The sequence below is a fragment of the Sphingomonadaceae bacterium OTU29LAMAA1 genome (assembly GCA_024072375.1).
Taxonomy (GTDB): Bacteria; Pseudomonadota; Alphaproteobacteria; order Sphingomonadales; family Sphingomonadaceae; genus Sphingomonas.
In genome coordinates this window covers 1-57671 of the sequence record CP099616.1, presented here as the reverse complement: position 1 = coordinate 57671, position 57671 = coordinate 1, and the positions used below count along the sequence as shown (strand labels likewise).

At 62.0% G+C, this 57671-nt stretch carries 49 protein-coding genes and 5 pseudogenes; 19 read left to right on the top strand and 35 right to left on the bottom strand.

The genetic code is table 11. The features are described 5' to 3' along the window. Positions 1-291: 291 nt before the first annotated feature. Positions 292-480, top strand: a pseudogene (locus tag NF699_00270) (hypothetical protein). Here NF699_00270 and NF699_00265 read toward each other — a convergent pair. The 5 genes from NF699_00265 to NF699_00245 all read right to left on the bottom strand — a co-directional run bounded on the left by NF699_00265 (position 477) and on the right by NF699_00245 (position 2795). Next, positions 477-968, bottom strand: coding sequence for an RES domain-containing protein (locus tag NF699_00265; protein USU03365.1), 492 nt, complete (start codon positions 966-968; stop codon positions 477-479). The pseudogene NF699_00270 and the gene NF699_00265 sit on opposite strands and share 4 nt — an antisense overlap. Beyond that, positions 965-1399: a DUF2384 domain-containing protein gene (locus tag NF699_00260; GenBank protein USU03364.1), complete on the bottom strand. Its 435-nt coding sequence runs from the start codon at positions 1397-1399 to the stop codon at positions 965-967. The genes NF699_00265 and NF699_00260 overlap by 4 nt, the downstream gene beginning before the upstream one ends. A gap of 60 nt (positions 1400-1459) precedes the next feature. Continuing rightward, entirely contained in the window at positions 1460-1966 is a 507-nt protein-coding gene (locus NF699_00255; GenBank protein ID USU03363.1) for a TIGR02594 family protein, read from the bottom strand. Positions 1967-2286: 320 nt separating this feature from the next. Then, on the bottom strand, positions 2287-2658 hold the full coding sequence (locus NF699_00250; protein ID USU03362.1) for a hypothetical protein: 372 nt from the start codon (positions 2656-2658) through the stop codon (positions 2287-2289). Further along, on the bottom strand, positions 2658-2795 hold the full coding sequence (locus tag NF699_00245; protein USU03361.1) for a hypothetical protein: 138 nt from the start codon (positions 2793-2795) through the stop codon (positions 2658-2660). The genes NF699_00250 and NF699_00245 overlap by 1 nt, the downstream gene beginning before the upstream one ends. 249 nt (positions 2796-3044) lie before the next feature. On the opposite strand from NF699_00245, the gene NF699_00240 reads away from it, so the two are divergent. The 6 genes from NF699_00240 to NF699_00215 all read left to right on the top strand — a co-directional run bounded on the left by NF699_00240 (position 3045) and on the right by NF699_00215 (position 8622). Next, the gene (locus NF699_00240; protein ID USU03360.1) at positions 3045-3194 is read left to right on the top strand and encodes a hypothetical protein; all 150 of its coding nucleotides are present in this window, start codon (positions 3045-3047) and stop codon (positions 3192-3194) included. Positions 3195-3243: 49 nt separating this feature from the next. After that, entirely contained in the window at positions 3244-3567 is a 324-nt protein-coding gene (locus NF699_00235) for a hypothetical protein (protein USU03359.1), read from the top strand. Positions 3568-3588: 21 nt separating this feature from the next. Further along, on the top strand, positions 3589-4059 hold the full coding sequence (locus NF699_00230; protein USU03358.1) for a hypothetical protein: 471 nt from the start codon (positions 3589-3591) through the stop codon (positions 4057-4059). A 350-nt stretch (positions 4060-4409) separates the two neighbouring features. Further along, positions 4410-5966 carry a hypothetical protein gene (locus tag NF699_00225; GenBank protein USU03357.1) on the top strand — a complete coding sequence of 519 codons (1557 nt, stop codon included), beginning with the start codon at positions 4410-4412 and terminating at the stop codon, positions 5964-5966. 113 nt (positions 5967-6079) lie between these two features. After that, on the top strand, positions 6080-7159 hold the full coding sequence (locus NF699_00220; protein ID USU03356.1) for a hypothetical protein: 1080 nt from the start codon (positions 6080-6082) through the stop codon (positions 7157-7159). Further along, on the top strand, positions 7156-8622 hold the full coding sequence (locus NF699_00215; protein ID USU03355.1) for a UbiA family prenyltransferase: 1467 nt from the start codon (positions 7156-7158) through the stop codon (positions 8620-8622). The genes NF699_00220 and NF699_00215 overlap by 4 nt, the downstream gene beginning before the upstream one ends. Before the next feature lie 37 nt (positions 8623-8659). On the opposite strand, the gene NF699_00210 is transcribed toward NF699_00215, so the two are convergent. The 4 genes from NF699_00210 to NF699_00195 form a co-directional block, all read right to left on the bottom strand. Continuing rightward, a complete protein-coding gene (locus tag NF699_00210; protein ID USU03354.1) occupies positions 8660-9769 on the bottom strand; it encodes an acyltransferase in 1110 nt (369 codons plus the stop codon). Between the two features lie 82 nt (positions 9770-9851). Further along, positions 9852-11549, bottom strand: coding sequence for a hypothetical protein (locus NF699_00205; protein ID USU03353.1), 1698 nt, complete (start codon positions 11547-11549; stop codon positions 9852-9854). Further along, a complete protein-coding gene (locus tag NF699_00200; GenBank protein ID USU03352.1) occupies positions 11546-12436 on the bottom strand; it encodes a phosphatase PAP2 family protein in 891 nt (296 codons plus the stop codon). The genes NF699_00205 and NF699_00200 overlap by 4 nt, the downstream gene beginning before the upstream one ends. A 186-nt stretch (positions 12437-12622) precedes the next feature. Further along, the gene (locus NF699_00195; GenBank protein ID USU03351.1) at positions 12623-13654 is read right to left on the bottom strand and encodes a tyrosine-type recombinase/integrase; all 1032 of its coding nucleotides are present in this window, start codon (positions 13652-13654) and stop codon (positions 12623-12625) included. 113 nt (positions 13655-13767) lie between these two features. On the opposite strand from NF699_00195, the pseudogene NF699_00190 reads away from it, so the two are divergent. Then, positions 13768-14154: pseudogene (locus NF699_00190) on the top strand (integrase core domain-containing protein). Between the two features lie 108 nt (positions 14155-14262). On the opposite strand, the gene NF699_00185 reads toward NF699_00190, so the two are convergent. The 8 genes from NF699_00185 to NF699_00150 all read right to left on the bottom strand — a co-directional run bounded on the left by NF699_00185 (position 14263) and on the right by NF699_00150 (position 23712). After that, the gene (locus tag NF699_00185; GenBank protein ID USU03350.1) at positions 14263-15387 is read right to left on the bottom strand and encodes a hypothetical protein; all 1125 of its coding nucleotides are present in this window, start codon (positions 15385-15387) and stop codon (positions 14263-14265) included. 108 nt (positions 15388-15495) lie between these two features. Further along, positions 15496-17700 carry a polysaccharide biosynthesis tyrosine autokinase gene (locus NF699_00180; GenBank protein USU03349.1) on the bottom strand — a complete coding sequence of 735 codons (2205 nt, stop codon included), beginning with the start codon at positions 17698-17700 and terminating at the stop codon, positions 15496-15498. Between the two features lie 14 nt (positions 17701-17714). After that, the gene (locus NF699_00175; GenBank protein ID USU03348.1) at positions 17715-18425 is read right to left on the bottom strand and encodes a polysaccharide export protein; all 711 of its coding nucleotides are present in this window, start codon (positions 18423-18425) and stop codon (positions 17715-17717) included. Between the two features lie 37 nt (positions 18426-18462). Then, the gene (locus NF699_00170; GenBank protein ID USU03347.1) at positions 18463-19764 is read right to left on the bottom strand and encodes an O-antigen ligase family protein; all 1302 of its coding nucleotides are present in this window, start codon (positions 19762-19764) and stop codon (positions 18463-18465) included. 103 nt (positions 19765-19867) lie between these two features. After that, positions 19868-20479 (bottom strand): sugar transferase, encoded by a 612-nt coding sequence (locus tag NF699_00165; protein ID USU03346.1) that lies wholly within the window; start codon positions 20477-20479, stop codon positions 19868-19870. After that, the gene (locus NF699_00160; protein USU03406.1) at positions 20466-21353 is read right to left on the bottom strand and encodes an NAD-dependent epimerase/dehydratase; all 888 of its coding nucleotides are present in this window, start codon (positions 21351-21353) and stop codon (positions 20466-20468) included. The genes NF699_00165 and NF699_00160 overlap by 14 nt, the downstream gene beginning before the upstream one ends. Next, on the bottom strand, positions 21350-22486 hold the full coding sequence (locus NF699_00155) for a glycosyltransferase family 4 protein (GenBank protein ID USU03405.1): 1137 nt from the start codon (positions 22484-22486) through the stop codon (positions 21350-21352). The genes NF699_00160 and NF699_00155 overlap by 4 nt, the downstream gene beginning before the upstream one ends. Continuing rightward, on the bottom strand, positions 22483-23712 hold the full coding sequence (locus NF699_00150; GenBank protein ID USU03404.1) for a hypothetical protein: 1230 nt from the start codon (positions 23710-23712) through the stop codon (positions 22483-22485). Before NF699_00150 ends, NF699_00155 begins: the two co-directional genes overlap by 4 nt. 292 nt (positions 23713-24004) lie before the next feature. Here NF699_00150 and NF699_00145 point away from each other — a divergent pair, with 292 nt between their 5' ends. Together NF699_00145 and NF699_00140 are read left to right on the top strand one after the other, a co-directional pair. After that, positions 24005-25129: a glycosyltransferase gene (locus NF699_00145; GenBank protein USU03403.1), complete on the top strand. Its 1125-nt coding sequence runs from the start codon at positions 24005-24007 to the stop codon at positions 25127-25129. Between the two features lie 256 nt (positions 25130-25385). Further along, positions 25386-25603 (top strand): annotated as a pseudogene (locus NF699_00140) (IS630 family transposase). 4 nt (positions 25604-25607) lie between these two features. On the opposite strand, the pseudogene NF699_00135 reads toward NF699_00140, so the two are convergent. From NF699_00135 to NF699_00100, 8 genes and pseudogenes are all read right to left on the bottom strand, one after another. Further along, a pseudogene (locus tag NF699_00135) lies at positions 25608-25836 on the bottom strand (hypothetical protein). Between the two features lie 81 nt (positions 25837-25917). Continuing rightward, a complete protein-coding gene (locus tag NF699_00130; protein USU03402.1) occupies positions 25918-27831 on the bottom strand; it encodes a polysaccharide biosynthesis protein in 1914 nt (637 codons plus the stop codon). A gap of 15 nt (positions 27832-27846) precedes the next feature. After that, positions 27847-29205, bottom strand: coding sequence for an oligosaccharide flippase family protein (locus NF699_00125; GenBank protein USU03401.1), 1359 nt, complete (start codon positions 29203-29205; stop codon positions 27847-27849). Next, a complete protein-coding gene (gene wecB / locus NF699_00120; GenBank protein USU03400.1) occupies positions 29202-30350 on the bottom strand; it encodes a UDP-N-acetylglucosamine 2-epimerase (non-hydrolyzing) in 1149 nt (382 codons plus the stop codon). The genes NF699_00125 and wecB overlap by 4 nt, the downstream gene beginning before the upstream one ends. Positions 30351-30471: 121 nt before the next feature. Continuing rightward, positions 30472-30714 (bottom strand): annotated as a pseudogene (locus tag NF699_00115) (GDP-mannose 4,6-dehydratase). 55 nt (positions 30715-30769) lie between these two features. After that, complete coding sequence (locus tag NF699_00110) at positions 30770-31858, bottom strand: glycosyltransferase (GenBank protein USU03399.1); 1089 nt, start codon at positions 31856-31858, stop codon at positions 30770-30772. After that, complete coding sequence (locus NF699_00105; GenBank protein ID USU03398.1) at positions 31855-33309, bottom strand: O-antigen ligase family protein; 1455 nt, start codon at positions 33307-33309, stop codon at positions 31855-31857. The genes NF699_00110 and NF699_00105 overlap by 4 nt, the downstream gene beginning before the upstream one ends. A 75-nt stretch (positions 33310-33384) precedes the next feature. Next, the gene (locus NF699_00100; protein USU03397.1) at positions 33385-34269 is read right to left on the bottom strand and encodes a glycosyltransferase family 2 protein; all 885 of its coding nucleotides are present in this window, start codon (positions 34267-34269) and stop codon (positions 33385-33387) included. A gap of 400 nt (positions 34270-34669) precedes the next feature. Here NF699_00100 and NF699_00095 point away from each other — a divergent pair, with 400 nt between their 5' ends. Next, positions 34670-35446 (top strand): hypothetical protein, encoded by a 777-nt coding sequence (locus NF699_00095; GenBank protein ID USU03396.1) that lies wholly within the window; start codon positions 34670-34672, stop codon positions 35444-35446. Positions 35447-35459: 13 nt separating this feature from the next. Here NF699_00095 and NF699_00090 read toward each other — a convergent pair whose 3' ends face one another. The 6 genes from NF699_00090 to NF699_00065 form a co-directional block, all read right to left on the bottom strand. Continuing rightward, a complete protein-coding gene (locus NF699_00090) occupies positions 35460-36884 on the bottom strand; it encodes a sugar transferase (protein ID USU03395.1) in 1425 nt (474 codons plus the stop codon). Between the two features lie 109 nt (positions 36885-36993). Beyond that, a complete protein-coding gene (locus NF699_00085; GenBank protein ID USU03394.1) occupies positions 36994-38208 on the bottom strand; it encodes a hypothetical protein in 1215 nt (404 codons plus the stop codon). Then, a complete protein-coding gene (locus NF699_00080) occupies positions 38171-40366 on the bottom strand; it encodes a polysaccharide biosynthesis tyrosine autokinase (GenBank protein ID USU03393.1) in 2196 nt (731 codons plus the stop codon). The genes NF699_00085 and NF699_00080 overlap by 38 nt, the downstream gene beginning before the upstream one ends. Before the next feature lie 17 nt (positions 40367-40383). Next, positions 40384-41115, bottom strand: a complete 732-nt coding sequence (locus NF699_00075) for a polysaccharide export protein (GenBank protein USU03392.1) — start codon at positions 41113-41115, stop codon at positions 40384-40386. 94 nt (positions 41116-41209) lie between these two features. Then, positions 41210-42469, bottom strand: coding sequence for an O-antigen ligase family protein (locus NF699_00070; protein ID USU03391.1), 1260 nt, complete (start codon positions 42467-42469; stop codon positions 41210-41212). A gap of 314 nt (positions 42470-42783) precedes the next feature. Then, positions 42784-44430 (bottom strand): hypothetical protein, encoded by a 1647-nt coding sequence (locus NF699_00065; GenBank protein USU03390.1) that lies wholly within the window; start codon positions 44428-44430, stop codon positions 42784-42786. A 323-nt stretch (positions 44431-44753) separates the two neighbouring features. On the opposite strand from NF699_00065, the gene NF699_00060 reads away from it, so the two are divergent. The 6 genes from NF699_00060 (at position 44754) to NF699_00035 (ending at position 50474) form a co-directional block, all read left to right on the top strand. Next, entirely contained in the window at positions 44754-45935 is a 1182-nt protein-coding gene (locus tag NF699_00060; GenBank protein ID USU03389.1) for a glycosyltransferase family 4 protein, read from the top strand. 17 nt (positions 45936-45952) lie between these two features. Then, entirely contained in the window at positions 45953-46525 is a 573-nt protein-coding gene (gene rfbC, locus NF699_00055; GenBank protein ID USU03388.1) for a dTDP-4-dehydrorhamnose 3,5-epimerase, read from the top strand. Between the two features lie 11 nt (positions 46526-46536). Further along, the gene (gene rfbB / locus NF699_00050; protein USU03387.1) at positions 46537-47589 is read left to right on the top strand and encodes a dTDP-glucose 4,6-dehydratase; all 1053 of its coding nucleotides are present in this window, start codon (positions 46537-46539) and stop codon (positions 47587-47589) included. A gap of 32 nt (positions 47590-47621) precedes the next feature. Beyond that, positions 47622-48509, top strand: coding sequence for a dTDP-4-dehydrorhamnose reductase (gene rfbD, locus NF699_00045; GenBank protein ID USU03386.1), 888 nt, complete (start codon positions 47622-47624; stop codon positions 48507-48509). Beyond that, positions 48506-49372 (top strand): glucose-1-phosphate thymidylyltransferase RfbA, encoded by an 867-nt coding sequence (gene rfbA, locus NF699_00040; protein ID USU03385.1) that lies wholly within the window; start codon positions 48506-48508, stop codon positions 49370-49372. Before rfbD ends, rfbA begins: the two co-directional genes overlap by 4 nt. 196 nt (positions 49373-49568) lie before the next feature. Next, positions 49569-50474: a glycosyltransferase gene (locus NF699_00035; GenBank protein ID USU03384.1), complete on the top strand. Its 906-nt coding sequence runs from the start codon at positions 49569-49571 to the stop codon at positions 50472-50474. Between the two features lie 20 nt (positions 50475-50494). Here the strand turns inward: NF699_00035 and NF699_00030 are convergent, their stop codons facing one another. Together NF699_00030 and NF699_00025 are read right to left on the bottom strand one after the other, a co-directional pair. Further along, positions 50495-51943, bottom strand: coding sequence for an oligosaccharide flippase family protein (locus NF699_00030; protein ID USU03407.1), 1449 nt, complete (start codon positions 51941-51943; stop codon positions 50495-50497). 55 nt (positions 51944-51998) lie between these two features. Continuing rightward, a complete protein-coding gene (locus NF699_00025; GenBank protein USU03383.1) occupies positions 51999-53234 on the bottom strand; it encodes a glycosyltransferase family 4 protein in 1236 nt (411 codons plus the stop codon). 340 nt (positions 53235-53574) lie between these two features. On the opposite strand from NF699_00025, the gene gmd reads away from it, so the two are divergent. Then, positions 53575-54612 (top strand): GDP-mannose 4,6-dehydratase, encoded by a 1038-nt coding sequence (gene gmd / locus NF699_00020; GenBank protein ID USU03382.1) that lies wholly within the window; start codon positions 53575-53577, stop codon positions 54610-54612. Further along, positions 54612-55463, top strand: coding sequence for a GDP-mannose 4,6-dehydratase (locus NF699_00015; GenBank protein ID USU03381.1), 852 nt, complete (start codon positions 54612-54614; stop codon positions 55461-55463). Before gmd ends, NF699_00015 begins: the two co-directional genes overlap by 1 nt. A gap of 38 nt (positions 55464-55501) precedes the next feature. On the opposite strand, the gene NF699_00010 is transcribed toward NF699_00015, so the two are convergent. Together NF699_00010 and NF699_00005 are read right to left on the bottom strand one after the other, a co-directional pair. Then, a complete protein-coding gene (locus tag NF699_00010) occupies positions 55502-55783 on the bottom strand; it encodes a hypothetical protein (protein USU03380.1) in 282 nt (93 codons plus the stop codon). Beyond that, positions 55780-56439: an AAA family ATPase gene (locus NF699_00005; GenBank protein ID USU03379.1), complete on the bottom strand. Its 660-nt coding sequence runs from the start codon at positions 56437-56439 to the stop codon at positions 55780-55782. The genes NF699_00010 and NF699_00005 overlap by 4 nt, the downstream gene beginning before the upstream one ends. Positions 56440-57671 lie beyond the last annotated feature (1232 nt).

Here is a 57671-nt window from a genome sequence, read left to right as displayed (position 1 = left end):
ACGACCCCTTTGGAGCTAAATCACTCCAAACGCGGAGGTGATAAATGATTGACTGTGTGCTTGCCACAAGTAGCCTTCGGTCTTGTGGTCCCGGCGCAATGCATTTGCACGATCAGTCATACCGCCCTGCCATCTCCTGCACTGCCTGCACCGTGGTAGTCGCTCTCTATTGGAACCGGATTCGAGGAATGGCCCGATCAAGAAACGTCGTCGATCTCGCAACAATCGAGGCTCGGCGGGAAGCTCTAAAAGCGGAACTCGCTCATCTGGACGAACAGGCAAAGGCGGCGGAGCAGACGGCTCGGGACGCTGCGCGGCCTCACACCATACGAGTTCATCTGCAAAGCCTGGGCCGACGATCCCCAGCGCTTCACCGTCAACCCGCACCACCAATCAACGGGACCAAACACCTACGGCAGCAGCCAAACCGGCAGCAGCTCACGTAAGCATTTGCAGGTGCGGGTGAGCACGATCCCTTAGCCGTAAAGCCGCTCGTCCCACCACACCAGTTCGGGCAGATCCCAAGTGATCGGTGCCGCGTCCGGGTGGCGCGGGTTGATCAGGATGTTGCGCTCCAGCCGCGCCGGGATCGACGGCACCAGCAGCAGCGCGCTGCGTTCCTCCTCGTGCCATGCGGCGCCGAACGCCTTGCAGATGCCTTCGTCCTTGCCGTCCCAGCCGGGGTGCGCGGCCGTGCGGAATATCTCGTAGCTGGTGCCGTTGGGAATGGTGATGCGGATGTAATGCTGGTTGGGCGGCAGCACGCTGTTGGCGTGGTCCAGTTTCTCCAGCATCGCGGTCGAATAATGTTCGGACGTGTAGATCACCGGGCTCGCCGGCGTGTTCCAGCGGCCGGGATAGAGGCGTGCGCCCTCGCTGTCGTAGATCGGGTGTGCGCCCTCGGGATCGGCGATGCGGAAACAGGTGAGAACGCGGTCGGTCTTGCGACCGGTCGCGCGCGCCGTCATGCGCCCCCGCCGTAGGCCGCCCGTCCCAACAGATTGATGACGAGGTCCGCACCCGGCCCCGTCGCCAGCGCCACGTCGAGCGGCGGCTTGCCGTCGAGCATCGGGTGCGGGCGGCCGAGGAATTCGCGCGCCTTTTCGGGCGCTCGATAGATATCGAGCGCGAAGTTGAACACCTTGGCGAGCCGCGCCAGCCGGTCGCCTTCCTCGCTGGTCAGCCGCTGCGAGGTCGACTTGCGCCGGCGCTCCAGCGTCGCCTTGGGGATCAGCCGGAACTTGAAGCGCGGATCATCGGGGGCGACGCTGTCGGCCAGCCGGTCGAGCGCCGCCACCGGCAACCCGCCCTCGATCGAATAGGCCAGCGCCAGCCGCGATGCCAGCTGCCCCGCGGCGACACCCAGCAGCGTCTCGATCGATGCCATGTGCGTCGCCATGACGTACCTCCGTCCCAGATGAACCTGAAATAAGCCTCATCTGGTACTTCGCACGCTCGCTCACGCCTCATCCCGCGATATCGGCTTGCCCTTGGCGGCGATCTGCACCGGCTTGCCGATCACCGGACGGTCCGCGGGCCAGCGTCGCGCGATACAGCGGCCCTTGGCGATGCGCGCGATGGTGACCGCATCGCCCTGATTGCCGCCGAGGACGTGATAGGCCGCGGCATCCTCGCCGACATAGAAACCGACATGGCCGCCGCCCGGCCGCTCGAACACCAGCACCGCGCCCGGCGCGAGCCGCTCGGGGCGCAGCGCCAGCCCCCAGTCCGCCCAGGACATCGCCCGCACCGCGATCGGCGCGGCCGCGATCCCGTCCTCCGCCAGACAGGACGCGACGAACACGCCGCACCACGGCACGCTGTCGGCATTGTAGATCATGCCGAGCACGCGGGTGCCGAGCCGCTTCGCCCAGCCGAGGATGGTGGCGTTGTTCGCCGTCCCCGCCGCCTCGCGCGTGCCCAGTCGCCCGCGGGCGGCGCGCAGCCATGCAGGATCCTTCGCCACGTCACGTCTCCCGTCCGGCACCCTGTGGCCCGGCACCCTTTGGCCCGGCACCCTGTGGCGCAGCGCCGACCCGCCCGCAATCCGGTCGAGCGGTCCGGCCGCCCGACGACGGCCGGTCAGGTGCGATAAAGCGCGATGCCGAGCGCGAGCATCCCCGCCATCGCCACGCCGAGAAAGACGATCATGACCAGGATGATCCGGCGCACGATGGGACGATTTTCCATAGCGGCGTCCCTAACCGCCGACCCGCGTCATGGCCACGCCCGCGTCAGGACGAAGCCTACGCATCCGCTCGGGCCGGCGACGCACACCGCTGTCCACTAATAGCCGCCCTGGAACGCGAAGGCGAAGCGCGACGATGCGTCGCGCGCCGACCGGCCGGCGTCACGCGCGGGCGTCACCGCGACGAGCGTCAGCTTGCCATCGGCGACATCGACCGGGACGCCGAGGATCAGGTCCATCGGCTTCGACCACGCGCCGCCATATATCGTCGCGCGCAGCACGACGCGGCCCGCCCAGACGCAGGTGGTGCGCACCGGGCAGCGGCTGTCCTCGATCACCCGCTCGGGCATCACCCGCGGCCCGCCGACATAGGCCATCTGGCCGATCCTCACCGGTCCCTCGATCGCCTGCGGTGCGCTGCATCCGGCGAGGCAGAGTGCCGCAACGATCCACGCACGACGCCTGCGCATTACGTACCGAGCGGATCGAACATGTCGTCCGGATCGACATCGTGGGTGGTCCGCTCGTGCACGTCCGCCTCGGTCTCGGGTCCCAGCGGCGCGCTGTCGGGGCTTTCGACGGGTTCGGGATTGTCCGGGTCGGCCATATGCGCTCCTGTCATTGCTCGTGCGGGTCCTTGACGAACCCCTCCAGATCTTCCGCCTCGAGATCCTCCTGCGGCGTGCCCTCGTCGGCGTCATCGTCGTCGGCGTCGCTCGGATGTGTGGGGTCGGGCATGTCGCGTCCTCTCGCTGGAACGCCCTCAACGGCTCTCCCGGCAGATCGGCACCCGATCCGCCCGCACACGCGTTCACCGCCATGGAATTGCAGACCGCGAAATCCACAGGAGTGCTTCATGTCCGACGATCCCGGCACCAGCCCCGACACCGATCTGCCCGCCACGCCGGCCGACGCCGTCACCCATCCCGAACAGCCCCCAATGGACGACGACACCCCCGACGCCGAGGTCGAGGACGAGGCGGCCAAGCTGGGGGATTTCGCGTAACGGGCGGCCATGTTGTGGCAAGCGGCGCGCGATCCGCTATAGGGGACAGATGAAGCGTCTTATCCTCGGCATGGCATGCCTCGCCCTGTCCGCATCCGCCTCGGCACAGACGGCGACGACGCGATCGAGCGTTCGGGAGGCCTATGGCGCCCGTTTGACCGGAAAGGCCGTCGAGGATGCCGCAGAGACGAACCGGCGGCTCGGCACCCGGATCGATAATCGGGTGAACGGCCGGCTGTCGACGCGGATCGAGCGCTATCGCGTTCCCAATGTCGATGCGACGCAGGCGCTGGTGGCGCCGACCGACGACGGGTCGAGAAGCGCCCCACGGACGATCGAGCCGGTTCCGCAGGCCGAAGACGATCAGCGTTAATCCGCCGTTTTCCCCCGCATCATGACGATCCGATACCGCACCCGGGCTGTGCTGATGTTGCCGATGCTGGCATTGGCCTGCAACGACGCGCCGCGATCGTCCGATCCGTCCGTCGCCAGGGGCAATACCGAAGCCGCCCGCGATGTCGCCCGCATCGACGCGGACGTCCGGCTGGATGTCGCATTGAAGCGCATCGCCGTTCTGGAACGCGAAGTCGCCGAATTGAAAGCCGATCCCGCCACGGTGGAAACCGACCTGCTTCGCCAGCAGCTGTCCACGACGCAAAACGCCCTGGCGGATGCGAGCCGTGAAAGCAGGGGCGACGACGACGCGCTTGTATCCTCGCCGGATGGCGCCGGTCAGCGTGCAGCGGCAAAGGGGGAGGGCGGTGCCATCGCGCCATCGCCCGCTTCCCGTACGAACAAGGCCCCGACGCCCCGACCGAAACCGCAGGCCACCACGCGTTCGGGCACCGATCCGGATATGCGATAGCACGAACGGCGTACGGGGACGGATCATTCGTCCGGTTCAGCCTGTGTGAACGCTACTGTCCTATACCCGCGCCATGGCCAGGCGTCCGAACAGCAAGCGTGTGCGCCGCCCGATCGATCGTCCCCGCGGCGAGCGGTCGGCGCGGGAGAGTGTGTGGCAGCGGATCAGGCGCTGGTGGCGGGTGATCCGCACCGGGTTCTGACCGGAAACCGCCGTCGACGTGTATACACATCAACATCTAGACCTGCATACAGGATGATCGCTGGCGACGCCGTGCGATTTCCGCCGGGCTTCCGGGCGGCGCTGATGTAAGACGCATCTCCCGTCCCCTGTCCCGGTATGCCCGCCGCATGACTTCCAGCCCCGTGCGACCCGCATCGCCCGCCCGCGCATGGCGGCGCTTCACCGCGCAGCCCCTCGTCGCACAACCCTTGCCGTGGCTGTTGCTGCTCGCGGCATTGCTGCGGACGATCGCGGCGTTCCAGCCGGGCTTTCATCATCCGGACGCGATCTACCAATATCTCGAGCCCGCGCACCGGATCCTGACCGGCGACGGTGCGGTGACGTGGGAATGGCGCGTCGGCATGCGCAGCTGGCTGCTGCCGATGCTGCTGGTGCCGCCGATGGCGCTGGGCGAGGCGCTGGGGCCGGCGGGGCCGTGGCCGGTCGCCCTGCCACGGCTGGCGATGGGCGCCGCGTCGCTGTCGATCGTCTGGTCGGCGTGGCGGCTAGGCTGTCGCCGGTCGCCCTATGCCGGGCTGCTCGCCGGCTTCGTCGCGGCGAGCTGGTTCGAATGCGTCTATTTCGGGGTGCAGACGCTCGCCGAGCCGGCTGCGACCGCCGCCTTCCTGCCCGCCGCGGTGCTGGTCACCGCCGCCCGGCCGACCCGGCGCGGCGCGGCGATCGCGGGGGCGCTGCTGACGTTCGCGGTGCTGATGCGCCCGCATTACGCACCGGCCGCCGCCACGCTCGTCCTCGCCGGCTGGTGGCCGTGGCGCGCGGAACGGGTGGCATGGCGCAACTGGGGCGCATTGATCGGCGGAGCGCTGGTGATGGCCGCCATCGGCGCCGGTATCGACATCGCGAACGGCGCGCGCCCCTTCGCCTGGATCGTCGAGAACGTCCGCCAGAACATCGTCAGCGGCGTCGCGGCGCGATATGGCGTCTCGCCGCCACTCACCTATCTCACCTGGCTGCTGCAGATCTGGATCGTCTGGGCGATCCCGCTCGTCATCGGCCTGCGCTTCGGCTGGCGCGCCTGCCCGCCGCTGCTCGCGGCCGCGGCGGTGACGATCGCCGTGCACATGCTGATCGGGCACAAGGAATATCGCTTCATCTATCTGGCGGTGGTGACGATCGTCATCCTGTCGGCGATCGGCTGGAGCGACATCGTCGATTCCGCCGTCGCCCGCTGGGGAGAGGGGACCCGGCCGCGCCTGCGCCTGGCGGTCGTCGCGGCGTGGGGCATCGCCTCGCTGCTACTCGCGTTCGGTCCGCTTGCGCAGGCGCATCGCCGGCAGGGCGGGCCGGGATCGCGCGTCTTCGCCCTGCTCCGCGACGATCCCCGGACCTGCGGCGTCGCGCTCGTCTACGGCACCAGCTACGCCGATATCCCGGGCACCGCCGCGCTGCGGCCGGGCATTCCGATAGGGCTGTTCTGGTTCGCCGATCCCGCCGCACCGGGCGCCACCCCGTGGCAGAGCGTGACGCGCCATCAGGCGGGCTTCAACCGCATCGTCAGCTCGGTCCCCCGAACCGGCTCGCCCCCGCCGGGCTATCGCACGATCCGCTGCGAACCGGCGAGCGACGTCATCGGCATGTGCCTCTACGCCCGCCCCGGGGGCTGCACCGCGACGCAGGGTTCGCCGTTCCGGCTCAACCGCGTCCTCGCCCGGATGGGATTCTAAAGGCCGCACCCATCCGGAAAACACGATTACCGCGCCGTTTACGATTTATAAGTCGCTGCCGTCCTACGTCGTGGCGATCAGGATCGGCCAGAGGACGCCCCGGGGAACAGATGGTGAGCGGCTCGACGCTGAAGGCGATCCGTCTGGTCGCACTGCTCCTGCTCTCCTGCGCGATCGCGGGCGCCAGCTTCAGCGGCTACATGCAGAAATGGGGATTCCGCGACGACGCCTGGCTGTCGTTGCAAGGACATTTCGATGGGACCGCCGAACGACCCTTCGCCTATCGCCGCCTGTTCGTCGATATCGCCGATGCGGTCGCGCCGTTGCCATCCGCTTCCAAACCGTCGACGACGCAGCCCCCCGCAACCGACCCGTATTATGCCGACCGCTTCCGGATCGTCTACGCCCTGACCTTCGCAAGCCTGCTGCTGCTGCTCGGATCGGGCTATCACCTGTTGCGGGGCAGCGGCTTTTCCGCCCTCGTCGCCTACGCCGCCAGCGCCGCGATCGTGCTGCTGTTCCCGATGATCCAGGCGCAGGGCGGCTATTGGTACGATTTCGCCGAAACCGCCTTCTTCTGCCTGTTCCTCGTCGCCGCGCGGCGGGGATCGTGGCCGGCGATGCTGCTGATCGCCGCGATCGGCGCCTGGAACAAGGAAAGCGTCCTCTTCTTCACGCTGACCGCATGGCCGCTGCTCCGGGAGGAGCGGTCGCGCCGGTTCGCGACGCTGTCCATCGGTGCGGCCGCAACCGTCGCGGGGATCGTCTATGCATGGCAGCGGGTCCGCTTCGCCGGGCGGGGCGGGGGCGCGACCGAATTCCACCTCTGGGACCAGTGGCGCTTCTTCACGCGGCCGGTCGACTGGTTGCTGCCCGACTGGACCTATGGACTGCCGCTGCCGCATGCGCTGGGCATCGTCAGCCTCGGCGCGATCGCCGGCCTCGTCTACACCGGCTGGGCGCCGCTCCCCGCCGTCTGGCGCGCGCACGCCCGGATCGCCGCGGCGGTCAACCTGCCGCTGTTCCTGCTGTTCTGCGCCGCGGGCGAGGCGCGCAATCTCAGCATGCTGTTCCCGACGCTGCTGCTGCTGATCGCCATCGCGATCCGGCAGGCGGAGGGGCAGGGGCAGGGGATGCGACCGGATGACGCAGCCGGTCCGGCAAAGGCGTATCCCGTGAGGACGGGTGCATGATCCACAGCGATATCCTGCGCGCGCACCGCGTCCCGTTATGCGTCGATCTCGACCATACGCTGGTCCGCTGCGACCTGCTGCACGAAGCCATGCTTCAGGTCGCCAAGGCCGCACCGCTGCGGCTGTTCGCGATGGCGGCGACGCTGACGCGCGGCCGGCTGGCGCTGAAGGACTATGTCGCCCGCCATGCGACGTTCGACGCGGCGGCACTGCCCTATCGCGCCGACCTCGTCGACCATATCGCCCGCGAACGCGCCGCGGGGCGGCCGGTCCATCTCGTCACCGCCTCGCCGCGGCCGTGGGCGGAGGCAGTCGCGCAGCACCTCGGCCTGTTCGATGCCGTCCACGCCTCCGGTCCCGTCAACCTCAAGGGCGCGGACAAGGCCGCACTGCTCGCCGGCCTCCACCCGGACGGTTACGACTACGTCGGCGATGCCCGCGTCGATCGGACCGTCTGGCGGCAGGCGCGCCACGCCCTGCGCGCGGGACGCGGCACGCGCATCGCGCTCGACGACGACCGCGTCTCGGCCGGGGATTTCCCCGATACCGGCCGCTTCGCCGCCAGCCTGTCGCGCGCGATGCGGCCGCATCAATGGCTCAAGAACCTGCTGGTCTTCGCCCCGCTCGTCGCCGCGCACCGCGTGACCGAACCCGGCGCGCTGCTCGCGACGATCCTGGCGATGGTCGGCTTCTCGCTGCTGGCCTCGGCGACCTATCTGCTCAACGACATGCTCGATATCGCGGCCGATCGCGCCCATCCGCGCAAGTGTCGGCGGCCGTTCGCGGCGGGCGACCTGTCGGTGACGCAGGGGCTGGCGGCGTTCGCGCTGCTGCTTGCCGGCGCGGCGATCACCACGATGGCGCTGCCGGCCGGATTCGCCGTCGCGCTGGGCGGCTATACGCTGCTGACGGTGACCTATTCCTTCTACTGGAAGCGCGTCGCGCTGGCCGACCTGTTCGTGCTCGCGACGCTCTATTCGATGCGGATCATCGCCGGCGGGGTCGCGACCGGCATCCCGCTGTCGCCGTGGATGCTCGGCTTTTCGATGTTCGTCTTCCTCGCACTCGCCGCGATCAAGCGCTGCGCCGAACTGGGCGATCGCCGCATCGCCGGCGATGGTCCGATCGCCGGTCGTGGCTATCGCCGCGACGATCTGCCGGTGATCCGCACGCTCGCCTCGTCGTCCAGCTTCGCCGCGGTCATCATCTTCGCGCTCTACGTGACGCAAGCCGACGTCCGGGGGCTGTATTCGAACCCCGCCCTGCTCTGGTTGATAGTGCCGCTGCTGCTCTACTGGCTGGGGCGGATGCTGCTGCTGACGCATCGCGGGGCGATGCACGACGATCCGGTGATCTTCACGATGCGCGATCCCAACAGCCTGATCCTCTTCGCCGCCTGCGCCATCGTGATGCTGGCGGCGAGCCACACGACGATGCCACCCGGCCTGATCCTGACGCCCTGAACCTGACACCCTGAACCGTATTGCTGTCCCGGGCGGCTCAGCGCAGGGACGATCGCACGACCTTGCGACGGCGAAGGGCGTTCAACGGTTCGTCTATCCAGTGACCGGCAGCCCAGGCCACACAGACGCACCCGGCCAGAGCCAGCGCGAGCGTGACGAGTCCCAGTGCCGGGCCCTCCTGTTTCAGGCTGTAGAACAGCTCGAAGCCGGCCAGCAGCGGCATGTGCAGCGCGTATAGCGGGTAGGATATCGTGCCCAGCTTCGCAGCGATCCGGTCGCAGCCATAAGCGTTGCGCCCCAGTCCCAGCACCACCGGAAATACGATCACCAGACAGGCGATGTCCTGATACCGAAATCCCGATAGATGCGGCATTGCCAGCGCGAGGGCGACCGCGCCCGCCACGAACCAGAATGGGTAGCGCCCCGTCCTCGCCGCCCACGCGCCTTCGTATCGAAACAGCAGCACGCCGGCGAAATAGCCGAATGTCACCCGCGGCAACCCGCGCAGGACGTTGTCCAGGCCCCAGCCGAAATCGATCGTGCCGAAACGCTGGCAGGTGAAAACGAGGATACCCAGGCTGGTCAGGACTATGCCCATCAGCACCATGTCGGTCAGCACCGGTCCGAACAGCGCGTGGATATGGTTGGCGATGATCTCGAACAGGATCGACCATTGCGGCCCGTTGAAGGGATATTGTGTCTGGGTCACCAGGAACGGGACCAGCAGGAACTGCGATATCAGCGCCTTTGACAGGCTGAACGGCACCACCGGCCCGAAATAGCCATCCGCACCGGTGCTCGGAAACATATACCAGCCAAGGCAGCCGCCGATGAACAGCATCGGATAGAGGCGCTGGATGCGCAGCCAGGTGAAACCGGTGGCCGCAACCCCGGATCGCAATGTCGCATCATACGACCGGCCCATGACGAAGCCGCTCAGCAGAAAAAAGAAATCCACCGCCAGATAGGCATTGGGACAATCGAGCGGCGCGACCTTCGCATGATGCATCACCACCGCGATCGCCGCGATGCCACGCAATCCGTCGAGGCTGGTCATCCTTCGCGACGGCGTACCGATGCTGCATCCGACACCGCATTCGGCACCGCCGGATACAGGCATACCGATGCTCGCTGGACCGCCTGTCATCTAGCGAAAATAGACTGTAATTTCTAACATTTGGCTACGCGGTCGATCGCACCCGCGCCCAGGTCCCGGGACGGATCGCGCGCTACGGCGCGAACCACCGCTGCTGCCGGCGGACATCCAGCCCGCACAGGCCGGTCAGCCGGTGCCGGCCGGCATAGGTCCGGACGCGGTGCAGGTAATCGGGGGCATCCGGGTAGGACAGCCGCCAGTCGGGCGGGTTGAACGACGAATAGCCGTTGATCGTCGGCCGGCCGTAATAGCTCGCCAGCAGCATCGCATCGACATTGTGGCGATAGAACATCGCGCCGCGATCGCCGCCGTCGCCGCCCCAGGCGAGGTCGATCGCCCGCGCCTCGGCCAGCAGCGGATAGTCCGCCGGCCGCGCCGCCACGACGAAGAACGCGGTGCAGGCGCGGGGCGGGGGGCCGACATCGGCGAGCATCCGCATCTGCGCGTCGCGATCGAGCGCCAGCGGCGCGGCGAGCTGCACCTGCTCGACGAACAGCCCGGCGAGGATCAGCGCGGTCACCCACCCGCGCCGCGGGGCACGATCGAGGAAGACGACGACGATGACGACGATGCCCACCGATGCGAACAGCAGCAAGCGCTGCACCACCCGTATCGCGGACGCACCCGGCACCCAGGAATAGACGTACCACCACGCCGAATGATCGCCCGGCCAGCGCAGCGCGAGCGCGACGATGACCGCGATGGCGATCCCGACCGGCAGCACGATGCCGCTCCGCAGGCGCTCCCGCCCCGCCCACAGCATCGCGAACAGCGTCACCGCCATCATGCCGATCGGGAAACCGAAGCGCGTCTCGCCGCCCGGGAACGGCATGTCGTTGCCCAGCCAGGCCGGCAGGGAACCCCAGACCAGATTGCCCGATCCGACGTTGAACAGCGTCATGATGCCCGGCAGATAGAGGTGGGGGCCGTCCTCCCACGCATGCCGCGCACCGGCGCCGACCTTGGGCAGATAGAGCAGCAGCACCGGGATCAGCGCGACGACGCCGGCCAGCGCGCAGATCAGCAGCGATCGCCAGTGCCGCACGATCCCCGCGAACAGCGCGCGCCGGGCATCCGCCGTCATCAGCAGCAGCGCGACGGGCGCATAGACGACGAGGAACAGCGAGAAGAACCACAGTCCGTAAAAGGCATTGAAGGCCGTCGCACCGTACAGCAATGCAAAGCCGCATCCGCAGGCGACCAGCGCGCGCGGGCGATTCTCGCGCAAGGCGGCGACGGCCCGCAGCGCGAGGAAGCCGAGCCACGGCAGCAGCCCGACGCTGAGCAATTGCCCATGGTACATGTGGAGCAGCGAGACGTTGGCGGTCGCGAACAGCGCCGCGCCGGCGAGCGCGAGGGGCAGGCGGATGGCGATCCCGCGGCGCAGCAGCACGTACATCCCGGCGAACCCCAGCGCCTTCATCGCGACATGCGACGCAAAGGCGGCAAGGAATGGATCGGCCCCCAGGATCCGCGCGATCGTGAAGGGGATGCCCGGCAGGATATAGGTGTCGTTATAGCCGAGCGTCGCCGGATAGGGGTGGAAATACCCCATGACATCCCACGCCGCCCCCTCGACGAATACGCGATACCAGTGGTTGAGGATCGCGACCTCGATCACGCCGTCGTAGCTGTCGCCGTACAGGACGTGCAGGCCGGTCGCCAGCGCATCGCGAAAGAACCACGCGAGGCACAGCAGCATCGTCGCCGTCACCAGCGCGCGCCGCATCAGGGGCGACGCCTCTGCATCGCGGCCCGGCCGGACGCTCATCGGACCAGCCGGCAGGACAGGCCGATCGCCGCCAGCGCGACGAGCGACCCGGCGACCAGATCCACCAGATAATGTCCGCCGACGATCAGCGCCGATGCCATCATAAGCGCATTCAGTACCAGCCCCGCTACCCGTAGCCGTGGAACACCCCACCAGCCCCATGCCAGCATCACCGCGCCCGCGGCATGGAAGCTGGGGAAGGTGATGATCCCCGAAATCGCATCGACGCCCAGCGTGGTCAGGCTCCCGTCCCGCGCGCCGGTCAGGATGTCCATGAATTTTAATGCGTAGGGCGGTGTGCCATAGGCCGGGACCAGTGCCGATACGCCGATCGCGACGGCGACGGCGATGATCCACGCCAGCACGAACCGCCACAGGCGTCGCTGGTCGTCGATCCCCACCAGCAGCAGGATCACCGCGAACGGCTGGACGATGATGCTGTTGTAGATCCAGTTGGTCGCGGCGAACGGCAGCGGCCAGCGATCGAAACCGGTCACGAACGACCGCCGGTCGAACCCGAAGAACAGCGCGGCATCGGCTGCCGCCAGCGCCCGGTCCGCGATCGGCCATGCCGCGGTCGCGGCGACGACGGCGCAGAGCGGGCTGACCAGCGAGATCGCCAGCATCAGGCATGTCGCCTCCAGCGCCGCGGCGGGTCCGGACCAGCGATAGCCGCGCAGCACCCAGGCCAGCAGCACGAACCCGCCGAGCTTCAGCCCCGCGCCATCCAGCAGCTCCCCCGACCAGGCGAAGCGCCCCGCGACGACGCTCACGCCGATCGCCGCGATGCCGGCGACCAGCAGCAGGTACACCCCGAACGCCCGCGGCTCGACGGCCAGGGCCGATCGCCTGGGTCGGAACGGCATACGGACGAGGGCCAGTCTCATCGCCCCGGCATGCAGAAACATAGCTAAATTTGCGTTTACGGGCGGCGTCGGCGTTGGCAACACGCCGATACCCATACAATCCTACATGTCGACGTATCTACGTGTATGACTGTTGGGATGTGCGACACGTCGACCGGCGACTTCGCCATCGACGCCGTAGCGGATGCCGGCACCGGCGGCATCACCTCACAAAAAGCGCTCGCCGGCGTGGTCCTTGAACAGCTCGGCATTGCGGACGTAATCCGACAGCACCTGCACCGATTTATGGCGGCTGACTTCCTGCAGCTTGAAGATGGTCGCCCCCTGCGCGGCGCCCTCGGTCAGGAAGCCCGCCCGCAGCGAATGTCCGGCGAACTCGGCCGGGTCGTACCCCGCCGCGCCGGCATGATGCTGTACCAGCCGCGCGATCGCCCGGTCCGACATCGCTGCGGGCGTCAGCAGATCGGTCCGCGTCAGTCGGCGGAACAACGGCCCTTCGGCATGTCCGGCCGCTGCCATCCACGCCAGAAGCAGCGCCTTGGGGCGGATCCGCGATCCTTCGGGAATGGCGATGACCGCGCCTTGTCGCACCTGATCGGTCTTCGATCGCGCGATCGTCAGCCTCAGTCCCTCGGGCACGATGCCGACATGGCCGACCTCGAGCGCGACGATCTCCGACCGGCGCAGCGCGGCGGCCATGCCGATCGCCAGGATGGCCCGATCCCGTATCGCGCGCAGGCCGTCCCCCTCGATCGCCGCCAGCATGTTGCGAAGCGCCGCGGCATCGGCGGGCCGCTTCTGTCGCCTGGCGCCGCCATGCTCCGCCCGAATGCCGGCGAGCACCTCGGCCAACCGCCCGGCACTCGGCATCGCCGTCGGTGCCGGATGGCCATTGCTGCGATGATGATGCCCGATCGCCGCGATCCGCCGGTTGATCGTCGAGGGGTTGAGCCCGGCGGTCGCCTGATCGCTCGCGAACACCGCGACGACTTCGGGTGTCGCCGGCAGCGCCCCCAGCCCATGCGCGGCACACCACGCCGTAAAAATAGCCCAGTCAGAACCATACGCCCGCCGCGTAGCCCCCGACCGCGCCAATTTGGCGTAGGCGGCGGCTCTCTCGGTCTTGTCGTTGAGGATTGCGGGAAGCGTTGGCTGCGCGGAGACGGTCGGCAGTGACGTTACACCGGTGGTGTCGTCAGACTGGATCGTGAGCGCAGGAGAAGATGGATCAACGGCCATGACGGATGTGTGCCATGCCCGTTTTCATAGAACCAGCGCTATGTCCGAGAATCATTGTTATCGGACACGGGGGGTTTCGTCGCAGTCAGTGAATTGATGATCGTCCGTGCGGCGGCATCACCGCCGAGCACGTCCAGGACCTGATGGTTGCCACCGTCGAGCACCGCTACGGACCCGTGAATTGCCTCCCCAAACCTATTGAGTAGCTGACCGACAACGGCAGTTGCTACAACGCCCGCAACATCCGCATCTTCGCCCGTGACATCGGCCTGCTGCCGCAGACAACTCCGGTCAGCAGCCCGCAGTCGAACGGCATGGCCGAGGCGTTCGTCCAAACCCTTAAGCGGGCCTATGTCCGCGTGAACCCTAGGCCGGACGCTCAGACAGCCATTGAGCAACTTCCAGGATGGCTGGCGCACTACAACGAGTTGTATCCGCATCGCGCCCTGGGTTATCATCTGCCCCGCGAGTACATCGCACAAACTCGCGAGGTCCCGTGAGGCCTTTAGGGGGCCAACAACACTGGCGACCGCTTCTGCGCCATCACTGGTTCCACCGCGGTTAGTACAAGGACGAAGCTCACGATCAGAACACGCATCGCCAGTTTGTTAATCCACCGGCACCAGCTCGACCCGGTCGATCTGGCCGGATAAACCGGTCACAGTGTCCGACGATCGTGCCATCAGCACCAGCATTTGTATTGGGCATCCCGTCGGAACATTGAAGTTTCCTAAAAAGCGGCCCTTGGTAACTTTGGAATTCGGGATTTCGATCCGCCCGAGTTCGCGTCCATCCTTACAGCGCAACGTCCAGTAGGGGCTAGCTTCTGGAGCTTGCTCAATCCCGGTGCTGTGGCCAATCAGGCGATAGCTTCCGGCGGGCAATAGCTGGAGTTGCTGGAGCAGCGCTCCGCCGATACTCGCTGGTGCAGCAAAGTCGAACACCCCGCCCCGAATACCGGTCGTCACGCCGCCGTCGTTGATCGGAGTCCAGTCGAGTTGAGAGGGATGCTGATTTGTTATTGCGAACTTGGGATCACGCGATCGGCGGTGATCGGCACCAGGCCGTGTTACAGCATAAAGGGACCAAGCAGCGCTCAGCTGTCCGGCTGCAATCAGCGTGTTCACCGCACCCGCCGCAGCCGCCTCGGGAATAGCAACATCACTGCGGCCCAGATCAACAAATAGCGCCGCCATGACTTTAGGATCGGGGCTGTTCCAAGCCGCGAAGCTGATGAAACCGTCACTCCAAAGCGGCTTTCGAGCAAGCGTCTTAACCAGAGAGTTGCGAATTTCAGGATTGCCACTCGCTGATGCGAGCACCGGGAAGAGAAGGTCACCCATTTTCGGGAAGACCCGCAACGTGATGTCATACTGATGTAGGGCGGCAGGTACGTCCCCACGTTGCACCGCATCCTCGATCATAAACAGCTGGGTCCACAGGTCACGCCGCGACAGCGTCTGGGCATAAGCGAAATACCGCCGCGCCGCGGCCGTATCCCCACGGGCATCGGCATTCATGCCAAGCGTCACAGCCGCCGCCACCGCGACCGGATCCTGCCAAAGCGCTCGCTTGGCCAAGTCGTCGGCCAGCGCACGGCCCTGCGGCGCTACCTCCTCCCTCGCAGCCAATGATGACGCATAGGCCGCCGTGATTCGACCGTCATAAGGTACGAGACGATAGGCTAACACCGGATCGGCCTCAACCACCACCTGCGCGATCGAGAAGGTCACACCACAATAGCCAAGACCCGCCACCAGCACTACCAGCGCGAGGCGCCCTAGCCATTCCGCTCGTGAGCGACACGATAGATCACGACTAAGGGACATCGAAGCTGCTACTTACGCCTTTTTAGTGTACTGACGACCATAACCGTAGCCATATTCGTAGCCGTAGCCATAGTCCGCCTTACGCACCTCAAACTTGGTAAGCACGCCGCCAAAGATGCGCGCGTTCGCTGCGGCAAGACGGCCAAGAGCGGTCTTGACCAGACTAGAGCGGATGCCGTGCGATTCTACCACATAGACAACTCCCTCGACTCGGCTCGCGATCAAAGGTGCGTCGGCGAGACCCATTACCGGCGGGCTGTCGATCACGATATGATCATAGCGTTCAAACAAACGGTCGATCAGAATATCGAGGCGATTGCCAGTCAGCAGCTCGGCAGCGTTCGGCGGGATTGGCCCGGCCGACATAGCGATGAACCCCAGATCGCTCATCGGGAATGTCAGCGCATCGATATTGTCGTCACCGACCAAGAAATTGCTCAGCCCCTTGTCGTGGTTGACCCCGCCTAGATGATGGATGGACGGCGAGCGCATGTCACCATCGATCAGAATTACGCTCTTACCAGCACGAGCCAGCATTGTGCCCAGCGCCAGTGCGGTCGTCGACTTACCTTCGGATGGTCGCGTCGAGGTGACCGAGAACGACCGCGGCACACCGTGTTGGGTTGTAAAACCGAGGTTGGTGCTGATCGCGAGATATGCATCAACCAAGTCCGATTTGCGGTCGAGCAGTTCGTCGCGCGGCGTGATCCCATCGATGACCTTCGGCACCGAACCGAGAAGCGAGAGACCAAGGCGGCGCTCGACCTCTGCTGGATCGGCAATCGCCTCATCCATCTGTTCGAGTATGAAGGCGGCGACCGCCCCGAGGCCAAGACCGACAAGAAACGAGACAAGCAGATTAAGCATCAGACGCGGACTCGACGGGCGGACGGGTGTATCCGCCATATCGACAACCGATATGTTGTTCACACCGATACCGCCCGCAATGCCGATCTCCTTATACCGTTGCAACAGGCCATCATACAGCGCGCGATTGGTATCGACCTCTTGCTGGAAAATATTATATTGAATACTACGTCGGCGGTTATCGAGATAACTCGCCTTAAGTTCGTTGACGCGTGTCTGCAGCGCTCGCTCGCGCTGCTGCGCCTCACGATAGTCGGCCTGGATCGATCCCGAAACCCGGCTTTCTTCGCGCGAGATAGAACGGTCGAGCTGATCGATCTGCGACTGTATCGCTTTAGCTGCGGGATATTGCGGCTCAAATTGCACCATCAGCCGCTGATATTCGGCGGCCACCTCCGCCCGACGCTGGCGCAGAGTATTGATCGCCTGATTCCGCAGTGCTTCGGTCGAAACGCCCGAGGCACCGGCAGCTTGGAAGCGAGCTTCTGCCTGGATCCGTTCGGTCGTCGCCTGCGCCAGCGCTGCATTCAGCGCCGCGAGATCGTCGGCGACAATCGACCGCTCGACCGTTGTCGTACCGGTCGATCCACCACCCTGTGCCGGCAGGTTAATAATCTGTTGCTGCGAGGCATAGGCGACGAGCTGGCGCTGACTTTGGTCAAGCCGGTCCTTCTGCTGCGCTAGCTGACGCTGCAGGAGATTGCGGCCATAGGAAGTTGCCTGGAGCTTGCGCTCCAAGTTGGTGGTGATGAAATTGTCGGCCCAAGCGTTGGCGACGCGCGTGGAAAAGCTCGGCTCCGCGCTGGTGAAAGCGATTTCTACCAGCCGCGAGAAACGCATCGGGTTAACCACAATGCCGCGTAACAAGATCTCACCTGCAACTCGTTGCCGTTCGGTACGTTCAGAAGCCGGGTATCGCCCGTCGACGACTCGAAACGCCGGCTGCTTTCCCTTGTACTTGAACAGTTTAAAGAATTTTGGATCGTCAACTAGTTGCAACCGGGTCGCAACCCGTTCAGACAGGGCGCGAGATTTCAGCAGGCCATATTGGGTCTGATAGAACTCCTGATCCAGTGCGCTTGATTCTCGTTCGACGCCCTGAAAATCGGCAACCTTGCTTGCTTCACGCGCGATCTCGACCGTCGCCGTCGCCGTATATTGCGGCGTCATCAGCAGCGTCGAGATAAGACCGAGCAACAAGCAAACGCCCGCGACACCGAGGATGAGGTATTTCCGGCGCATAGCGATCCGCAAATACTGCCGGATGATCGATGGGCGGTCGGGCGTGCTCGCAGCCGCAGACGCTCCCAGCGTTGCGCCGCCTGTCAGATTGGGCGAAATCAGATTCATGTGCGGTCTTAGCCTTACTGCAGGATCGCAACGAGCGGCGCGGCAAGCAAAGGAGCCACCGAGACGAAGTCACGAAACAGGCGCCGCTGCGGGGAATCACCGACGACGATCACGTCGTTGGCATAGATGGGGGGATCGTCGTAGGTGCCCCGTCTGATAGCACCGACATTGTACAGTCCGGCCATGTTATGCCCTTCAACGGTGCGCAGGATGACGACATCGTCAAGGCGGGCAAATTCGCTTAATCCCTTGGCCGATGCTATTGCTCGCATCAACGTCATCTGGTTGGTGACGGGATAGAGTCCAGGTTCAACGACTTGGCCATCGATTGTCACAACTTGGCTGACCGAATTTTTGATGTTGATTGTGACTTCGGGATTACGAATATAACGCGCGCGTAGCGTCGCCTCGATTGCCTTCGCCAGTTCCTGTGCCGTCTTGCCGCGCGCATCAATCGTCCCGACCAGCGGCATGGCAATGCGGCCGCTGGCATCAACCTGCATCTCGCGGCTGAGGTCGGGTACGTTGAAGACATCGACTTGGATCGTGTCGAGCGGCCCAATTAGCGTCGGCCGATCCGGCACGATCAGATCCTGACGGACAGGGGCAGGCAGCACTGTGGTGTCCTGGACGACAGTCAGCCGACTGGTGGAGACGAGTGGCTCGCGCCGTGCGCATGCCGACAGGGCAGCGACAGCCAGAAGGACGGTGACGATAGTTCGCATGCGCTCAGAATATTTCCGGGAAACTGTGAGGAGCCACCTATAGACACGGTGCAGGTAAAGTCGACACATTGTTCCCCTTCACCCGGCTTGAGAGCCAGAAACCGGCAAACACTATCATCGCCATCATCATCGGGGTTCGAGCGGGATAGTCAAACACACTAGATATGACAACAAGCAACACCATCGCCGACCCGAGCCGCGCCTGCTGATACTGGCGGTCCGCCAAGTTGCGCCATACCCCGATACTAGCCCACACCCACCAGATTAGCGCCGTCGCCAGGAGTAGCAGCCCGGGAAGGCCCGCACTCAGCGCCACGTCCATAATGTCGTTATGAGCCTGGTTAAACCAGCTCGGCTTCAGCAGCGTCTCGGGTTCATGCCTACGAAACATCGAATCGAAGCTTCCCAATCCGTTGCCAGCCGGAAACGTGTCGCGGACCATCGTCCATACGGTCGGTAAGGCGCGACTACGCATGTCCTGTTCGATATCGACCGACAGGCTGCGGTCGATCGAAACCGCCCGACCCGCCGCGAGGCTGATAACGATGAATAGCGCGAAGACCGAAGCGGCGGCAGCGACGACAGCAGGAAACACCCAGCGTGGTCTGCCCCGCAGATTGCGCCGCACCCCATGCCACGATAGCAAGGCGACAATCCCGATGGCCAGTCCACCCGCGATCAGGCCCGCGCGTGACCCACTGGCTAGGATCGTCAGTGTGAACAGCAGCAGCAGACCAAGCCCGACCGGGCCTCGCCAACGCAGCGAGTGTCGCTGCGTGAATAAGCAAACCGGCACTGCCAAGCACCCGAGCGCCAAGAACAGCGCAAAGTGGTTGCGGTTCGAGAATGTCCCGCTAACCGCACCCGGACTGTCGTTGATGAGGGGATTATCGAACGCCACGCCTGAAAATTGCAGCAGGCCGACGAAAATCGATGCGACGGTCATCACTAGGACGATCCACGGCAGCCATCCCCTCTCTCGTTCGTCCAACCGAGTCACAAGGACCAGGACGGCGACAGGCACAACGAGCGCGAAGAGCGCGTTGAGGGTCGCTCCGGGCACGATTGACCAGCTTCGCACCTCTACGCCGATCGGGGTACCAATGGCGACCCGCCCGGGCAGCAGGTGCGCCAACCCCGCCGGTAACGGCAGCAACTGAAGCACGGCAAGTGCGATCGAGGCGACCAGCGCTCCCCAGATCGGGCGAGCCGATACGGTGGGCGCGCGCCGACCGAACATCGCCATCACGATCAACGCAAGAAACGCCGCCGCCCGCACGACGATCTGTCCCGCGGCATTGCCGCGCGAGGCGCCGCCGGCCAGCCACAAAACTGCCATTAGCAACCCCAGTGTGACGAAGGCTAGGCTGGGTCGAAACGGGGGACGGGATTGTCTGATAAACATTTCGATACCGATTTAGATGCGGACGACGCCGCGCGGCCTATCGCCCGGCCAGCTTGTGCAGCACAGTGCGCGTGATGATCGCGACGTCGAAGCAAAGTGATTGATGCGCTTGGTAGATGAGGTCAAGCCGCGCCTTGCGTGGGATGCAGTCACGGCAATAGACAAGATCAGTTTCTGCGGAATCGCGACATTTGCCGAGCAGCATTTCCTCGTGGCGGTGATAGTGGAGAGACGCTAGGCCGGTAATCCCGGGTGACGAGCGCAGCACATCGGCATAGAGTGCGGGGAATCGATCGGCATATTGCCGCAGCGGCGGTCGTGGGCCGACCAGACTCATATCACCAAGCAACACGTTGACGAGTTGCGGCAGTTCGTCAAGCCGGGTCTGACGCAACCGCGCGCCGGTGCGGGTCACGCGCTGCGATTTGTCCCCGCCCGATACGCCAGTGTCGCCTTCGACGACGGTCATCGTGCGAAATTTGATGAGCCGGAACGGTACCCCCGGCGCGTGCATCCGCTCCGACAGATAAAAAACTGGCTTGCCGTCAAGGACTAGAATCAGGATCGCGACGAGCGCGATCACCGGCGTCAAAATTAGGAGTAGTAAGGCGCTGACTACGATGTCGAAAAATCGCTTAGAAAATGGCATGGGCGGGTTCCGAAATAGTCCGAAGTTGTCCGAGAATTTCGCTGGGATCATGATCCGCCGGGCCGAAATCGAACATGCATTTTAGGAGAGTGCACGACAAGACGATATCCTGCCGTGCCGTTTCAGGTGCAGGCTGCCAGCGCCAAGGTATGTCCGCCGCGCGCGCCAGATCGGCCATACCGATGGGGACGGGGGCAGCGATATTGAGCACCGGCGGCAGCGTCTCGGGGCATGTCGCCAGCGCCTCGACCACGCGCAGTAGCGTTGCCGGGCCGATATAGGATCGCCGCGGTCCATCGCCGTCGGCAAACCGATCGAGGCAGAGCGGCGCTTCGAGTGTCGCGGTTGCCGCGGCCCGCATCAGCGCATCAGCACCCAGGACATTGCCGATGCGCAGGCAGCAGACCTCGATACCGCGATCCCGCCAGGGCAGGGCCGCGGCCTCCATTGCCAGCTTCGCCAGGCCGTAGGGGTTCGGATCGCGCGGCGCAGTCATCTCGGTGATCGGTGCAGAGCCGGGATCGCCATAAACCGCCGATGAAGACGCCAGCAGAACCCGCCGGCTCCCGCTAGCCGCGGCAGCCTCTAGACAAGCGGTAGCCAAGGTGACGTTCATCGCCAGATCGGCGCCCGATCCGGTGGTCGCACCCGCCAGCATTAGCAAGGCAGGAGAGGCATCGATCCGCTTGGTTAACGCCGCCAGTGCATCCCCCCCCTCGTCGAGCGACCAACGGAACCCGTCGGGTCGTGTATCAGCGTTGCCCCCTCGCCCCGACCACCAGCGCCGAGTCCGCGGCGGCACATGCTCCGCCGCCAAGCGCAGCAATCTCCCAACCCGGCCACCAGCGCCGATCACGACTAGATCCCCGGTCATGCGTCGATCAGACCGATGACGATTGCGTTGATCCGCTGCGTGCTGAACCGGGTTTCGGCAACGTGCCGCGCCGCTCGTCCAAATTGCGTCATGAGTTCGGGCGCGTCAACAAAGCGCAGACATGCCTCGGCCAGCGCCTTTGCCGACTGCGGAGGGATCAGAAACCCGGTCTCGTTATCGATCACCGTCTCGCGGCAGCCGGGCACGTCGGTGGTGACAATCGCCCGGCCCGATGCCAACGCCTCGATGGTCGATTGCGGCAGCCCTTCGCGGTAGCTGGGCAAGACGAAGACATGGCTATCTGCCAACGCGCCGACGACGTCATTGACCGGACCGTTCCAAACGATCGCGCCCTCCTCAACCCAGCGCTCGATCTCGGCCGCCGTGATCGCTCCAGGATTGCTGTCTAAGCCGCCGACCAAGCGAAATACCACGTCTGGATGCCGGGCGCGCACGATCCGCGCCGCCTCGACGAACTCGCGCACACCCTTGTCGGCGATCACCCGCGCAATCATTAGGAACCGCATTGGCCAGGGCGGCAGCGGCGCCTGCACATAATAGTCGACATCAACGCCGCACCCATCGACCACCTGCGAGGGCGTTGAGGCACGCAGAATCCCAGCGGCGCGCATCTTCTTCTCATCGTCGGCATTCTGGAACAGAACAATTGAGGCATGCCGCAAGGCTTGACGGTACAGGTTAGACACGATCAGCTGGATCGCCCGCCGCCGCCCCGCCGCCTTGCCAGTAAACGCATATCCCAGCCCGGTAATCAGCGCCACGCGCCGCGGTACGCCAGCGAGCCACGCTGCCAGCAGGCCATAGATCACCGGCTTTACCGTATAGACGAGCACCGCATCGGGGCGCGTGATGCGCATCAGTCTAAACATGGCGAGAAATCCGCCGGCATCGCCGATCGGGTTGAGTCCGTTGCGCGACAGCGGCAGTTCAGCATGGGCTGCGCCACGCGCGACCAATTGCAGGATGAAGGCATCGCCTTCAACCGAGGGAGGAGCGGCGATCGTGATGCGCCGACCCGACGAAAGCAGCTCACTAATGAGCGCGTAGTGAAACTTGTACATCATCATCGCATCCGAGCCAATGATGAGAACATGATCGCGCCGCTTTTTCATGCTGGCCGCTCCTCAGCTGTGCTTTCGTCCTCTACCCGCAATCCCCGCCCCCGTCGGATAAGCCGCATCACCCTCGCCAGCATAAACACTAGGACGCACGATAGCACCGACCAGCGCAACTGCTCGTCGAAGGCACCGTTAAGCAGCAGCAGCAGCTGATAGAGAAAGACGAAGAACACGAATCCATGGGCCGTCATCGGATATCTCGCCATTGCATTTTCTGTTTGCGACGAAAAAAACCCGAGCGCCAGCGCAATCGGCAGCGCAAAAATGCCGGCAGAATAATAATGATACTGGAACGGTGAAATTGAAAATCCGAAGTTTGAGGTCAGATAGACGCTGGCATTATTGTAAATGTTGAGATTATCGACCGAGGTCAGGAAACCTAGCCCTGCGCGCTGCGCGGAGCTAAGAAACGGCCGCGCCAACGATGCAACTAGATTGAAGTAATAGTCCGGCCCGTGAATCGAGAGGTACTGAAACACGGTTGGCCAGACCTGATCGTGCTCTTGCGATCCTTGATTGGCGATCCGACACGCTAGCGTGTCCCGCCAGACCCCGACGTCTTCCACCACTGGCTTCCCCGTCATCAGCGCGATGACGTGACTGATGAAGACGCGCCCCTGAAACGCGATGAAGAGCACGCCGCCCAACGCCGTGAGGCTGCGCCAGATATTTTTAAGATAGAAGGTCTTGGAATATATGCTGGACATGAAAAGCCCCAGCACGATTCCGCTCAACAGCGCCCCGCGCTGGATGAAGATCATACTGAGTAAAAAGAATAGGAAGAACCTTATGCCGGTGCTGACGGTCGATACCTGCACCCGATCCGACGTCGCTCCGAACACGGTGATCGCGGTCCCAATCAGCGTCATCACACTGACCAGCGCGAAAAAAATCTGACTACCAGGCGCGGTAATGCTAAGCCCCGCCTCGCGTTCGCCTGGTAGGAAGATCGCACCGTAGATCGCAAGGGCTGCGGCATCGAGCAGGATGCAGCTGACCAGCGCCAGCGTCGCGACGTCGCGCAGCCATGGAAAGTCGATGGTCCGCGGCCGCGCGACGGCCCGCAGACCAAGCATCAGACCCGTCGTATAGAGACAAAGGCAGACGATTCCGACGACGGCACCCTGCGCGTAAAGATCATCGGTGTAGAGATAGAACGGCCGAAACGTATCACACAATTCGCTGGCGATCGGTCGCACACAGAAGCTATACATTGCCACGACAACAATATATTGAGTTGGTCGAAATGGGCCTTTCAAAAACAAATATACAATTGACAAAGAACAGTAAATCGTTCCTAATAATACCCAAGTCACGTACGAAGTCATGTCGACGCTGCTCTAACTAGCGGTATCGGATCAACATACCGTTGCGACACCTGATCCTGAACAGGCCTAGGCGAATGCCGCGTTGCCTACAGATTGACAATCGTCGCTGCAAGGGACAAAAGCCGAGCACTCTCCCGTCGTCCCGAGAGGTGCTCTCTAGCGCCATCGACAAGCAGGTGTTCGCATGAGGCTGTTTGTTCGTTCGATCGACGTCGATACCGACGCGCGGCTGCGTCGCTTCATTTCCGCGCTGCGTCAGCGCAGCCGGCCTTATTTTATCACATACTGGCATCGTCGCGATGAGCCTCCGACAAACGATCCTTTCCGCGTTCCATTCTGCCACGCCGCGCCGATCGGTGCGCGATGGCGGAATGCCGTCGGACTGGCGATGTGGAACCTCCATATCGCGCGAACTATCTGGCGATACCGCCGCTCTCTGACCAGCGTGCAAGCAATCGATTTGGACTGCGCGCTTACCGCCGGCTGCTGTTGCTTCCTACTAGGTATTCCGTTCATTTTCGACATCTACGACAGTTATCCCGATTCCCGGAGCATGCATGGCGTCGTCGCCACAGCCGCCCGGCGGATAGAGGGATGGCTGGCGAAGCGCGCTGCGCTGACGATCATCGCCGATGCCGGTCGTCGGCGACAGCATGGTATCGCCGACGATGTCGATGTGATGGTTGTCGAGAATGTGCCCGCAACTGACTGGTCGCAGACCCTCATGCCGGACCTAGTTCCAGGAAGGCCAATTGTCCTGGGATATCTGGGAAATCTGGAAACGCGGCATCGCGGATTGGAGGATGTTTTAACCTTGGTCGCAGGCGACGATCGCTATCGCCTGCTGATTGCAGGGACAGGGGCGCTGGAACAGACGGTCCGACAAGCCGCCAACGCTTGCGATCGCATCGTATTCTTCGGGCCTGTCGAGCATCATGACGGCATGGCCCTCATGGCTCGATGCCACATCCTGCTTGGTCTATATTATCTCTCAGTTCCAAATCATCGCTATGCCGCACCGAACAAATATTACGAACACCTTATTCTCGGTCGTCCGCTACTTACAACACGAAGCACCCCGCCCGGCAACCGAGTAAGACAGCATGAGACGGGCTGGGCAGTTGACGACGGCGCCGCATCAATCGAAGCCTGTTTGGGAGATCTCGTTGACGACCACGCTGCAATCGTCACCGCGGGAGCACGCGCACGTGCGCTGTGGGACAGAAATTATGCCAATTATGTCTCGACCGTTATCGATGTCCAGTATGTCGACAGCGCAGCGGCAATCGAAAGCGGAGCGATAATCTGATCCCGCCGGCCTGACGCACTTTGTGCCCCGGCGAAGGCCGGAGCCCTGAACTTCGAAGCCCTTATGCTCGCCAGCGTTCTGACCTTCGCCTGGACGCTGCACTGCTTCGAAAGCGGGGGCTATTGACCTGAGTCCTTCGGATTGGTCTATTTTTGTGAAAATTTCCGGATAGAGCATTTTTCGGCCGACCTGGACCAAATAGGGATTCACACGGACGCGCTGATCTGATCCACGGTGCTGGCTGAGTGAGGCCGGAATGGATGGGCAGTCGTTATCGATAGACCTTATATCACGAACGATGGCTGCGGTTGATGAAGGAATGAGTTGCCGGGCTGTGGCTATGCCGCCAAGCCGCAGGGCGGGAACACGCGGTCGCGGCGGATCGAGGTGCATTGGGAGACGGCGCTAGCATTGCACGAAGCGCGGCGCGACATCACGCTGGACGAGCTGCGTCGCGAGCTGGGCGTGACGGTGGTGCGGCGGTATCGCTGACCGGTACGGGCAACGGTCCCGCCGCACGCATTGCGGCAAAGAGCGGCGCGGAATGAGCTGCTGCTCGACTGCGCGGTAGCGTCGGCTGCCCTCGATCCACATGTCTCAGGCCTACATCCGGTCGCGCAATTCCGCCAGTACGCAGAACTCGAAGGTGTCCGGCGATCGAGGCCGGCACGGTTGATCCGTCGACGCCATGTTGCCCGGACGAAGCCAAATCGGCCCGTCGACGCTCCAAATCGACGACATCATGATTGCGTCAGGAAGCGGCCGGCGAGCGACGCAGAGAAGGAATTTTAGCGCATCGGCCTTTCCTCAGCTCGACGGTTTAGTCCGGTATATCCAGTCTTGGCTTCAACCAGCAGGTTGCGGACTGCAGTTTCATCCGCCTCGATACAAGCCTGTTCGAGCCGATCTAGGATATCGGCAAGGGTCGCAAGCGGAAGAAATTCTTCCGTAGCGCGCATAATACGCGGATGCTCGGTACCACGGGCGTCGGCGCTGATAAGCAGTTCTTCGTAAAGCTTCTCGCCCGGTCTCAGACTAGTAAACACGATTTCAATCAGTGGGCGCGGATCGTCGGGAGCAGCCGCCTCACCCGCGATGACCGGCTGAAATCCGCTCAGTCTGGCAAGCCGTTGGGCGAGTTCGGCAATACGAACCGGCTCACCCATATCGAGCAGAAAGACATCCCCCCCCTCGGCAATAGCCGAGGCCTGGACCACCAGCTGCGCGGCCTCGGGGATTGTCATGAAATAGCGTGTCACTTCTCGATGGGTCACGGTGATCGGCCCGCCGGTGTCGATCTGTCGCCGGAAGGCAGGAATGACCGAGCCAGACGAGCCGAGGACGTTGCCGAAGCGCACCATTGCGATCCGGATGTCGGGACAACTGACCGCATGGGCCTGGCAGATCAGTTCAGCTAAACGCTTCGACGCCCCCATCACATTGGGCGGCCGAACTGCCTTGTCAGTCGAGATCAAGGTGAAGTTGGTCACCCCGGCGGCAATCGCGGCCTGCAATGTGGCCATCGTCCCGAAGACATTGTTGCGGATTCCTTCAACAACATTGTGCTCGACCAGAGGCACATGCTTATAAGCAGCGGCGTGGAATACGGTCGTCACACCATGGCTCCGCATCAGCGCTTCCATCCGTTCGCGATCGCGAACCGATCCGAGTGCGGTTACGATCTTAATCCGCTTTCCGTCAAGAAGTCGTTGGAGATCCTGATCGATGCTATAAAGTGCAAATTCTGAGGAATCGAAGAGCACCAGTACCGACGGGGAAAATCGGATGATCTGCCGACATAATTCGCTCCCTATCGACCCGCCAGCGCCGGTTATCATGATCGCATGGCCATCAAGGCTGGCTACCAACAGGTCGTCGAGGGGGGATACCGCATCGCGACCCAGCAGGTCTTCAGTAGATATTTCGGCAATGTCATTGAGCTTGGCGCGACCGGCGACAATGTCAGCCATGCCAGGCATGGTCTGGATGTGCAGGGGCAGTGGTTCCAAGCGCTTGAGAATAGCGGCCTTGTTCGATGCACTTATGCTCGGCATCGCCAGCAGAACAATTTTCGCGCCGCGCCGCGCCGCCAGTTCCCCGATCCTGTCGCTAGGATAAACGATGCTGCCGGCGATGGTGCGCATGTGCATGCGCGGATCATCGTCGACGAAAGCGATGGGGGCATAGTCCGGTCCTTCGCGTAACGACCCAGCAAGCTGCCGTCCCGATTGGCCCGCACCATAGATAATGACCGGCACCTTGTTCGACGCTTGCTGCCAAAGTATCAACGACCTCGTGAAATATCGACTGCCCGCAACGATCAAGAACGCGGTCAGGCCGTATATCAATGGCACTGACCGTGGCAACGAAACCGTCAGCAACCACGCACAGATTGGCAGGGATACTGCGGAAATACATATAGCGATCGCGATGGAACGAACTTCCGAGACACTTACATATCGAAATACCGTCCTGTAAAGACCCATCTTATGAAAAGACAACAAAGCTACGGGTATAAGGACTATCAATAGAAAAAAGGTGCCACGATACTCTGCGAAGGTATTGGTATCGAGACGAAGATACATCGCTATAATAAAACTAATCGTAACAAAAGTAGCATCGGCTAACCTCTTTAGCCCCCCCTTCATTGCTACATGAAGATCGTCAATTCGCTGCAACCCAACGTCGAATGATCTTTTCACGTCCGTTCTCTACTTTCAGGCAGAAGAAGCGTTTCGCTTCTTCGATTTTACGGCGATCGCGGAGACCCCCCGCCCCCCCAAGAGGTGACGCAGATAAAGCGCACCGGCAAGATTCACCATGAAGTTACTCGACGTATCGGCGATCGCGGCCCCCTCGATGCCGAGCCGCGGAATAAGGACGAGATCGAGCACCACATTAAGTAGGATTACAGCCGCCGCAATCCCGGCCGCCTGCCACGCCCGACCGATCATCCCTAGTGCCAGTCCGACAAAACCAGTCGTTGCGTACAGCATTTTTCCCAACACTAAAATATGCATTGCGGGAATAGCGGAAATATAGTCGGAACCGAACATCGTAGTGACAACCCAGTCGCCAGCGAACAGCACGACCAACATCATCGGTGCCATCAGTGCGAGACCAATCCTGTGCGCATCGATCAGGATTGCGCGGAGCCGGTCGGGATCGCCCTCCGCGCGGGCTAGATGGGGTCCGATCACGGTCGAAATCGCAAACAACAGGACGCTGACGCTTTCTGCGACCTGCGCAGCCGTTCTATAAAGGCCGACGGGAGTGCCGGGTGTCAGGATCCCCAACAGGATCGTATCCGTCTGGTACCCCACGGTCTGGGCACCGGCCAACAGGAGAAACGGCAGCCCCAAGCGTAAAGAAGCCGGGATCTGCCAGACGATCGCCTCCTGCTCCACGCAATTGGGCATGTTATGCCTCAATAGCATGGCCGAAATGACCAACGCCGAAACCGCGGCGACGGCATGAATGGCCAAGGCCGCGCGTGGATCGAGCGCGGCGCCGAACGCCATTGAGACACCGATAAAGCCGAGCAGAAACCATGGCCGCAGCGTCTCGTCCGCCATAAGGCTGAACGAGACGGACCCAAGCCCGCGTAGGGCACCCCCGATCACGCTGCCGAGCGCCACTGCTATGACCAGGACTATAACTAGCCCCCCCATGTCCGATCGGCTCGATCCGGTCAGGCCGGAAATCAAAGCCCATCCCGCGCTTACCAGGAACGATGTCATCGCCACCACGATCAAGGCGCTAGCGATGCGGCCTTTAGTTTCAACGAGATGGCCGGTCTGAAGATCGACCGCCAGCCGTCTGACCAACAAGGTGGGAATTCCCCACTGGCCTAAAATTACCAGAACTTGGACGACCGCGACAATGAATGCATAGGTGCCGAGTGCCGCTGGGCCGAGTGCGCGAGCGAGCACAACGCCGACACCAAATTGAGCGATAACGTAACCAGCTTTCAAGATCATGGCCGCAACACCTCCGCGGATCATGCTGCTGCCGCCCCCTGCCTGCACGAAGGCCGGCAGCCGGCTAGCAACCGACCGCCAATTTGGGCTGGTCACGCGGTCCCTGCTTTCATACGCGCATCAGCCCATTCCTCGATCGCGTGAATTATCCGGCCGACAGCCTTGCCGTCACCATAAGGATTGTGCGCCAAACTCATACGATCGTAAGCGGTTTTGTCATCAAGAAGCTCGTCGACAGCCCCGACGATGGTCTTGACGTCCGTGCCGACAAGACGAACTGTCCCGGCAGCGACTGCCTCAGGTCGCTCCGTGTTGTCCCGCATGACGAGGACGGGCTTTCCAAGCGAAGGGCCTTCCTCTTGCACACCGCCAGAGTCGGTTAGGATGATTGTCGCTCGCCTCATTAAATCGACGAAACTGGGATAATCTTGCGGCGGCAGCAACACTACATTTTTCAGTCCACCCAGCTTCTCCATCACTGGTCCCTTGACCTTCGGGTTGAGGTGGACCGGATAGACTATGGCGATATCCGGGCGCCGTGCGATTTTCGACAAGGCGTCGCAGATCCGATCGAACCCGCCGCCAAAGCTCTCTCGTCGATGTCCGGTAACGAGGATTATGCGGCGATCCTCAATTGCCGACAACGTTGGGTAGGTCGGCGCGATCTCGCCACGCTCCAGCAGGTCAACGATATAAAATAGCGAATCGATAACTGTGTTGCCTGTTACATATATACTATCGTTTGCAACGTTTTCCCGAACCAAATTATCACGGGTCGCCGATGTCGGCGAGAAATGTAGTGTCGCTAGCACGCCCGTAACGCGACGATTAGCCTCTTCCGGCCAAGGCGATAAGATATTACCGGTCCGCAATCCAGCCTCGACATGACCTATCGGAATTTGAGCATGAAGAGACGCTATGCTTGTCGCTAAAGTAGTTGTTGTATCACCGTGTACCAAAACTAGATCTGGAGCAAATTCGGATAGCACGGATCCGAGACCCGATATGATCCGAGATGCAATGCCGTCCAGCGTCTGACCGGCAGTCATGACATTCAGATCATAGTCTGGAACAACGGAAAACAGATCAAGAACTTGATCTAGCATCTCGCGATGTTGAGCAGTCACACAAACCCTTGCATCAAATCGCTCCGACGCTTGTAGTGTCTTGACAAGACGCGCCATTTTAACCGCTTCTGGCCTTGTCCCAAAAACAGATAGAACTCTAATAGTATTAGACATTTGGAATCCCAGCGCTTTTAGAAAATATTGGAAGTCAAATTTCTCAGAGTACTAGCTACGCTATCCGATAAATTCCAAACCATATATCACTGGTGATCGACATGTCTACAGGTCGACGCATCTACGCCACGATGCCACGCCGTTCGGCCGCCTTGGCGGCGACCAGCGGACGCCACCACGCCTCGTTGTCGAGATACCAGCGCACCGTCTTCTCGATCCCCGTCTCGAACGTCTCGGCGGGCGTCCAGCCGAGTTCGTCACCGATCCGCGCGGCGTCGATCGCATAGCGCTTGTCGTGGCCGGGGCGGTCGGCGACCGAGGTGATCTGATCCGTATAGGGCTTACCGTCGGCACGCGGGCGCAGAGAGCGACCTTCACCTTCCTTCATGCTTTGCCAACCTGAAATATTCGGGGAAAGCTTATTCAGCAGCCATAACGATAACTCTGGCAATACTTGCTGCAGTTTCACTCCAGCGCAGCCGATCCGCCTTGACGATGTTGTGGCACTGGATCGCATCGAGAAGTGGGTCGTCCCGGTCAACGGTCGCGCACGCCGCTTCGATTGAGGTCGTCCAGCCGAGGGGATCGTTACCGTTGACGAATTGCACCAAACTGCCCTCGGCCACCTCGACCATCGCGCCCGCGTTCGAGCTGAGGCATAATGCCCCTGCCCGCAGCCCTTCTATCAAGGGCAGCCCGAACCCTTCATAAAGCGATGGCATCGCCAGGATCGCGCTGTCGGCATACAGCTCAGCGAGCACAGCGTTGGGCAGGTCGCGCAAGACCTCGGTGCGCGGAACGTCCGCGACCAGTCGTTCGATGTCGATGGACGATCGCAAGGCGGAGCCTGGCGATACAACGGTTAGAGTCCAGTGGTCGGCGACTTTCGCCCGCCGCCAAGCCTCCAGCAACAGTGCGAAGTTCTTGTGCTTCTTGGACGCAGCAACGACCATCACGCGACGAGGTCGGGCTGCAATCGGTTTGAGCGCACCGTAATTAAGGTGGTCGCCCCCTAATTGTATCGCCTCTCCATACCGTGGCGCCCCAATCATATCGGCGAACGCGGCCTGGGTGAAACGGCTGACGAACATCACGGCGCGCGCATCGCGGCGCACCTTGGCGAAGGTCTGCCGAGCCAACATCCGCTTGGGGCGCGACGACGGCAGATATTCGGGCATGAGATGCAGCATGTCGTGCACGGTAGCGACGAACCGCCCACGCCAGCGAAGCGGCACCCAGTAATTGGTGAACCAGGTCAGATCATATCCATCGGCATAGGCAGACAGGCGCCATTGTTCCGCGGCGGAGAAAGGCGTGACCGGACAGGGTCGGACGGCAAGGTTCGCATGACCGGCGAAGACCTGCTCCGCCTGTGCGACATCATCGGGGCCGACTAGAACGTCGATGCTCCACTCGGGATGCATGCCGGCGATACGCGGCACGGTATTGGTGACGACGCGACCGATACCATGCCCCCAGCCGACGCGGGCATCGACGAGCAGTTTCATCGACGTCGCGCCGGAACCGGCGACCGATTGCTCTTGGTCAAATCGTAAGCCCGCTTGGATTTATGATCCCGATCGATATCGACCGCAGCAAGGGCGAGGCCGGCAACGATCCAGGGATAGGCGAAGTTAAGCTGAACGCCGTAGATTGCCGCGACGATTGGATAGCTGCCGAGAAGAACGATCCACGGCCTCGTCCGCCACGCGGCGACGATCGGATAGGCATAGACCCACATGACGAAGATGGTCAGCGGTACGCCGAGCTCAGCACAATAACCGAGCAGCCCGAGTCCGTGCAGATCCCATCCTTCGACGCGCGGCATCCCCTGCAGGATCGAAGGATCGTTGCGTACCAGCGAGTAATTGCCGACGCCAATTCCCAGGATCGGGTGTGCCAGCACCATACGAGGCAGTAGAATCGCTGCGGCGATCCGTCCCATGATGAGGTTGCTGTCGTCGGGGCGTTCGCTGACTGCCGCATTGAAATTCGACATGCTGTCGTAATAGCCGCCGATCCCCTGCAGCACGCCGCTGGCGATGATGACGGGCATGGCGAGGACAGCCAGCAGGAAAATCGTCTTTATGCGTCGAACGCGAATGAAATAGGGGATCATCACCGTCACGACCAGCAGCGCAGATGCCTTGGACTGCGCTCCGATCAGGGCAACGGAAAGCAAAGCAATACCGGCGTAGAACGAATAACGCGATACGTAGCCCAGATAGGGACCGCGGATGATCTGTATGATGATCGCTCCGACCAGATAGATGCCGAACGGTCCGCCTTCGATAAAGAACCCCCGCATCCGGACCGTACTTTGAACGATGACGCCAGGCAGTTCGATGCCGATGAAATGCGCCATCATAGACACGATGCCCCAAATGGCGCCGACATAGGCGCACCAGACATAGGCGGTCAGCAACTTGCGAAACGCATCTGGCCCCTGACGGGCGGCCAGCGCCACGATGAACAGCGAACTCACCGACAACATCACCTGGATCATCCGGGCGAAAGTGGCGAAGGGCGGCTGCTTGATCGCGCTTATGCCATAAGGCGGATAGAAGGTGAGACGAAGCGACAGTGCCGATCCGATGAAAATTAAAACGAACATCCACACGAACTTCATCTTCATCGCATCGATCGGGCCGGGTGCGCGCAGATTGACCTGCCGGTGCGGCATCAGCAGCGACAGGAGCATCGCGGCCAGCACGACCACTTCGACGCTCTGGATGTCGGCCAGTTTGATATTGGTGAAACCGGATAACGCGCACACGACAACCGCCAGGAATACCGGCATCGCCGCCTGATCCGCGCGAGGAATGATGTCGCTCACCGGAGGACGCGGGGAAAATGTCTGGGCCATCAGAATGCTGTCATGTACTGAAAAGAAGGATGGCCGATCTGTCGAAGGATCGAACTTGATGGGATTATGCCATCGACTTCCCTCATGGTCCATCCGCTAGGCATCTGACCGGCAACGGGGACGGAGATGGGGATGGGCATCGGATTAAAAATTGTCTGCATCCGTCGATCAGTTCTTCAAACCGGATACGATACCTTGTCGCCACATAGCTAGTTGGCGCGGTTTCATTCGCCCACGTACGACGTTGAGCACCGCTTTCGCAAAAGACATCGGCAATGCAAATCCCAACGCAGCTGTCCCGAAATGCTTGCGCACGAAGAGCATATGCCCGCGATTGAAATGATAGATCGAAAAATCGCTGAACGATCCCCCCGTCGAGACGCTGACCTTGTGGTGGCATTCCAAACCGGTATCGGTGACGATCCGCAGCCCATGTTCGCGCAAGTTCATGCAGAGGTCGGCATCCTCCCAATAGACGAAAAAGCGATCATCGAAGCCCGGCACCACATCGAACGCATCCATGCGAAAGATGAGGCAACAGCCGGGGGCAAAGGCTGTAGGCAGAACGGCGCCGCGTGCGGTAGGCAAAGCCGTGAGCGGATCGCCGATCCCATCGTGGAACGGGATCATCCCCCGGTTCCAGCGATAGGAGCCCGTCGCGAACCATAATCGCCCAGGCTCGTCGAACAACGTGATGAGCGGCGAGAGTCCCACCGCACCACTTGCGTCCAGCGCCGTCATCATGCCTCCGATTAGATCGGAACCGAATTCGACGTCGTTGTTGATGAAGGTGACGTAGCGGGCGCCACGTTCGCGCGCGATGGCTATGCCTTGGTTGCAGGCTCGGCCGAACCCGACGTTCTCGTCATTCAACAGTAGCCGGAGGTTGGGCAGATTGAGGCGACGCAGATAGTCTGGCGTGCCATCGGTCGACGCGTTGTCGATCACTAGAATTTCAAAATCGGAACTCTGCTGAGCCTGAAGGCACGCGAAGAATGCGGGCAGAATGTCATGCGCCAGCGAGTTGTAGGTAATGGTGACGAGGAGGTTCATCAGCAGCCTTCAGTGTCGATCCATGCATAGGAGATGCCAGCACATGCCCCAATATGGCGGAGCGTGCCTTGCACCCTTGCCGTTTCCTGCGTAGCGGCTGCCATCCTCGATATCGTGGTGCATTGCAGAATAACGTGGCGGGCATAGCCATCGTCCCTCACGCTGTCCAGATTGTTCCCCATACTCCGACCACCGGACGACCGCTCCGACCCGGTCCAACAGGGTGTTCCGGACGGGCCGCATCCGGCAGAATAGGACGACGCTCTTGACTCTAAAATCGATCGTCAAGACATTACTCGGTCATCGACCAGCCCCGGTCCTGCGAACCGGCATCGATGCATTGGAGCGGAACTGGACCTTCCAGCCATCACGGCCCGACGGGGTCACAGCCGCGGTACGGGTGACCATCCTGCGCGGCCTTACGCTTGCGCCGACGTCTACGGCGATTGTCCCGATCACGCCCAAACTGCGCTGGATCGTCTATTTCGTCTATCTTCCCAACGGCAGATTGACCGCCGCCCACCGCTTCACGCTAGCCCGATTGCGGCAGGCCGATGCCGGATTGTGCGTGATCTGCGCGACGCCGGCGCCTGCGGACGTTCCGGACGAACTTCGTCGCACGGCCGATGCCCTGTACTGGAAGGCTCTGCCGGGCTTCGATTTCTCCGCCTATGCGCTGGCGCTGCATGAGATCGCGCAACATAGCGCCGGTGCCGACCTGTTGATTCTCAACGACTCCGTCTTCGGACCGTTCGAACCGGTCGATACGCTGTGGCCGGCAATGCAATGGAGGTTGACCGGGTTTACCGCATCGGCGCAGCTGCAAAATCACATCCAGTCCTATGCCTTTCACCTCAAGAACGTCGATCGCAGCATGGTTCGGGCGCTGCGTACCGTTCTGCCGCATAGGTTCGCCTTCAACGATTATCGTGGCGCAGTATATGGGCAGGAAAGCCGTTTCGCGACCGTGGCGGCACGAACGATGTCCGTCGGAGCCTTGTGGTATGCCGACAGTATCCGCTGCGGCGATCCCAGCATCTTCGCGGCACTGCCGCTGGTGCGTGCCGGCTTTCCGTTCTTGAAGCGTTCGCTGCTGACCAAAAACGCCCACGCCGCGGACCGGGGCGATATCCACGAGACCCTGCGGGCGTTCGGCCACCCGGTCGAGGATATCTGAAGCGACCCGTGGATCAGAACGCGTTCTTGTGGATCATCACCTGAAAGGTCATCACGATGATCTTGATATCGCGCCAAATGGACCAAGTATCCAGATATTCTAGATCGGCTTGCAGACGATTACGCAGATCGTCCTCCATCACCGTTGCCCCACGATAACCCCGAATCTGCGCGAGGCCGGTCAACCCTGGCTTTGCCGCGTGGCGATGCCAGTACCGTTCGTCAACCTCCCAAAACAGCTTGTTGGCCGCCCGCGAGCCTAGCGCATGGGGACGCGGACCGACGATGCTCATCGTTCCCAACAACACATTGAGCAGTTGCGGAAGCTCATCGATGCTCGTTCGCCGCAAGAACTGCCCTACCCGGGTGATCCGATCATCGTTCCGCGATGCCGAACGCTGCCCTTCCTTGTCGGCGGTCGCAGCGATCATGCTCCGGAATTTGAAGATCCGGAACACGCGGTTAGAGCGACCGATACGATCCTGCCGGAAGAACACCGGCCCACGGCTTTCCAGCTTGATACAGCCCGCGACAAGCAGGAATAACGGGGACAGCAGGACGATCGCCGGTACTGCAATCGCCAAGTCGAACGCCCGCTTGATTGCGCGATCAATCAGGTTGAGCGGCCCGTGCGACACGACCAATGCCGTCATCGAGGCATGCGTACTGACCCCGAGCGGAGCAAGCGACTGCAATTCCGGCATCAGGATCTCGCTCTGGATGCACGCGCCCTTCAGGGCGTGGGTCCACGCATTGCGGCGATCGGGATGGCAAGACACAACGACGTTGTGAATGCCGCCCAATGCCGCTGCGAGCCGATCGTACATCAACGGATCGTGCCGCTGAGGATCAATGAACCCTTCCGCTGCAATCCGAACTGAGAAATCGATAGGCGGAATAGGCTGGCCCGGTTCCCAGATCAGGGCGATGCTATAGGGTTCCCCACCGACGATCGCCTTTCGGTAGCGAACGAAATAATACCGGCTCACGGCCAGTGAGACGATCGACAGCAATGACCCCAGCGCGATCGTGAGACGTGGCAGATCCGTCGTTGTCCGAAGATAGAAGCTGGCGAGCGTCATCATCGCCACCGCGATGAGATACGCCTTCACCGTACGCCCGACGGATTGCAACGGATCGGCCAGCAACCTGATGGAATAGACTTTGCTGTTGAGGGCAATCACCAGGTAAAAAGGCAGGATCATCACTAGGACGAATGCCCAGCCGGCTTCGGTCGTCAGCCTGCCCCTCGCCAGTGCGACCAGCGACATACTTAACGTGATGCACAGCGTGTCGAAGATGATCGGATAGGTGAAGGTTCGCAGCTTGATCGTGGCGCTGTTGGGCCGCCAGCGTGCTTCCTCGATCCCATTTGTCGACGACTTCATGTCCAAGCTATCGGTCCTGTCTGCTTGGTTTGCTGGCATAGGATCGCTCATCGTCAGTTCGGACGATCGGGGTTCGTCGCAATTCCCGTTTCACGATCATGTTGGTCATAGCGCAATGTGAGTGGATCCCGCCAGTCGAGCCATCTACAACACAGATCAGTTAGCTGCCGTCCCGCCGCAGGACGATCCCATTCACAGTCACCGTGATGTCGCGCCGTCCCTCGCCCGGTGCGCCGAACATCTCGAGCCGGGAAAAGGCACATGGCACGCCCTGGGCGGTACGCCAGTCGCTATGAGTGGCATCCGGGGCCGTCACGGGAATAAAATCGATCCGTGTGTCCCGACACATCATGCGGAAGCCAAGCGCCTTGGTGCCGACCATGGTTTCTGGGTCGAAAGCAATGCGCAGCCGATAGGATCCGGCCGCCCCTGTCGTTTGCTGGGAAGCAAAGACGGGAACACCCTGTCCGTTCCAGTTGATGACGATGCCGGTAGAGCCGCGCCCACCGCTAGTGACGTCAAAATTCTCGCCCGACATGAAGCGCCAGTTGAACGGTGTCGCGGTGTCGTCCTGGTTGATCGTCGTTGCGGCCCGACTGAATTGCGGATCGTTAAGCGGTCGGGTGATCCCCTGCCGTCGATAGGACCAGAGTGCGAATGCATCCTCGGTTCGTCCGACCCGGACCAGGGTCGGCAAGAGCGCGGTCATTTCCTGCTCTGCCAGGGGTCCACCACCGCGCTGAAGTGCGCGAAGGGTCTGGTAGCGACCCTCTATCGCGGCAGGATCATTAAGGACGCCGCTACCGAGCAGAAATGGACGGCGCCATACCGGAAGCGCTTGTAGTCGCCGAACGACGCTGTTGCGCAAGGTCGGATCGGTTTCGGCCAAGGAAAAAACAGTCGTCGCCTGTTCCATCAGCTTTTCGCGGCGAAACAGCGCGTCGGCGACGTCAAGTACCCGTCCGATCTCGTTACGGGTGGCATGATAGTAAATAAGGTTCTGCAATGCGAGGCTGCCACGCCAGCCATAACGGCCAAGGACGGCGAACCATGCCGGGGGCGGAAGGGTCGTGCCGCCCCGACGGCCGATCTGCATCATCGCGGTATTGAAGATGTTTTGGTTGAGCGGATCGGCCTGTATGGCCCGCTCGATCGTCGCCCGCGATGGCGCCGCGGAAACCTCGGCGGGTGCGTCCGAGGCCTTCAGCAACAGGTCGCTGGAACGGCCCTGGGTGACAACCCGTACCGCTCCCGCCTCGACCGCATAGATCCCGACGAGGGCTGCGGTAGCCGCTACCGCCGCGCTGGCGCCGGCAATCACACCCCAGCGTCGGCCCTCACTTTTCCGCATAATCATAGCTGTAATTGTAGCCATAAGCATCGCCCTGCCCATAGCCGAACCTGCTCGGATCGAACTTGGTCAACACCGCGCCGACGATGCGTGCGCCGCCCTGATCGAGACGAGCAAGCGCTGCCTGTACGCCGCGTACCGAATTGCGGCCAGCTTCGATGATGAACAGCGTCGCCTCAATCTCGGAAGCCAGGATCACCGCATCGGCGAGACCCAAAACCGGTGCGGAGTCGAACAGCACCAAGTCAAAACGCGACGATAGCTCGCGCGTCAGCTCCTTCATCCGCTCGCTGGAGATCATCTCCGCCGGATTGGGCGGCAATGCACCGGCAGGCACGAAGCTGACGTTGTCGAACGACGATTCCTGAACGGCCTGGTCGAGGCTTAGCTGCCCGGCAACGACGCCGCTCAGCCCCTGCTTGTTCGACACGCCAAACATCCGGTGGACGTTGGGTCGCCGGAAATCGACGTCCACCACGACCACCTTGCGCCCGAGCCGGCCGAGACTGACAGCCAAGGCTTGGGACGCGCTCGACTTGCCTTCCTGAGCCTGGGTGCTGGTCACCATCAACGTCCGGGGCAGGCCGTGGTTGGAGGCCATCATCAAGCTAGTGCGGATCGATCCGAATGCCTCGCTGATGGTCGACTTGGGCAGATCGATTTCGCCCTTCGGATCGGCAACGACCGGTGTGCTGCCCAGGAAGGACAGGCGCAACCGGTCGGTAATGTCGTCCGGGGTACGGATGCCGTCGAACAGCTGCTGGCGCGCAATGACGAAGCCCATCGACAGGATGAGACCCACCGCGATCGCAAGCGCCAGGTTCAGGAGCGGCTTTGGCCAAGCAGTCGCACGCGGCACATCGGCACGATCGACGATGTTGAGGTTATTGGTCTGAACCCCCGCCTCTGCATTCAGTTCGTTGTAACGCCGGAGCAGCGAGTCATACTGCTGGCGGTTGGTGTCCGCCTCGCGCCGCAGGATCGACAGCTGGATGCCCTGCGACTGTTCGGTGAGGGTGTTGTTCTTGAGCCGCTCGAGTTCGCCGGCGATCTCGCGTTCGCGGGCCATCGCCACCTCGTAGGGGGCCTGTACCGACCGGCGGATGTTACCCGCGATCCCGGTGATCTGGCCCTTGATCGCGGCTAGCTGCGCCGCTGCGCGCTGGACCGCGGGGTGATCGGCCTGCCGTGTCGACAGTTCCTGGCGATAGGTCGCCTCGAGCTGCGCCTGCTGGTCCAGCAACTGCTGGATCGCCGAACTGTTCAACACCTCGGGAATGTTCATCAGCGGGGTGGCATTGGTCTGACGCCATTTCTGCTCGGCCTGGATCCGATCGGAGAGCGCGGCGGAATAGCTCTGGTTTAGCTGAACCAATCGCGCGGTGACCAGCGATTGCGGCTGCGGCGAACTGCCGCTCGCACTGCTTCCCGCAGCGTTGCTCACGTCGATGATCCGCGTCTGCCGCCCATAAGCCAGCGCATCGCGCTCGGATTTCTGCAGACGCTCCTGCGCCTCGCGAAGCTGATCGCGAAGGAAATCGAGTGCGTAGGACGAACTGTTGAATTTGCGGTTTAGGTTGTTGCGGATGAACGCATCGGCATAGGCGTTGGCGACTTCCGCAGCGAGGGCTGCGTCCGGGCTCTGGAACGACAGGTCGGCGATGCGGGTGTTACCGCTGAATTCTGCCTTCAACCCCTTGAGCAACGCGGCAATCACCTGTTCGCGGCGAATATCGACCGGAATTGGTTCATCAGCGTCATCGGCATCGATCGCCTTCATCCGCACAAGGAAGTTGGTGCCGCGATAATAGCCCTTGCTCTGTGCGACGGCATTGGCGACGCCGCGGCTGCGGATGATGTCGAGCTGCGTCTGGAGGAACTTCTCGGTATCCCCGCGCGATGCGCCGCCTTCGCGATCGGCCTCGGTGCCGAGCACCTTTTCCGCTTCCTGGCGAACCTCGATCGTCACCGTGCTGCGGTAATAGCGTGTCGCGACCAGCGAATAGACGATTGCGATGGCGATCATCGATACCATAATGGCGATGATCGGCACACGAGAGCGATAGATGGCCGCGTACATTTCACGCAGGTTGAAGCCACCGGCCGGCGCGTTGTTTATGCTGGTCGACGGCTTGTCACGCGTCGGTTCAAAACCCTCGCGATCGGCGATATCGGACGACATTGTTGTGCTCATCCTACTTACCGGAACGCCAAGAATACGCCCGCCACGGCGGCAAGGCCGGGAAGAGCAGAAATCAGATTCCGCGTAAATCTGCTGCGTTGGGAGGTTCCGACCACGACCACGTCGGACTGTTTGATCTCGGGATCAGGATATCGTGCGTAGCGGATATCGTCGATATTAAACCTAGCCGCATATTGCTGCCCGTTCATCCGCCGGATCACGATGATGTCCTCCACCTCGGCATCGGCGGTGAAGCCGCTACCCAGAGCCACCGCCTGCAACAGCGAGACACGCCCCGGAATCTCGTAAACGCCGGGCTTCTGAATTTGGCCTTCGATTGTGAAGGCGTAGTTCACCGCCTTGACGACCGCGACCGAAACGCTGGCCCGGCGAAGATAGCGCCGGTTGAGGCCCGTGGTGATGTCTTGGGCGACCTGTTCGACGGTACGACCGGCGGCCGGCACTTGCCCGAGCAGCGGCATCGAAAGATTGCCAGCTAGGGACACCGGCTGCTCTTCCAGCGTCAGGTCGGGTTCGCCGACAACTTTTACCGAAATTGTATCGCGCGGACCAATCAGATAATCGTCACTCGGTGTTGTGGCGGTGATCGGGTTGGGCTGATAGGCCGGCGCGCCGAGCGGAACCCGCTTGCCCCCCGAACAGCCAGCAATCAGCAGGACGAGCGCGCCGACCGCAATCTTATGTTTAAGCAACGACTGGTACCTTATCTTTCGCGCGACGTCTTGCACGCGGCGGCCAACGCGAAAATCATATTCGATCGGGGGATGACTAGCAGCAAACGCTGTCTCGCGGCAAGATTTTGCTGCGCTGCGCCAAAACCGATTACCCCTTTGACGTTACCACATCGGGCGCGCGGTTTCCAAGACCGTCGCGTCCCTGCCACCAGATCATGGCGAAGGCGATCGCCAATACCGGGAAGGTCGCAGGCCTTCGCAATGGGTAATCGACGATGCTGTGCAATGCGAACAACAGTACGATCGTTCCCGAGCAGAAGATCGCGTTGTGCCGTGCCGGATCGGACAGCCAGGCCCGTGCACCTGACGAGATCAACGAAAACACCGTCAGCGCCAGCAGCAGCACGCCCGCCAAGCCCTGCTCGATTGCGACCTGATAGAAATCGTCGTGAAGGTGATTCACAAAGGTCGGTTTCACCCAGGCTAGCTGTTCATGAACGGCATAGAGCCGACTGAAGCTGCCGCTGCCCGATCCGGCCAGCCAATATTCTTGAAGCAGCGGCAGGCTTTGCCAGGCGAAACGCCAGCGCAGATCGTCACCCACCGTGTTGAACCGATCGAACAACGCATCGACCTGCGGCAGCGTAGTCACGAAGGCCGCCAGCCCCAAGACCAGCACCGATCCGCCGATCAGGTAACGGCGCGGCTGGTCACGCAACGTCCGGATGCCGATCAGCACGGTTGCCAGCAGGCTCAGCAACACGCCGGCGCGGCTATTGGTCATGAGCACGGCAAAGATGCAGAGCACCCAATAGCCGACGAATATCCAGGAAATGCGGTTGCGATGCCGATCGTATGCCCCGCTCAGCAGCGCGACCATCGGCAAGGATGCCGCCAGGATCAAGGCCATGTGGTTCTTGTTTGAGAAGAAGCCGATCAACGCGCCGTGATCCGCTTGGTCGCGAACCCGCATCGCGCCACCACCGCTCGCCACCTGAGCGACGCCGACGAGCAGGCCGACGCCGATGGTTACCAAGATCAGGCGCAGCAGGACCATCTGCGTCTCCCTCGACACGGTCATCAGAACCAGGGTCAGGGTGACAAACGCGATCGCCATGATAGCCGTGTAGACGGTGTTCGCCGGGGTCAGCGACAGCGGCTGCCAAGTGTTGACGATACCGATCAGCGTATAGGCTTCCAGTCGCAGATCCTGCCCTGGCAGCTGCTGCCACACAGTCGGTGGCAGAGGCACCAACTGGAGCAGCGGCAGCACAATCACCCCAATGAGCACGATACGGGCGCTCGGAGCTGCCGTCGCAAGGGTTAGTGGGATATTGTTCAGAATACCGGCGAAGAGCAGGATCATCGTCAGGACGCCGATCAATGCCGTGGCGCCGATCCCGGTCACACCGCCCCCCGCCAGCCACAATCCGACGATCTGAAGACCGGCCGTGCCCGCAAGCCAGCGCTCGCCCGATGCGATCCGGAACCAGTCGGCTATCCGGGTTCCGGTTGCACCTTTACCCGTGCCTCGTCCGGCTCTGGAGGAATGAGGGCGCGAACCCGATCTCGACATCAACGGCATTTCAATCTCGGCACTCGAACCATGAATTCGCTTTAGCCGTGCAATCACGCTTCGTCATCAATCAAGCCGGAAGGACATAGCTGGAGGGATCGCCAAAAGGGCGTTCTTGGGCAAGGCTGGGCTGCGCGGTACTGCAGTCACGCCGTCAGCGCGACCCAATCGCGTTCCGCCCGGATCCACCCCGTCACCAGCCTTGAGCCGCTGCGTAACGTCTCTCGCGATGGCGACAGATGCTTGCAATAGGTACCGTTAGGAACGTCGCCCAGCGTATCGGTCGCGCGTGGACGATCCCAGCCGACGACTCTGCCGGTCACCATCGCCTCGCTGCCGGCAAGGCTTTGTGGTGGCCCCTCGATGGTCAGGTCGCCGTCGATCCGACCGAACAGCCGCAACGCTGCCTGGCGCACGACGACCGATCCTGCGACATGCGATGCGGCGTCTATCGTCACCGTCTGGTTGACGATCCGCAAGGGGCCACCGGACGCCACGAAACGAGATCCACCGAGCAAGTGCAGGTGGCGCAAACGCCCCTCGGCTGTCGCGGTCGTTCCCGATGCGCGGCTCGACTGCAGGATGATCTCCCCATCATAGCGGCCCTGCTGGGGTCGCAGCGTACGGATGTCGCAGCTCATGGCGACGGAATGTAGGCCCGGCGGCATGTACCCTACCTCGAGCAGATCCAGCCGGGTACCGATGAAGGTCCACTCGGCCCCGATCGCCATGGCTCTCACCTGTCCACCGGTGACGTTCACGCGACCATTCTGGTTGGCGACGGGCGTCAGCGTCGCAATGGGATTGTCCAGATTGATGATGCCACCCGTCGCATCGATCTCGACCGGAATATTGCCCTCGATACGAAAATTCCTGCATTCCGCCTGAGCGCTGACGATCCGCATCGTCGCCGTGTCGGGATTGTTGGCCTGGCATCGGACGGAGGCGAATTCGCACGATCCACCCAGCAGCCAAGTCGGTCGGCCAGCGATCGCCGTCGCCCGCTCGCTGTGTATCTTGGCGAACAGGCACATCAGCGTGTTGGGATCGATGTATATCGCCTGCGATACGGCCAGTTCGACCTGGACCCTCAGCCAGACGCTCTCGTTGCAGTTGCCCGTCGCCGAACCGCTCACTTCGAAGGCATAGTGGCGATCGTTGCCGCACTCCTCGACGCTCTCGGCAATGAAGGTCGTATCGAAGCAGATGGTATGCCGAATGCCGAAGCCCGACAGCTTGTACGCCCGGGCATACCGGATCAAGCTCGACATCAGCGGTTCGCGGCCGTCCGGATGGCCAAACTGGAAACCGTTGACTGCAGGACGCGTGTCGCGCGCGATCCGTCCGTTCCCATCGAACGTCGCTTCGCCGCTGCCATAGATCGCCACGTTGAAGTCTGGAACGAGACCGGTGACGGTGAGCGCGGTATAGCCGCTGCCGCTGACCTGGAAGCCAGGATCCTCGACGCCGTAGCTTTGTCGATCGAAGACGATGCCGACATTGCGCGCGATCAACGGACCGCTGATCCGAACCCGCATCCCCCCGAAATGCGCGATCCGCCCCCCCGCCCGCGTACACGCATCTAGAAAGGCTTGGACCTGGCGCGTCTCATCGACGCCATGGCGTCCGGTAATACCGAAATCCGCGGCGAACATTGTCTGGCGTGCATCGCTGGCAACACGATCGGCAGCCATCAGCGCGCTGGCCGCCGTACGATCGCTCGCGGTCAACAGCATCATCGGCGTCATGCCGACCATGGCCCGACGAACGGGATCTACAGGCAGGTCGACCATCTTGTCCTCTTGCATCCGGGGAGAAAAGCCGATGTGGCGGCATACGGCGACCCGCCTTACGGACAAGGATGTCCGTCGACAGCCCCTATCGTGCGGAACACCGGATCGAGAGGCACCGAAGGCTTGTCCAGTGCCGATGAGCCGATGCGATGGTCCTTTCGGATAGGCCGACCTTGCCGGTCGCCATTCGAACGCGAGCGGGCCAGGCAGGCGGTTGACGCTTTCGGCGACCCTTCCTAGGGCCACGCCATGCAGGATGGTAACGGTTCGATCACGGCTCCGACCCGGTTGTTGCCAGCCCGGCCATTAGTGGCCGTGGCGCCATGAAGGTCGCGATCGTCCATGACTGGCTGACGCTGAAAGGCGGTGCGGAATCGTGCCTGGAGGAATTCCTGCGACTGTTTCCGCAGGCCGATCTGTTCTGCATCGTCGATTTCCTGCCGGAGCAGGAACGCGGCTTCCTGAAGGGGCACCGCATCACCACCAGCTTCGTGCAGCGTATGCCCCGTGCCTCCAAATTTTATCGGTCGTACCTGCCCCTGATGCCAATTGCGATCGAGCAGCTCGACGTCACCGGCTACGATCTCGTCCTCAGTTCCTCGGCGTCGGTTGCCAAGGGTGTCATCACGGGTCCCGATCAGATCCATGTCGCCTACACGCACAGCCCGATACGCTATGCCTGGGACCTGCAGCATCAGTATCTTCGTGAGGCCGGTCTGATGCGTGGCATCAAGGGCGCGATCGCGCGATCGATCCTCCACTACATGCGACTCTGGGACACCCGTACCGCAAACGGGGTCGACCATTTCATTGCAAATTCGCACTTCATCGCGCGGCGGATCCGCAAGGTCTATGGTCGCGAAGCCACCGTCATCTACCCCCCGGTAGACATCGAGAGATTCACGTTGGCCGACACACGGGACGATTTTTACGTCACCATGTCGCGGATGGTCCCCTACAAACGCATTCCGCTGATCGTCGAGGCTTTCGCCCGGATGCCGGACCGTCAGCTGGTGGTGATCGGCGACGGTCCTGAGATGGCCGCGGTAAAGGCCGTTGCCACATCCAACGTAACGGTCATGGGCAAACAGCCCGACGAGGTGGTCGTCGACTATCTCCAGCGGGCGAAAGCCTTCGTCTTTGCCGCCGAGGAGGATTTCGGTATCGCACCCGTCGAAGCGCAGGCATGTGGCACGCCGGTGATCGCGTATGCCAAAGGCGGTGCATTGGAAACGGTGCGCGGTCATGATGGCGAAGACCAGACGGGTGTATTCTTCGGCGAGCAGACGAAGGATGCGATCGTAGCCGCAGTCGAGCATCTCGATCGTCGGTTACATGCCATTGCCCCTGCCGCCTGTCGTGCCAACGCCGAACGCTTCTCCGCCCAGCGGTTTCGCCGCGAAATCGCGGAATTTCTCGATAGGGCGCTGACACCGCAGGATCAGATCGTTGGAGACTTCCTGCCCGCGCTCGATCAATTCGACTATCGCGCTGTCATCTCCTAGAAACGGCTTTTTACGCAATGAACGGCACTTCTCCCCCGGTTCAACTGATCCGACCCAAGCGTCACGGCGACAGCCGTGGCTGGTTTACCGAAACCTACAATGTCGACACCTTTGCGCAGGCGGGGATCACCACCACTTTCGTGCAGGACAACCATTCGCTGTCGGTACCCGCCTTCACCCTGCGCGGCCTGCATTTCCAGGCGCCGCCCCGTGGTCAGGACAAGCTGGTCCGTTGCATCCGCGGCCGGATCTTCGATGTCGCGGTCGACGTGCGCAAGGGGTCGCCGACCTACGGACAATGGGTCGGCGCCGAGCTTACCGCCGAAAACGGCCACCAATTGTACATACCCATCGGCTTCGCACACGGCTTCATGACGCTCGAGCCCGATTGCGAGGTGACCTACAAATGCTCAGACACCTATGCGCCCGAGGCCGATGGCGGCATCGCCTGGGACAGCGTCGGAATCGACTGGCCACTGCCGTCCGGCGTCACGCCGGAATTGAGCGGCAAGGATCAGGCGCAGCCTAGCCTGGCGGACTTCGACAGCCCGTTCGCCTATGACGGCCACCCGCTCGCACCGCTCGCCTGAAGGACAGACCCATGCGCATCTTCGTCACCGGCGGGGCCGGGTTCATCGGTTCGGCGCTCGTCCGCCACCTGATCGAGAATACGGATCATGAGGTCCTCAACTTCGACAAGTTGACCTATGCCGGTACGCTGTCGACGGTGGAGCGCGTCGCCGACAGCAACCGCTATCGCTTCGTCCGGGGCGACATCTGCGACGCCGAAGCCGTCCGCGCCGCGATCGCCGAGTTCAAGCCGGAAATCATGACGCATCTGGCGGCGGAGAGCCACGTCGACCGCTCGATCGACGGTCCGGGCGCCTTTGTGCAGACCAACGTTGTCGGCACGTACACGATGCTGGCCGAGGCGCGTACTTATTGGCTAGGACTGGAGCCGCAAGCCAAGGCAGCGTTCCGTTTCCACCATATCTCGACCGACGAGGTCTATGGATCGCTGGGCGACACCGGGCTGTTCACCGAAGAGACGCCGTACGATCCGCGTTCTCCCTATTCAGCATCGAAGGCAGGGTCGGACCATCTCGTCCAGGCCTGGGGCCATACCTATGGCCTGCCGGTGCTGATCACCAATTGCTCGAACAACTACGGACCCTATCACTTCCCAGAGAAGCTGATCCCGCTCATGATCGCCAAGGCGCTGGATGGCGAACCGCTGCCGATCTACGGCAAGGGCGACCAGATCCGCGATTGGCTGTACGTCGAGGACCACGTTCGCGCGCTGCAGGCGGTGTTCGAGCGCGGTACGCCCGGGCGGACCTACAATGTCGGCGGGCATAACGAGAAGCAGAACATCGAGGTGGTGCACACCGTCTGCGCTATCCTCGACCGGCTGCGCCCGCGTACCGACGGCAAGCCCTATACGGATCAGATCACCTCGGTCGCCGACCGCCCCGGCCACGACAAGCGCTATGCGATCGACGCCGCGCGGATCGGTGACGAGCTCGGCTGGACACCCGCCGAGACGTTCGAGACGGGGATCGAAAAGACGGTGCGCTGGTATCTCGACAACGAGGCGTGGTGGCGTCCGCTGGTCGCCGCCAAGGCGTCCGAACGGCGTGGCATCGCGGCGTAGATGCGTCGACCTGTAGACATGTCGGCGCCGCGATGAAGACGCTTCTCGTCACTGGCGCGAACGGTCAGCTCGGCCGTGCACTCAGCCGTGCCACCCTGCTGGAGGGATGGGAGGTCGTCGCGCTCGACCGCGACGCGCTCGATCTGTCCGACGCTACCGCGATCGCGGCGAAGGTTGCGGAACGCCCCTGGGCCGCGGTGATCAACGCCGCGGCCTATACTGCGGTCGACGAGGCGGAGGACGATGTCGTCGCCGCTTGGACGATCAACGCGCTGGCGCCCGCCGCCTTCGCTGCGGCCTGCGCGAGAGCGGACGTGCCACTGATCCAGGTCTCGACCGATTACGTCTTCGCCGGCGACAAGCCCGGCGCGTGGGAGGTCGACGATCCGGTCGCACCACTCGGCGTCTATGGCGCATCGAAGCTGGGCGGCGAGCTAGCCGTACGCACTGCTGGCGTCCGCCACGCGATCGTCCGTACCGCCTGGGTAGTTTCCCCGGACGGCGCCAACTTCGTGAAGACGATGCTGCGCGTCGGAGCGACACGCGACACGTTGCGCGTCGTCGAAGACCAGCATGGCAGCCCAACGAGTGCGGATGACCTCGCCGCTGCGTTGCTGTCGATCGCCACCCGCCTCGCCGATGATCCGTATGCGCCGACCGGCACGTTCCACTTCAGCAACGCGGGCGCGACGACCTGGGCCGGCTTCGCGCGCGAGATCTTTCACCAAAGCAAAAGGCGCGGCGGCCCTTCGCCACAGGTCGAGGGGATCGCAACCAGCGACTACCCCACACCCGCCCGGCGACCGGCGAACTCCCTGCTCGGCCACGACGCGATCCGCGCCGCCTACGGCATCTCCCCACGACCATGGGAGGACGCACTCGGCGACATCCTCGACCAATTGATCGGAGCACCTCGATGAAGGGCATCATTCTCGCCGGCGGCTCGGGTACCCGGCTCCATCCGGCGACGCTGGCGGTGAACAAGCAGCTGCTGCCGGTCTACGACAAGCCGATGATCTACTATCCGCTGTCGGTGCTGATGCTCGCTGGGATCCGGGACGTGCTCATCATCTCGTCGCCGGAGTATATCGACAATTACCGGCGCCTGTTCGACGACGGATCACCGTTCGGCCTGCGTATCGCTTACGCCGAACAGCCGCGCCCCGAGGGCTTGGCGCAGGCGTTCACGATCGGCGCGGACTTCATCGGCGACGATAACGTTGCGCTGGTGCTCGGCGACAACATCTTCTTCGGCGCCGGTCTGCCCGACCTGCTGGCAAGCGCGGTCTCACGGGGCAGCGGGGCGACGGTGTTCAGCTATCACGTCGAGGACCCAGAACGCTACGGCGTGGTCGAATTCGGCGAGGGCGGCCGCGCGATCAGCATTGAGGAGAAGCCCGAGCGGCCGAAATCCAACCATGCAGTGACCGGTCTGTATTTCTATGACAATCGCGTCGTCGAATACGCCCGCAACCTCAAGCCCTCTCCGCGCGGCGAGCTCGAGATCACCGATATCAACCGCCTCTACATGGAGGCAGGGGACCTCTACGTCGAACAGATGGGCCGTGGTTATGCCTGGCTCGACACCGGCACGCACGACAGTTTGCTGGAGGCATCGGAGTTCGTCCGCACGCTCCAGCATCGGCAGGGCATTCAGATCGCGTGTCTGGAAGAGGTCGCATACGAGCAGGGCTTCATCACCGCCGACGAAGCCCGCACGCGCGGCGAAATGTTCAAGAAGACCGCTTACGGGCGCGCGATTCTGAAGGCGGTGGATGGCTGAGCGTCCGATCCGCATCGCGATTGATGCTCGTCCGCTGAGTGGATCGCCCTGCGGCTATACGATATACCTCGGTTCGATCATCACGTGTTTGCACCATACTGATTTCGAACTGACGCTGGTCGGCAACCAGCCCCTCCTGCCGCAATATGACGAGGCGCTCGGGCTGAATATGCACGTATTCGGCAGCCAGAGCCACGTGCGCTGGGAGCAGGTCGACCTGCCCCGCCATCTGGCGACAGGTGGCTATGATGTGTACTTCACCGGCGCCAATCGTGGGATACCGTTGAGAAAGACTGCGGGGACCCGCTATGTCCTCGGACTGCTAGACGTCATCCCCTATATTTTTTTCCGTCAATATTATGTTTCGGCATGGAAGCGTCTTTTGCGCCATCCTTCCGCCAATGCCGAAACAATGGCTCAGCTTGTTGCGGTAGCGCGCGCCGACGCGATACTGACGATTTCGCAGCAAAGCGCGATCGACATCCGACGGATTTTCCATCGTCGTGACGTGACGTCCTATCCGATCCGCCTGAAGGATGTCGATCGGCAAGCGCCAGTCGCGCCCAAGCGACAGTTCGTGTATGTCGGCGGGGTCGATTTCCGGAAGAAGATCGACGTTCTACTTCAGGCTTTCGCGTGTTTCGTCCGTTATCACCCCGAGTATCGATTGATATTGGTGGGATCCAACTACACTGCAGTACAACCTGTCATCGATGCCTTGGGGCTGAACGATCGTGTCGTTCTGACCGGCTACGTCGACCATGACACCAAGTTCAAGATCCTGGGCGAAAGCCAGGCGATGATCTACCCCTCTCTATACGAGGGATACGGCATGGCGATCGCAGAAGGCTTTCAGGCAGCTATCCCGGTGATCGCTGGACGGGGCGGGTCGCAAGCGGAGGTCGGCGGCGATGGTGCTCGGCTGATCGATCCGACATCGCCCGACGATATCGCGGCCGCCATGGAAGAGATGCTCGATCCCGCCGTCCGCGCCGACTGGGTGGCGCGCGGGCGACGCCAGCTGGAGCGGCTCACCGATCCGGCGATCGAGACGGCGATCCGTGCCTATTTCACCAATCAGGCAAGGCTTGCCTCCGCCTGACCGGCCCATTGACGTATCGTTCAGGACGACGCCGGCGAACGTCGCAGCTTACGCAGGACCAAGGCCATTTCCTCGCGCAGAGGATGGTTCGTCGCCACGATCACCCCCAACCACAAAGCGATACCTGCCAATACGACACCGACGACGACCGATATCGGCGTATAGGGCGATGCCCGGTACACGATCATCGCAATCGCTGCGGGCAGTACCGCTGCCACGGTTAATATCGCGCTGTCACGATAGACACGGGGGATCGCACTGGCATCGAGTTCCGCCAACCGGCGGACATGCGGATAATAGAGGACGAGGCCTATCAACGCATCGAAGATCTTGGCGATAGCCGCCGCCACGATGCCGAACAGACAGCCGACCACGAAGATGGGTACGCCGAACACCAGCCGCGCAACTTCATAGCGCGCCTGCCGTCCGGTTTCGCCGCGCAGTACGAACAGCTCCCAGTTCATGCCAAAGGCGACACCGATGAACTGCGCGATCATCAAGGCGGACAGCGGCAGTGCCGCGGGCAGCCATTCCTCGCCATAGAGAAGATAGATCGCGGGTCGCGACAGGATCGCCAGACCGATCAGGAATGGCCACATGAAGGCGGTGATCATCGCAAAGCTGCGCAGATACGTGCCGCGCCAGTCGCCATCTTCGCGATAATCTTTCGACAGCTGGACGAACACGACACGCGTCGCAGTGCCGTATAGATTGTCGAAGATGATCGCCGACAGTTGCGATGCACGGCCATACAGGCCGAGCGACGTCACGCCCAACATCCGGCCGAGCAGCAGATCCGACAGCCTGCCGGTGAGCAAGGCGACGCCGCTCACCGACATCATTTGCAACCCAAAGGTCGTGATCGGCCGCCATCCGGCCAGCGACATACCGAAGCCGACGTGACGCCGTCCGAAAGCGAACGTCATTACCGCCGTAGTCATTGCCGCGAGAACCGACGCATAGGCCGAACTCATGTAGCTCGCTCCCGCAAGCGCGAAGCCGATCGTCGCGACCGTCTGCATGCTGACGTTGGCCACGGTGATCATCGATAACCGTTTGAACTGCATTTCCCGCTGCAGCATCGCCATCGGACGGAAGTTGAGGATCGCGAAGAGATTGCCGATCGCGACGATGCGCAACACCGATCCGGCTTCCGGCGCCCCGAGTATCGGGCCTGCGGCAAAGCTCAGCCCGAGCAACACGAGGGTCAGGCTTGCGATCAGGATGGCGTTGACGGTAAAGGCCGATTCCAGCGTATGCGACGGCATCTCGGCCTCGCGTACGACGAACGAGGCGATCCCGAAGGTTGTAAAGACCTGGATAACCCCCAGCGCCGCCATCGCGATCGCATAGATGCCGATCTCGCGTGGCGAGAGCAGCCGCGAGATGACGATCAACCCTATGAATTGGACAACGAAGGCAACAAACTGGCCTGAAAAGGCCCAGACGATAGAACGACGCACCGACATCGGCCCGGCCATAGCCGATCCATCGTCAAGGTACAGCGTGTCGAAGACGTGACGGTCAGCCCGTGCCCGACGTCAATCCTGCAGCGTCGCCGGCGATCACGTCCCGAACGAGACGATCGAACACCTCTGGGGAGTAATGTCGCTCGACATGGGCCAGCCCCGCCTGCCGTGCACGATACCATACGGCCTGATCAGTGTAGAGCTGTCTACATGTATGAGCAAATACCTCGGGTGATCCGCCGGTCGCCAGTTCGTCCGGCCTGGTCGCAAGCTGTTCGCCCAGCAGAGGGGTCGCGACGCAAGGAATGCCCTGCCCCATCGCTTCGACCACCTTCAACGGAATGCCGGCCGCGTAGCGGGTCGGTGCGACGAAGATACGGCATCGATCGTACAATGGCGCGAGATCCTCGACTATGCCGTGCAACACGACACGATCGGACACCAAAGCGGTAATTTCGTCCGAAGAGGTCATGCCGACGATATGCAGCCTGTAGTCGGTCCCCATCAGGCTATCCAATCGTGGCATGACCGCGGTCAGAAACCAGACGATCGAATCGACGTTCGGCGTCGAGGAGGAGGGCCCGGTCAATCTTCCCACGAACAGGATATCATGGCGGTCGGTAAATCCCGGCGTTTCCGGCCGAATCGTTACCGGATGCGGTAGCACGAAGACGGGCGTATCGAGGACCGAAGCGATGATCCCGGCATCCCCCTTTCCAACGGCCGTCACCTTATCGGCGCCACGCGCGAGACCGAGTTCTGCTGCAAGCGCGGATCGATATTGCTCGTCGGACCAAGGCAGATCGAAGAGAACCCGTCGTCGTGCCTCACGCGGCGACAGGACTGCCTCTGCGTCATAGATGATTGTCGGGCGGGCGTGGTTGCCGACGGATTGCCACCGGGCTTCTGCGAAAGCTTGCATCGGTCCCGGACGGCTGACAAATATGGTGTCGAAGCCGGATCCGGCGCGCCACAGCAGGCGTCGAAGACCTCTGGCGCCCCCCCCAGTGTGGAACCGCACGGCACCCCCAAACGCCATATCCATCCGGATCCGGTTGGCACGAGTCGATTGCATGGGATAGTAGGTCACGTCATGCCCGGCCCGCAGCAACGAACGCACGATCGCGAAGGCGCGTGGATAGCCGGCGCCGAACACAGGATCGGGCAGCAGGTCGTCGATCATGAAGATATGCCGCCGACCCGTCGTCGTGTCCCGCGCTTTCCGTCCAGGAATGGTGCCAACCGCGAGGATCGTCTTGACCCAAGCGTCCTTGACGGCGTCGAGGATCATTCTGCCACGGGCCTGGACTCGACGGATCATCACGTGGCGCAACGGTCGTCGCCTGATGCGATGACACGGATAAGCTTGGGCAAACACGACTCCATTACGAAAGCTTCAGGTTGAGACGGATCGTTGCGTCCCGTGTCCTCGACAGGGTCCGGACATGATCGTCGGCCGCGTCGAAACCGGCTTGCAGCTAGCGCAGATCCTACAATAGCATCTCGGCGAGGACTAGTAGGAGTATGGGACCGATCGGCTAGTAGATATTCGAGGCGCTCGCTTCTAAGGCACCACCAGAGCACCCGCGTCTTTCGAGACTGCAGCGCTTCCAGAATCAGCAGGACAAGACATGACCAAATCAGCGATCGTAACCGGGATCAGCGGACAGGACGGCGCCTATCTCGCCGAAAACCTGTTGAGCCGTGGCTACACCGTGTTCGGCACATATCGCCGGACGAGTTCAGTCAATTTCTGGCGCATCGACGAGTTGGGCATCTCTGCCCATCCCAATCTGAAGCTCGTTGAATACGATCTCACCGACATGGGATCGGCCATCCGATTGATTGAGGCGTCCGAAGCGACCGAGATCTACAATCTCGCAGCCCAGAGTTTCGTTGGCGTGTCATTCGATCAGCCGATCACCACCGGGCAGATTACCGGCTTGGGCGCCGCCTACCTTCTGGAAGCGATCCGTACCGTCAATCGCGATATCCGTTTTTATCAGGCGTCGACATCAGAGATGTTCGGGAAGGTCCAAGCCATCCCTCAGCGTGAGGACACACCCTTCTACCCGCGCAGTCCATATGGTGTTGCCAAGCTCTATGCGCATTGGTTGACGGTCAATTATCGCGAAAGCTTCGGTATATTCGGCACTAGCGGCATCCTGTTCAATCACGAATCCCCGCTGCGCGGCCGTGAGTTCGTCACCCGCAAGATCACCGACACCGTCGCCAAGATCGCCCAGGGCAAGGCCGATATCCTCGAACTCGGCAACCTCGATGCGAAGCGCGACTGGGGTTATGCCAAGGACTATGTTGAGGGTATGCGGCTAATGCTTCAGCATGACGTACCCGATACGTTCGTCCTCGCGACCAACCGGACCGAGACGGTCCGCAGCTTCGTCGAACTCGCCTTCGCGCAGGTCGGTATCGCGATCGATTGGTCGGGCGCCGAAGAACAGGAAATCGGCCGCGATCGTAAGGACGGGCGTATTCTGATCCGCATCAATCCCGAGTTCTATCGCCCCGCCGAAGTGGAGCTCCTGATCGGCGATCCCGCCAAGGCTCGTCAGGACCTAGGATGGGAGCCGACCGTTCGGCTAGAAGAGTTGGCCGCGCTGATGGTGGAGGCCGACATGCGTCGCAACGCGGCCGGTTGGTCGTTCTGATGCAAGTAGCGCTGACGGGGTCGAGTGGTTTCACCGGCCGCTTCGTCGCCGACGCACTGACCGCCGCAGGAGCGACATGCATCCCCTTGTCTGTCGATCTGCGCGACGCAGCCGCGGTAGACAAAGCGGTAGAAGAGACGCCGTTCGACCGTCTGATCCACCTTGCGGCGATCGCGTTCATCGACAGCGACGACTGGCATGCATTTTATTCGGTGAATCAGCTCGGCACATTCAACCTGCTCGATGCCATCGCCCGCACCAGGCCAGGTACGCGCTGTGTTCTCGCAAGCAGTGCACAGGTCTATGGCCCCGGTGCCAAGGGTCTGGTGGCTGAGGACGCCGTTCCTGCTCCCAGCAATCATTATGCCGTCAGCAAGTGGATGATGGAGCTAGGCGCGCAGTTGTGGCGTGATCGGTTGGATATCGTGATCACCCGGCCCTTCAATTACACCGGCGTGGGTCAGGAGACGCAATATCTGATCCCCAAAATCATCGATCATTTCCGCCGTGAGGCGAACCTCATCGAGTTGGGAAACACCTGGGTCCAGCGTGATTTTGGAGATGTGCGCTCCGTCGCTGAAGCTTATGCTGGACTTGTCCTCACCGATAAGACGCCTGAACTGGTAAATATCGGAACCGGTATCGTGTCCTCGATCGACGATATTCTCGCCATGCTGATTGAGATCACCGGTCATTCTTTGGAGGTTCGTACCAACCCTGCCCTGATGCGTGTCAATGACGTTCCCGTCCTCGGGGGCGATGCTACGCTGTTGCGCGAAAACCTGCCGCACTGGCAACCGTACAGCCTCGCGGCGACGCTGCAGTGGATGTACGAACATAGCGTCGCCTGAACGGGTCGACGGTCATTCTACAAGGAAGCACGTCCAGCCTAATCCCCAATCGGGCTCTCACCGTGCTTCCTCAGCACGTCGTTAAACGCCTCAGCCATCAATGCCTGAAGGCTCCGACCCTGCCGCCGTGCCAGGGTATGCATCGCGAACGACATTTCTGGGCTAAAGAACCCGGCGATCTGCTTGCGGCCTTGCCGGCTCGCCGGCCCTTGAGTCGCAGCAGCGACTGGTGCTGGTGCAATCGAAGCAACCACGGCTTCGGGTACCGTAACAGGTGCGGTTGCGCTCCGCAGGTTGGCAAAACTAGGCTTGCGGCTCATGCGGTATTCCTCTTACGAGTGGGCTTCGGCGTGGACAATCCGACCTGTCGACATGTCCACGTGTAGAATTGACGGATGTCCTCGGCGGCCTTGCCGGTGGGTTCGTATTCCATGACGGTGCGTCCTTCCCCGCTTGCGTGTCGATAGGCAGCGCGATCGGGGAGGTGGATGGGGCATGGCGGGGTGCCGAAGCTGTCCACCAGCTCGCCGGCCTCTTGGTATATCCGTGGCGCGTTGGGTGCGCCCGCGGTGAACACGACGAACGCGGGCTTTCGGAGCAGCTGGACAAGTTTGGCCGTGGTCTGGATCGCCGAGAGGTCGAAGGCGCTCGGGCGGCATGGGATCAGTACGAGGTCGGCGACCTCGACCGCGGCGCGGGCGGCGCTGTCGGCATGGGGCGGCGTGTCGATCACGATGAAATCGGCTCCCTGCCCTGTCGCAGCATCGACCTTGGCGGCGAGGCGCGGCGGCGGACTGTCGATGACCTCGGGCGGAGCATCTTGGCGCCATGCGGCCCATTGGCTCGCGGTCGCCTGAGGATCGGTATCGATGATGAGCGCGACCCGGCCGGCTTCCTGTGCGGCCGCGGCTAGGTGGAGCGCGAGAGTCGTCTTACCCGCGCCGCCCTTCTGGCTGATGATGGCGATTGTCGGCATGTCGATACCACTACGTGTCTACATGACGACATGACAAGTGTTAATCGACCTGTCGCCACATGCGATATGGGAAGATCCTATCACCGCATCTATCGACACTTCGACACACCAACCCTCAACGCAGGCTATCCAAAAGGGGTAACTCGCCCTATCCGCTTGCTCCTTTCAGGGAGCATGTGACGGCAAAGCCGGCACTCTTGCAATTTCCATATCTCCTGACGTTTTTAGATTTTGTCTTCGTGAACCAAGTTTGCGCGTTGGCCGACTACGCCAACTCGTTTTGACCGGTGTTATATGAATTCATTTGCGGTTGCGGATGGATTTGAAACTCGCACACTATGCGACTGTCAATCTGCACCCAGTCGCGCCAACACACGACCCAACGCCCCGCCGACGGTCGCCGTCGCCAACTCGCGGCATGACAGCCCAGCTAGCATGCCGGCCACCTCCGCCGCCCGCTCAGCCTCGTGATCGCAAGAAGATATTACCAGACCAACATGTGGACATGTCTACATGTTGGCGTCGCAATGCTTTGGGACGTGTTCGGCTCCGGTAGTATGTGCGCACCCGATGAGACGGAAAAGCGGTGCCGGCCACGTGACTTAATAGTAGCCCCGAGCGCGTCGACGAACGGCGGCATGCTCGTACCTCCGTCAAACAGGACGCAGTACCTGATGACGTCATGGCAATAGGCGATGACACGCTCGCAATGCATCACGACTAACAAAATGGTCCTAAGAGTGGTAACTGTCTCGTAAACAAGGAGGTATTATGCCCTACGACTTATGGCAAACGGAGGAGCCGAAGGGGGCGCCTCACTCGACTCAGGCGTTCATATTCGACGGTTGGTCGCACGAACCTCTGGTTATCCAGCACAAGCACATCCTTCCGACCGCACGGCAGCATGACGTTCCGACGAAAACCCTCGTCGTCGCGTCGAAGGACGGTTGACGCCGGTCCTCCGGTCGCGGCGCGACGCCGGTCGATTGGACCATGAATACCCGAAAGCACCAATCCACTTTTTCGGACGTCGCCCCTTGGCCGTCCAAGGACGTCCCGAAGTGCAAAAACACGAGAAGATACAGCGCGCCGGCGAATTGCGGGCGCAAGGTTTGTCGCTGAAGGTAATCGCAACCAGATTGGGCGTTAGCGAAGGCCAGGCATCAAAGCTGGCGAATGCTGCCACCCAGTTGGCGGACTGAAGCAGGGCGCCAATCCGGAAGGATCGAAAC

Bases quoted from the DNA above. Each gene is read 5' to 3' on its own strand.
- NF699_00265 (USU03365.1), bottom strand. From the start codon at position 968: ATGACGGCGCGCGCGACCGGTCGCAAGACCGACCGCGTTCTCACCTGT.
- NF699_00260 (USU03364.1), bottom strand. From the start codon at position 1,399: ATGGCGACGCACATGGCATCGATCGAGACGCTGCTGGGTGTCGCCGCG.
- NF699_00250 (USU03362.1), bottom strand. From the start codon at position 2,658: ATGCGCAGGCGTCGTGCGTGGATCGTTGCGGCACTCTGCCTCGCCGGA.
- NF699_00245 (USU03361.1), bottom strand. From the start codon at position 2,795: ATGGCCGACCCGGACAATCCCGAACCCGTCGAAAGCCCCGACAGCGCG.
- NF699_00240 (USU03360.1), top strand. From the start codon at position 3,045: ATGTCCGACGATCCCGGCACCAGCCCCGACACCGATCTGCCCGCCACG.
- NF699_00235 (USU03359.1), top strand. From the start codon at position 3,244: ATGAAGCGTCTTATCCTCGGCATGGCATGCCTCGCCCTGTCCGCATCC.
- NF699_00230 (USU03358.1), top strand. From the start codon at position 3,589: ATGACGATCCGATACCGCACCCGGGCTGTGCTGATGTTGCCGATGCTG.
- NF699_00225 (USU03357.1), top strand. From the start codon at position 4,410: ATGACTTCCAGCCCCGTGCGACCCGCATCGCCCGCCCGCGCATGGCGG.
- NF699_00215 (USU03355.1), top strand. From the start codon at position 7,156: ATGATCCACAGCGATATCCTGCGCGCGCACCGCGTCCCGTTATGCGTC.
- NF699_00210 (USU03354.1), bottom strand. From the start codon at position 9,769: ATGACAGGCGGTCCAGCGAGCATCGGTATGCCTGTATCCGGCGGTGCC.
- NF699_00205 (USU03353.1), bottom strand. From the start codon at position 11,549: ATGAGCGTCCGGCCGGGCCGCGATGCAGAGGCGTCGCCCCTGATGCGG.
- NF699_00200 (USU03352.1), bottom strand. From the start codon at position 12,436: ATGAGACTGGCCCTCGTCCGTATGCCGTTCCGACCCAGGCGATCGGCC.
- NF699_00195 (USU03351.1), bottom strand. From the start codon at position 13,654: ATGGCCGTTGATCCATCTTCTCCTGCGCTCACGATCCAGTCTGACGAC.
- NF699_00180 (USU03349.1), bottom strand. From the start codon at position 17,700: ATGAATCTGATTTCGCCCAATCTGACAGGCGGCGCAACGCTGGGAGCG.
- NF699_00175 (USU03348.1), bottom strand. From the start codon at position 18,425: ATGCGAACTATCGTCACCGTCCTTCTGGCTGTCGCTGCCCTGTCGGCA.
- NF699_00170 (USU03347.1), bottom strand. From the start codon at position 19,764: ATGGCAGTTTTGTGGCTGGCCGGCGGCGCCTCGCGCGGCAATGCCGCG.
- NF699_00165 (USU03346.1), bottom strand. From the start codon at position 20,479: ATGCCATTTTCTAAGCGATTTTTCGACATCGTAGTCAGCGCCTTACTA.
- NF699_00160 (USU03406.1), bottom strand. From the start codon at position 21,353: ATGACCGGGGATCTAGTCGTGATCGGCGCTGGTGGCCGGGTTGGGAGA.
- NF699_00155 (USU03405.1), bottom strand. From the start codon at position 22,486: ATGAAAAAGCGGCGCGATCATGTTCTCATCATTGGCTCGGATGCGATG.
- NF699_00145 (USU03403.1), top strand. From the start codon at position 24,005: ATGAGGCTGTTTGTTCGTTCGATCGACGTCGATACCGACGCGCGGCTG.
- wecB (USU03400.1), bottom strand. From the start codon at position 30,350: ATGTCTAATACTATTAGAGTTCTATCTGTTTTTGGGACAAGGCCAGAA.
- NF699_00110 (USU03399.1), bottom strand. From the start codon at position 31,858: ATGAAACTGCTCGTCGATGCCCGCGTCGGCTGGGGGCATGGTATCGGT.
- NF699_00105 (USU03398.1), bottom strand. From the start codon at position 33,309: ATGGACCATGAGGGAAGTCGATGGCATAATCCCATCAAGTTCGATCCT.
- NF699_00100 (USU03397.1), bottom strand. From the start codon at position 34,269: ATGAACCTCCTCGTCACCATTACCTACAACTCGCTGGCGCATGACATT.
- NF699_00090 (USU03395.1), bottom strand. From the start codon at position 36,884: ATGAGCGATCCTATGCCAGCAAACCAAGCAGACAGGACCGATAGCTTG.
- NF699_00085 (USU03394.1), bottom strand. From the start codon at position 38,208: ATGGCTACAATTACAGCTATGATTATGCGGAAAAGTGAGGGCCGACGC.
- NF699_00080 (USU03393.1), bottom strand. From the start codon at position 40,366: ATGTCGTCCGATATCGCCGATCGCGAGGGTTTTGAACCGACGCGTGAC.
- NF699_00065 (USU03390.1), bottom strand. From the start codon at position 44,430: ATGGTCGACCTGCCTGTAGATCCCGTTCGTCGGGCCATGGTCGGCATG.
- NF699_00060 (USU03389.1), top strand. From the start codon at position 44,754: ATGAAGGTCGCGATCGTCCATGACTGGCTGACGCTGAAAGGCGGTGCG.
- rfbC (USU03388.1), top strand. From the start codon at position 45,953: ATGAACGGCACTTCTCCCCCGGTTCAACTGATCCGACCCAAGCGTCAC.
- rfbB (USU03387.1), top strand. From the start codon at position 46,537: ATGCGCATCTTCGTCACCGGCGGGGCCGGGTTCATCGGTTCGGCGCTC.
- rfbD (USU03386.1), top strand. From the start codon at position 47,622: ATGAAGACGCTTCTCGTCACTGGCGCGAACGGTCAGCTCGGCCGTGCA.
- rfbA (USU03385.1), top strand. From the start codon at position 48,506: ATGAAGGGCATCATTCTCGCCGGCGGCTCGGGTACCCGGCTCCATCCG.
- NF699_00030 (USU03407.1), bottom strand. From the start codon at position 51,943: ATGTCGGTGCGTCGTTCTATCGTCTGGGCCTTTTCAGGCCAGTTTGTT.
- NF699_00025 (USU03383.1), bottom strand. From the start codon at position 53,234: ATGATCCTCGACGCCGTCAAGGACGCTTGGGTCAAGACGATCCTCGCG.
- gmd (USU03382.1), top strand. From the start codon at position 53,575: ATGACCAAATCAGCGATCGTAACCGGGATCAGCGGACAGGACGGCGCC.
- NF699_00015 (USU03381.1), top strand. From the start codon at position 54,612: ATGCAAGTAGCGCTGACGGGGTCGAGTGGTTTCACCGGCCGCTTCGTC.
- NF699_00010 (USU03380.1), bottom strand. From the start codon at position 55,783: ATGAGCCGCAAGCCTAGTTTTGCCAACCTGCGGAGCGCAACCGCACCT.
- NF699_00005 (USU03379.1), bottom strand. From the start codon at position 56,439: ATGCCGACAATCGCCATCATCAGCCAGAAGGGCGGCGCGGGTAAGACG.